This is a genomic window from Leptotrichia wadei (assembly GCF_007990545.2).
In the GTDB taxonomy this organism is placed as follows: Bacteria; Fusobacteriota; Fusobacteriia; order Fusobacteriales; family Leptotrichiaceae; genus Leptotrichia; species Leptotrichia wadei.
On record NZ_AP019829.2, the window covers coordinates 1,499,459 to 1,557,129 of the forward strand.

General features: G+C 29.3%; 54 protein-coding genes, 1 pseudogene and 1 riboswitch (2 of these 56 running past the window's edge). Of the genes and pseudogenes, 21 read left to right on the plus strand and 34 right to left on the minus strand.

The annotated features are described in order from the left end of the window. Positions 1–261, plus strand: partial view of a BMP family lipoprotein gene (locus tag FVE73_RS07030; protein WP_018499138.1) — the final stretch only. 780 nt of this gene lie to the left of the window's left edge; the window shows 261 of its 1,041 coding nt (coding positions 781–1,041); its start codon lies beyond the left edge, outside the window; it ends in the stop codon at positions 259–261. Positions 262–450: 189 nt separating this feature from the next. After that, on the plus strand, positions 451–1,755 hold the full coding sequence (locus tag FVE73_RS07035; RefSeq protein ID WP_018499137.1) for a thymidine phosphorylase: 1,305 nt from the start codon (positions 451–453) through the stop codon (positions 1,753–1,755). A 76-nt stretch (positions 1,756–1,831) separates the two neighbouring features. Here the strand turns inward: FVE73_RS07035 and secA are convergent, their stop codons facing one another. From secA to FVE73_RS07090, 11 genes are all read right to left on the minus strand, one after another. Next, positions 1,832–4,492, minus strand: a complete 2,661-nt coding sequence (secA, locus tag FVE73_RS07040) for a preprotein translocase subunit SecA (RefSeq protein ID WP_018499136.1) — start codon at positions 4,490–4,492, stop codon at positions 1,832–1,834. A 78-nt stretch (positions 4,493–4,570) separates the two neighbouring features. Then, positions 4,571–4,984, minus strand: coding sequence for a hypothetical protein (locus FVE73_RS07045; RefSeq protein WP_018499135.1), 414 nt, complete (start codon positions 4,982–4,984; stop codon positions 4,571–4,573). Between the two features lie 128 nt (positions 4,985–5,112). Continuing rightward, a complete protein-coding gene (gene nspC / locus FVE73_RS07050) occupies positions 5,113–6,300 on the minus strand; it encodes a carboxynorspermidine decarboxylase (protein ID WP_018499134.1) in 1,188 nt (395 codons plus the stop codon). Between the two features lie 274 nt (positions 6,301–6,574). After that, a complete protein-coding gene (locus FVE73_RS07055) occupies positions 6,575–7,789 on the minus strand; it encodes an ABC transporter permease (RefSeq protein WP_018499133.1) in 1,215 nt (404 codons plus the stop codon). Continuing rightward, positions 7,790–8,482 (minus strand): ABC transporter ATP-binding protein, encoded by a 693-nt coding sequence (locus FVE73_RS07060; protein ID WP_018499132.1) that lies wholly within the window; start codon positions 8,480–8,482, stop codon positions 7,790–7,792. It abuts the gene before it with no gap. A gap of 44 nt (positions 8,483–8,526) precedes the next feature. Then, positions 8,527–9,846 (minus strand): efflux RND transporter periplasmic adaptor subunit, encoded by a 1,320-nt coding sequence (locus FVE73_RS07065; protein WP_018499131.1) that lies wholly within the window; start codon positions 9,844–9,846, stop codon positions 8,527–8,529. Positions 9,847–9,998: 152 nt separating this feature from the next. Then, entirely contained in the window at positions 9,999–11,276 is a 1,278-nt protein-coding gene (locus FVE73_RS07070) for a TolC family protein (RefSeq protein WP_018499130.1), read from the minus strand. Positions 11,277–11,664: 388 nt separating this feature from the next. Then, positions 11,665–12,627 (minus strand): S66 peptidase family protein, encoded by a 963-nt coding sequence (locus tag FVE73_RS07075; RefSeq protein ID WP_018499129.1) that lies wholly within the window; start codon positions 12,625–12,627, stop codon positions 11,665–11,667. A gap of 112 nt (positions 12,628–12,739) precedes the next feature. Continuing rightward, positions 12,740–13,219, minus strand: coding sequence for a YhcH/YjgK/YiaL family protein (locus FVE73_RS07080; protein WP_018499128.1), 480 nt, complete (start codon positions 13,217–13,219; stop codon positions 12,740–12,742). Between the two features lie 214 nt (positions 13,220–13,433). Further along, positions 13,434–14,765, minus strand: a complete 1,332-nt coding sequence (locus tag FVE73_RS07085; protein ID WP_018499127.1) for a hypothetical protein — start codon at positions 14,763–14,765, stop codon at positions 13,434–13,436. Between the two features lie 280 nt (positions 14,766–15,045). Beyond that, complete coding sequence (locus FVE73_RS07090) at positions 15,046–16,023, minus strand: tRNA dihydrouridine synthase (protein WP_018499126.1); 978 nt, start codon at positions 16,021–16,023, stop codon at positions 15,046–15,048. Positions 16,024–16,485: 462 nt separating this feature from the next. Between FVE73_RS07090 and FVE73_RS07095 the strand changes: the two genes are divergently transcribed. The 9 genes from FVE73_RS07095 to FVE73_RS07135 all read left to right on the plus strand — a co-directional run bounded on the left by FVE73_RS07095 (position 16,486) and on the right by FVE73_RS07135 (position 26,573). After that, positions 16,486–16,866, plus strand: coding sequence for a hypothetical protein (locus tag FVE73_RS07095; RefSeq protein ID WP_018499125.1), 381 nt, complete (start codon positions 16,486–16,488; stop codon positions 16,864–16,866). A gap of 572 nt (positions 16,867–17,438) precedes the next feature. Further along, positions 17,439–18,086, plus strand: a complete 648-nt coding sequence (locus tag FVE73_RS07100) for an OmpA family protein (RefSeq protein WP_018499124.1) — start codon at positions 17,439–17,441, stop codon at positions 18,084–18,086. 228 nt (positions 18,087–18,314) lie between these two features. Then, positions 18,315–19,133, plus strand: a complete 819-nt coding sequence (locus tag FVE73_RS07105) for a hypothetical protein (protein WP_018499123.1) — start codon at positions 18,315–18,317, stop codon at positions 19,131–19,133. Positions 19,134–19,300: 167 nt separating this feature from the next. After that, positions 19,301–20,941, plus strand: coding sequence for a Na/Pi cotransporter family protein (locus tag FVE73_RS07110; protein WP_018499122.1), 1,641 nt, complete (start codon positions 19,301–19,303; stop codon positions 20,939–20,941). 287 nt (positions 20,942–21,228) lie between these two features. Beyond that, complete coding sequence (locus tag FVE73_RS07115) at positions 21,229–22,527, plus strand: adenylosuccinate synthase (RefSeq protein ID WP_018499121.1); 1,299 nt, start codon at positions 21,229–21,231, stop codon at positions 22,525–22,527. 85 nt (positions 22,528–22,612) lie between these two features. Next, positions 22,613–23,089, plus strand: a complete 477-nt coding sequence (locus FVE73_RS07120; RefSeq protein WP_018499120.1) for a hypothetical protein — start codon at positions 22,613–22,615, stop codon at positions 23,087–23,089. Between the two features lie 41 nt (positions 23,090–23,130). Beyond that, positions 23,131–23,814: a tetratricopeptide repeat protein gene (locus FVE73_RS07125; protein WP_018499119.1), complete on the plus strand. Its 684-nt coding sequence runs from the start codon at positions 23,131–23,133 to the stop codon at positions 23,812–23,814. 249 nt (positions 23,815–24,063) lie between these two features. Beyond that, positions 24,064–25,506 carry an adenylosuccinate lyase gene (purB, locus tag FVE73_RS07130; protein WP_018499117.1) on the plus strand — a complete coding sequence of 481 codons (1,443 nt, stop codon included), beginning with the start codon at positions 24,064–24,066 and terminating at the stop codon, positions 25,504–25,506. Positions 25,507–25,766: 260 nt separating this feature from the next. Continuing rightward, the gene (locus tag FVE73_RS07135) at positions 25,767–26,573 is read left to right on the plus strand and encodes a tetratricopeptide repeat protein (protein WP_018499116.1); all 807 of its coding nucleotides are present in this window, start codon (positions 25,767–25,769) and stop codon (positions 26,571–26,573) included. A gap of 19 nt (positions 26,574–26,592) precedes the next feature. Here the strand turns inward: FVE73_RS07135 and FVE73_RS11120 are convergent. Further along, positions 26,593–26,760, minus strand: a pseudogene (locus FVE73_RS11120) (DNA cytosine methyltransferase); the annotation flags it as partial. 145 nt (positions 26,761–26,905) lie between these two features. Between FVE73_RS11120 and FVE73_RS07145 the strand changes: the two are divergent. Both FVE73_RS07145 and FVE73_RS07150 read left to right on the plus strand, forming a co-directional pair. After that, positions 26,906–27,397 carry a very short patch repair endonuclease gene (locus FVE73_RS07145; protein ID WP_039782456.1) on the plus strand — a complete coding sequence of 164 codons (492 nt, stop codon included), beginning with the start codon at positions 26,906–26,908 and terminating at the stop codon, positions 27,395–27,397. 73 nt (positions 27,398–27,470) lie between these two features. Beyond that, entirely contained in the window at positions 27,471–28,760 is a 1,290-nt protein-coding gene (locus FVE73_RS07150; RefSeq protein ID WP_018499114.1) for a hypothetical protein, read from the plus strand. 334 nt (positions 28,761–29,094) lie between these two features. Here the strand turns inward: FVE73_RS07150 and FVE73_RS07155 are convergent, their stop codons facing one another. The 3 genes from FVE73_RS07155 to FVE73_RS07165 all read right to left on the minus strand — a co-directional run bounded on the left by FVE73_RS07155 (position 29,095) and on the right by FVE73_RS07165 (position 31,697). Continuing rightward, entirely contained in the window at positions 29,095–29,718 is a 624-nt protein-coding gene (locus tag FVE73_RS07155; RefSeq protein WP_018499113.1) for a DUF4125 family protein, read from the minus strand. Positions 29,719–29,891: 173 nt separating this feature from the next. After that, entirely contained in the window at positions 29,892–30,845 is a 954-nt protein-coding gene (locus tag FVE73_RS07160) for a DUF4037 domain-containing protein (RefSeq protein ID WP_018499112.1), read from the minus strand. 21 nt (positions 30,846–30,866) lie between these two features. Then, positions 30,867–31,697 (minus strand): tetratricopeptide repeat protein, encoded by an 831-nt coding sequence (locus FVE73_RS07165; RefSeq protein WP_018499111.1) that lies wholly within the window; start codon positions 31,695–31,697, stop codon positions 30,867–30,869. Positions 31,698–31,893: 196 nt separating this feature from the next. After that, positions 31,894–31,999, plus strand: a riboswitch (TPP riboswitch). A 56-nt stretch (positions 32,000–32,055) separates the two neighbouring features. Here FVE73_RS07165 and thiD point away from each other — a divergent pair. Genes thiD through FVE73_RS07205 form a run of 8 tightly spaced genes read left to right on the plus strand, consistent with a single transcriptional unit; the run spans position 32,056 to position 38,193 of the window. Then, positions 32,056–32,889: a bifunctional hydroxymethylpyrimidine kinase/phosphomethylpyrimidine kinase gene (gene thiD, locus FVE73_RS07170; RefSeq protein ID WP_018499110.1), complete on the plus strand. Its 834-nt coding sequence runs from the start codon at positions 32,056–32,058 to the stop codon at positions 32,887–32,889. 16 nt (positions 32,890–32,905) lie between these two features. After that, entirely contained in the window at positions 32,906–33,526 is a 621-nt protein-coding gene (gene thiE, locus FVE73_RS07175; RefSeq protein ID WP_018499109.1) for a thiamine phosphate synthase, read from the plus strand. A gap of 20 nt (positions 33,527–33,546) precedes the next feature. Beyond that, positions 33,547–34,848 carry a phosphomethylpyrimidine synthase ThiC gene (thiC, locus tag FVE73_RS07180; RefSeq protein ID WP_018499108.1) on the plus strand — a complete coding sequence of 434 codons (1,302 nt, stop codon included), beginning with the start codon at positions 33,547–33,549 and terminating at the stop codon, positions 34,846–34,848. Positions 34,849–34,857: 9 nt separating this feature from the next. Further along, positions 34,858–35,052 (plus strand): sulfur carrier protein ThiS, encoded by a 195-nt coding sequence (gene thiS, locus FVE73_RS07185; protein WP_018499107.1) that lies wholly within the window; start codon positions 34,858–34,860, stop codon positions 35,050–35,052. Between the two features lie 3 nt (positions 35,053–35,055). Next, entirely contained in the window at positions 35,056–35,673 is a 618-nt protein-coding gene (gene thiF / locus FVE73_RS07190; protein WP_018499106.1) for a sulfur carrier protein ThiS adenylyltransferase ThiF, read from the plus strand. Continuing rightward, complete coding sequence (locus tag FVE73_RS07195) at positions 35,670–36,443, plus strand: thiazole synthase (protein WP_018499105.1); 774 nt, start codon at positions 35,670–35,672, stop codon at positions 36,441–36,443. The genes thiF and FVE73_RS07195 overlap by 4 nt, the downstream gene beginning before the upstream one ends. After that, a complete protein-coding gene (thiH, locus tag FVE73_RS07200; RefSeq protein ID WP_018499104.1) occupies positions 36,443–37,576 on the plus strand; it encodes a 2-iminoacetate synthase ThiH in 1,134 nt (377 codons plus the stop codon). The genes FVE73_RS07195 and thiH overlap by 1 nt, the downstream gene beginning before the upstream one ends. Next, positions 37,576–38,193, plus strand: coding sequence for a thiamine phosphate synthase (locus FVE73_RS07205; protein ID WP_026239088.1), 618 nt, complete (start codon positions 37,576–37,578; stop codon positions 38,191–38,193). The genes thiH and FVE73_RS07205 overlap by 1 nt, the downstream gene beginning before the upstream one ends. 41 nt (positions 38,194–38,234) lie before the next feature. Here FVE73_RS07205 and FVE73_RS07210 read toward each other — a convergent pair whose 3' ends face one another. From FVE73_RS07210 to FVE73_RS07300, 19 genes are all read right to left on the minus strand, one after another. Beyond that, complete coding sequence (locus tag FVE73_RS07210; RefSeq protein WP_018499102.1) at positions 38,235–38,963, minus strand: gamma-glutamyl-gamma-aminobutyrate hydrolase family protein; 729 nt, start codon at positions 38,961–38,963, stop codon at positions 38,235–38,237. A 48-nt stretch (positions 38,964–39,011) separates the two neighbouring features. Continuing rightward, entirely contained in the window at positions 39,012–39,995 is a 984-nt protein-coding gene (locus FVE73_RS07215) for a dipeptidase (protein WP_018499101.1), read from the minus strand. A 30-nt stretch (positions 39,996–40,025) separates the two neighbouring features. After that, positions 40,026–40,700 carry an HAD family hydrolase gene (locus FVE73_RS07220; protein ID WP_018499100.1) on the minus strand — a complete coding sequence of 225 codons (675 nt, stop codon included), beginning with the start codon at positions 40,698–40,700 and terminating at the stop codon, positions 40,026–40,028. A 39-nt stretch (positions 40,701–40,739) separates the two neighbouring features. Next, on the minus strand, positions 40,740–41,174 hold the full coding sequence (locus tag FVE73_RS07225; protein WP_026239087.1) for a HutP family protein: 435 nt from the start codon (positions 41,172–41,174) through the stop codon (positions 40,740–40,742). Between the two features lie 10 nt (positions 41,175–41,184). Further along, positions 41,185–41,640 (minus strand): type II 3-dehydroquinate dehydratase, encoded by a 456-nt coding sequence (gene aroQ, locus FVE73_RS07230; RefSeq protein WP_018499098.1) that lies wholly within the window; start codon positions 41,638–41,640, stop codon positions 41,185–41,187. A gap of 24 nt (positions 41,641–41,664) precedes the next feature. Beyond that, positions 41,665–42,159 carry a shikimate kinase gene (locus FVE73_RS07235; protein ID WP_018499097.1) on the minus strand — a complete coding sequence of 165 codons (495 nt, stop codon included), beginning with the start codon at positions 42,157–42,159 and terminating at the stop codon, positions 41,665–41,667. Between the two features lie 119 nt (positions 42,160–42,278). Then, positions 42,279–42,467 carry a DUF4250 domain-containing protein gene (locus tag FVE73_RS07240; protein ID WP_018499096.1) on the minus strand — a complete coding sequence of 63 codons (189 nt, stop codon included), beginning with the start codon at positions 42,465–42,467 and terminating at the stop codon, positions 42,279–42,281. A 21-nt stretch (positions 42,468–42,488) separates the two neighbouring features. Next, on the minus strand, positions 42,489–43,313 hold the full coding sequence (locus FVE73_RS07245; RefSeq protein ID WP_018499095.1) for a hypothetical protein: 825 nt from the start codon (positions 43,311–43,313) through the stop codon (positions 42,489–42,491). Positions 43,314–43,412: 99 nt separating this feature from the next. Continuing rightward, the gene (locus FVE73_RS07250; protein WP_018499094.1) at positions 43,413–44,234 is read right to left on the minus strand and encodes a hypothetical protein; all 822 of its coding nucleotides are present in this window, start codon (positions 44,232–44,234) and stop codon (positions 43,413–43,415) included. 83 nt (positions 44,235–44,317) lie between these two features. Further along, positions 44,318–45,133, minus strand: coding sequence for a shikimate dehydrogenase (gene aroE / locus FVE73_RS07255; protein WP_018499093.1), 816 nt, complete (start codon positions 45,131–45,133; stop codon positions 44,318–44,320). Positions 45,134–45,306: 173 nt separating this feature from the next. After that, positions 45,307–46,026: a pseudouridine synthase gene (locus tag FVE73_RS07260; protein WP_018499092.1), complete on the minus strand. Its 720-nt coding sequence runs from the start codon at positions 46,024–46,026 to the stop codon at positions 45,307–45,309. A gap of 41 nt (positions 46,027–46,067) precedes the next feature. After that, complete coding sequence (locus tag FVE73_RS07265; RefSeq protein WP_018499091.1) at positions 46,068–47,252, minus strand: chorismate mutase; 1,185 nt, start codon at positions 47,250–47,252, stop codon at positions 46,068–46,070. A 282-nt stretch (positions 47,253–47,534) separates the two neighbouring features. After that, positions 47,535–50,015, minus strand: coding sequence for a glycogen/starch/alpha-glucan phosphorylase (locus FVE73_RS07270; RefSeq protein ID WP_018499090.1), 2,481 nt, complete (start codon positions 50,013–50,015; stop codon positions 47,535–47,537). A 199-nt stretch (positions 50,016–50,214) separates the two neighbouring features. After that, positions 50,215–52,332, minus strand: a complete 2,118-nt coding sequence (locus tag FVE73_RS07275) for an ATP-dependent Clp protease ATP-binding subunit (RefSeq protein ID WP_018499089.1) — start codon at positions 52,330–52,332, stop codon at positions 50,215–50,217. A gap of 140 nt (positions 52,333–52,472) precedes the next feature. After that, complete coding sequence (locus FVE73_RS07280; RefSeq protein WP_018499088.1) at positions 52,473–54,254, minus strand: oligopeptide ABC transporter substrate-binding protein; 1,782 nt, start codon at positions 54,252–54,254, stop codon at positions 52,473–52,475. A 26-nt stretch (positions 54,255–54,280) separates the two neighbouring features. Then, a complete protein-coding gene (locus FVE73_RS07285) occupies positions 54,281–55,216 on the minus strand; it encodes an ABC transporter permease (RefSeq protein ID WP_018499087.1) in 936 nt (311 codons plus the stop codon). An 11-nt stretch (positions 55,217–55,227) separates the two neighbouring features. Next, the gene (gene opp4B, locus FVE73_RS07290) at positions 55,228–56,190 is read right to left on the minus strand and encodes an oligopeptide ABC transporter permease (protein ID WP_018499086.1); all 963 of its coding nucleotides are present in this window, start codon (positions 56,188–56,190) and stop codon (positions 55,228–55,230) included. A 3-nt stretch (positions 56,191–56,193) separates the two neighbouring features. Beyond that, the gene (locus FVE73_RS07295) at positions 56,194–57,165 is read right to left on the minus strand and encodes an ATP-binding cassette domain-containing protein (RefSeq protein ID WP_018499085.1); all 972 of its coding nucleotides are present in this window, start codon (positions 57,163–57,165) and stop codon (positions 56,194–56,196) included. A 50-nt stretch (positions 57,166–57,215) separates the two neighbouring features. Then, positions 57,216–57,671, minus strand: the 3' end of a protein-coding gene (locus tag FVE73_RS07300; RefSeq protein WP_018499084.1) for an ABC transporter ATP-binding protein. 537 nt of this gene lie beyond the right edge of the window; only the last 456 of its 993 coding nucleotides appear in the window; the start codon falls outside the window, past its right edge; its stop codon occupies positions 57,216–57,218.

Here is a 57,671-nt window from a genome sequence, read left to right on the forward strand (position 1 = left end):
AACCAAGATTCCCTGTATCCTGGAACAATCTTAACTTCTATGATGAAATATGTTGACAATGCAGTATTTGATGTTATAAAAACTACTGCCGAAGGAAAATTCCAAGCAAAAGTACAAACTTTTGGAATCAAGGAAAATGGAGTAGGAACCACAGACTTTGAATTTACAAAAGATAAAATTGGTGAAGAAAATATCAAACGTCTTGAACAAATTAAACAAGATATTAAAGATGGAAAAATTATAGTAAAACCTTCAATATAATCAAATAAATTATTTGATATTTGATAATTCCAGTAATTACAAATTATAATTATGTAATTACTATACAAGTATTTCTTCAAATTCAAAAAATTACCAACGGCTGTTTTAGAATTGATATAAAAATTAAATATCATTCTTTTACAGCCTTTTCTTTATTAGAAAATTTAGAATTAAATAGGAGATGATTTTATGAGAGCTGTGGATATAATTCAAAAAAAACGTGATAATAACGAACTTTCAGAAATGGAAATTGAATTTTTATTAAATGGGTATTTATCGGGAAATATACCTGACTATCAGATGACGGCATTTCTTATGGCTGTTTATTTTAACGATATGACAAAAAACGAATTATTAAAATTTACAATGTTAATGCGAGATTCTGGAGATACTATAAAATTTGATGAAATAAATAGATTTCTCGTTGATAAGCACAGCACTGGCGGAGTTGGTGACAAAGTTACAGTCATTCTTTCTCCCATTTTATCAGCACTTGGAATGGGAAATGTAAAACTATCTGGAAAAGGTCTTGGTCATACTGGCGGAACAATTGATAAATTTGAATCAATTCAAGGCTTCAAATTTTCAACAACAAGAGAAGAACTCGCAAAAATTGCCAATAAAACTGGAATCGGTCTTATGGGTTACAGCGATAAAATTGTCCCACTTGACAAAAAACTATATTCTTTACGTGATGTTACAGCAACTGTTCCAAGTATTCCACTAATTGCAAGCAGCATTATGAGTAAAAAATTGGCTATTCATTCGGATGTTATAATTCTAGACGTGAAAGTTGGAGATGGAGCTTTTATGAAAAATTTGGATCAAGCTAAAAAATTAGCAGAACGAATGATGGAAATTGGTAAAGGAGCAGGCAGAAAAGTTAAGGTTGTGCTTAGCAATATGGATGAGCCGCTAGGATATGCAGTTGGAAATGCAAATGAAATTATTGAGGCAATAGAATTTCTAAAAGGAAATTGTGCTGATGATGTGAAAGAAGTTGTCTATACAATTGTAGGACTTGCATTAAAGGAAAAAGGGGAAATATCAGAACTTTGCGAGGCTTATGAAAAAATAGACAAAGTTATAAAAAACGAAAACGCATTACAGATATTAGCTGAATTTATTGGAGAAAGCGGTGGAAATAAGGAACTTGTAAATAATTACGATTTGCTTCCAAAAGCCAAATATAAAATAGAAATTTTTTCTGAAAATGCAGGATATATAAAAAGAATAAAAACAGAAAAAATTGGGAAGGCTGCAATGATTATTGGTGCTGGACGCGCTAAAAAAGAAGATAAAATTGATCATTCAGTAGGAATAAATATCTTTAAAAAAGTGGGAGAAAAAATTGAAAAAAATGAAAAAATTGCTGAGATTTATTATAATGACAATAAAAATATTAACGAATCTCAAAATATGGTTTTGGAGGCTTTTGAACTGACTAAAGAAAAAGTTGAAAAACCAAAAGCTATTTTAGAAATAATAGAATAAAAAATATAAAAAAACTACACTTTTCTATCTTGTTCTTTTAAGATTTCGGGTGTAGTTTTATATTAATCAAGAATTTTTATACATTCCTTCTTTCACGTTCTCTTCTTTCTCTTCGTGAAAGTGGACGTCTTGGTTTGTTTGCCGCATCATTTGGAACATCGTCACCAATCATTTCATTTTCATTATGTTCGTATTTTACATTTGAAACTTCTTCATGTGTCAAATTATTTGTATCTTCTTCGCTACGAACTCTTAATTTAAGGATAAATGAACTTGTTTCACGTTTTATCGCATCTATCATTTCATTATAAACATCAAAAGCTACGATTTTATAATCGTGAATCGGGTTTCTTTGTCCATAAGAACGTAATCTTATTCCTTCACGCAATTCTGTCAAATCCTTCAAATGTTGTCGCCATTTAGAATCTAGTACTTCAAGCATAATATATCTTTCAATTCTTCTAAATACTTCACTTCCAATAGCTTCTTCCTTTTCATCATAAACTTTTATTAAGTCATCATAAACTTTGTCAGAAATTTCTTCAGCGCTTGCATTTTGTAAATCTTCTGAAATTTCATATTCAAATGTTTCTTGAAATTTGTCTGCCAATAAATTAAAATCCTTTTCTCCATTGCCTTCACCAACATAAGCCGAATTTACAATATCATCCACTGTATCTGAAATCATTCCAGTAATCAATTCCTTAAGATTTTCATTTTTCAAAATTGCATCCCTTTGTTCATAGACAACTTCTCTTTGAGTATTGTTTACATCATCATATTCAATAAGACTTTTTCTTGATGAAAAATTTCTGCTTTCAATACGTTTTTGTGCATTTTCTACAGATTTACTGATTTGTTTATGACGAATTTCCTCATCTTCATCAATTTTTAACATTTTCATCATTGCTTTTAACTTATCTCCACCAAATAATCTCATCAAGTCATCATCTAGCGACAAATAAAATTCAGATGTTCCTGGATCTCCTTGACGTCCAGCACGTCCTCTTAACTGATTGTCAATACGTCTGCTTTCGTGTCTTTCAGTTCCTAAAATAAACAGCCCTCCAGCTTCAATAACCCGTTTTTTATCCTCTTCACATTCCTTCGCATAAGTTTTATAAACATCTTCGTATTCTGGTGTTCCCTTAACTGCAACTTTTGTAGCAAAAGACTCTGCATCTCCACCAAGTTTTATATCTGTTCCACGTCCTGCCATATTTGTTGCAATCGTTACTGTTTTAAAACGCCCAGCTTGCGCTATAATTTCCGCTTCTCTTTCGTGATGTTTTGCATTTAATATTTCATGCGGAATTTTTGCCTTTTTAAGAAGTGCTGATACTTCTTCAGAATGCTGTATTGAAGCTGTACCGACAAGAACTGGCTGTCCCTTTTCATAAAGTTCTTCTATTTTTCTTGCAATCGCTTTATATTTAGCATTTTTATTCATATAAATTACATCTGGCAGGTCAACTCTGGCTACAGGTCTATTTGTAGGCACTACAATAACTTTTAACTTATAAATTTGTTTAAATTCATCTTCTTCTGTTTTTGCAGTCCCTGTCATTCCTGAAAGTTTTTCATACATTCTAAAATAGTTTTGCAGTGTAATTGTCGCAAGTGTTTGATTTTCCCCTGCAACTTCTAATTTTTCCTTAGCCTCTATAGCCTGATGCAGTCCATCTGAATAACGTCTTCCTTCCATAAGACGTCCAGTAAATTCATCAACTATAATAACTTCATTATCATCATTAATAATATAATCCCTATCTAATTTAAATAATTCCTTTGCCTTCAATGCCTGTGTCAAAAAATGTGTCAGTTCAACATATTCCGGCGAATACAAATTTTCAATTTTCAATATTCTTTCAACATTTTTAATCCCTTTATCAGTAATTGTAACCGTATGCGACTTTTCATCAACTTCATAGTCTTCCCAGTCTTCATCAGGGATAACTGTATTTTTCTTATCTTTAATTTCTTCAGTCTTGTAACTTCTTTTAAGTTTTTTAGCAACTTCTGCAAAAGTATTATACCACTCTGTAGTTTCTTCAGCAGCTCCCGAAATAATAAGCGGCGTTCTTGCTTCATCAATCAAAATCGAATCTATTTCATCGACAATAACATAATTATGCCCACGTTGAACCTTTTCATCAAGTTCTCCAACCATATTATCTCTCAAATAGTCAAATCCAAATTCATTATTAGTTCCATAAGTAATATCACAGTTGTACGCATTTTTTCTTTGCTCTGGCGTAATATTCCCAACAACAACTCCTGAAGTTAGTCCTAAAAACTCAAAAAGTCCCGCCATAATATCTCTATCCCGCTTTGCAAGATAATCATTAACCGTTACAACGTGCACACCTTTCCCTGTCAACGCATTCAAATAGATTGAAAGTGTTGACATCAGAGTTTTTCCTTCCCCTGTCTTCATTTCCGCAATGCTTCCCTTATGCAAAATCATTCCACCAATAAGCTGAACATCATAATGACGCATTCCTAATAGTCTTTTAGCAGTTTCTCTCACTGTCGCAAATGCTTCCACTAATATGTCATCAAGCGATTCCTTTGCTAATCTTTCTTTAAATTCCACTGTTTTATGCTGCAGCTGCTCATCTGTCAGTTTTTCAAAAATCGGTTCAATCTCATTAATTTTGTTTACTAATTTCTGCATTTTTTTTATTTCTCTATCATCTGATGTACCAAATATTTTTTCTCCTAATTTTTTTAACATATTTTATAATTTTTTCCTTTCGTATATTAAATTTTTAAATCACAGATCAAATCTGCCCTATTATAAAATATTCAATTTCTATTCACGTATTCTCAAATTATTTTCATTCTTTTTACTAAAAAAAGCATAAATATCTTGGGAATTTTCAAAAATTTTATCATAGCTTTGACAATTTCTATTTCCATAATAAATAACATCTTGACTTCCTTTAAACAAAAAAAACAAGTTATTATTTTTCTTTTCTTTTTCCTTTCTTTTCCCAATTTTTTCCAATTCTTCTGTAAATCGCCTATTATCCCTGCTCTTAAACTGATTAATCTTCACAATCAGATCCCTAATATCCTCATGGCTCAAATTATTCTCATTTACAAAAACACTTAATTTATGGCTAAAACTAGGCGTTCCTATCAAACTTGAATAAGTCATCATAAAAATAATACAAGTCATCACAAGCATTATACTTTTTCTTCTATCTATAATCATTTTTTTCATCACTATTTTTTATTCCTTATTAAATATTTCAGTCAGAATTTACTTATTATATCATTTATTATATCTTTTGTCTATTGCACTTATATTTAATATTTTTTATATTTATTTTTAATTATTTATTTAAAAAATTATGATAATCTATTTCTAAAATCCTCATACGTAAATCTTCTAATAACCTCAACTCCGCCTTTTTCAGTATAAACCGCAATCGCAGGCAAATTTATCCCATTAAAAGTATTTGTCTTTACCATACTGTAATGTGCCATATCAGTAAAAATCAGTTTATCCCCTACTTTTACTGGCTCATCAAAGGAATAATCCCCAATTATATCTCCGGCAAGGCAAGTAGGCCCTCCCAATCTATAGGTATATTTTTTTTTACCTGACATTCCTGAACCAAAAATAAATGGACGATATGGCATTTCAATTACATCTGGCATGTGACAAGAAGCCGAAGTATCCATCAATAAAATATCCATCTCATTTTTTGTAATATCCAAAACTTCTGAAACTAAAAATCCCGTATTTAGTGCAACTGCTTCTCCTGGTTCTAAATAAACCTCCACACCATATTTTCCCTTTATATAATTTATACATTTTACAAGTTTTTCAACATCATAATCTGCTCTTGTAATATGATGTCCTCCCCCAAAATTCAACCATTTCATATTATACAAATATTTCCCAAATTTTTTTTCAAAAATCTTTAGAACATTTTCCAAAGCATCTGAATTTTGCTCACAAAGTGCATGAAAATGAAATCCATCTAATCCTTCAAGTTCATCTTCCCTAAAATTTTCAAGTGTCACTCCAAATCTGGAAAATCTTCCTGCTGGGTTATAAATTTCTGTTTCAACTTCAGAAAATTCTGGATTCAATCTAAGTCCACAACTAATTTTTTTACCATTTTTTTCTTCAAATTCTCTTACTTTATCTTTAAATTTTTTCCATTGATTAAATGAATTAAATACAATATGATTTGTAATTTTCATAATTTCATCAAATTCATCTTCCCTGTAAGACGGATTAAAAATGTGAGTTTCTAATTTTCTATCTTTACTCTTCAATTCCATTTCCTCATATCCAAGCCGTGCTTCAAATAACGAACTCGCAGTAGTTCCATTCAAATACTTTCCAATCAGCGGATAAAAATAAAACATCGAAAATCCCTTTTGTGCAAGCAATATTTTACATCCTGTCCTGTCAATTACACTTTTTAATATTTCAAGATTTCTTTTAAGCAATCTCTCATCCACTATAAATACTGGCGTTGGCAAATTTGTTATATCCATATTAATATATTTGTTTTTTGACATTTTTATCATCTCCTTTTATATTTTTGTATTTGACTTTTTACAAAATTAAATCAATATAATATTTTTCAATTTTTACTTTTCTTAATTTTTATAATTTTTTTTAATAAAGAACATTGACACATCAAAAAAGTAAAATTATCAATACATTTAAAAAAATTCAAATATATTATATCATACTTTTTTCAAAAATTTAAAAAAAAAGATTATCCCATTAATTTTTAGAATAATCCATTTTTATTTAATAATTATTTAGATTTTAAACTACAATCAAGTATTAATCAGTCCTCAATGCCTCCATTGGTTCTAATGTTGCTGCCTTTTTAGCTGGATAAACTCCAAATACAAGTCCTATCATTGTTGAAACAAATATACACACAGATACAACACCTGGACTTAATACTGGAGATGTCTTAATAAACATACCAATTAGAAGTGCCAAAGAATACCCAATTGCAACTCCGATTATACCTCCAAAAAATGTCAAAATTACTGCTTCAATCAAAAATTGCACAAGAATATCCTTCGTTCTGGCTCCTAATGCTTTTCTTAAACCAACTTCCCTTATTCGTTCCGTAACGCTAACAAGCATAATATTCATTACACCAATTCCTCCTACAAATAATGAAATTCCAGCGACTCCACTGATAAATAAAGTTACCATATTTAAAATATTATTAAATTGATCTAATCCCGAACTTTCTGATCTCACATTATATTTATCAGAAGAACTTCCTCTTCTTGACATTAAATCTTTAACTTCCGCCATTGCAATATTTAATGAATTTGCCGAAGTTGCCTTTACTTGTAATTCTTCAAATTTATTCTGTTCCCCTCCGTTAATAAATACTAAAAACTGATTTGGTATAAGTCCGCTCGATGGAGCACCTCCTCCACCTCCAAAATTTAGACTTGAATAGGGATCTTTATACACTCCGACAATGACTAATTCATATCTGTTCTTTTTAAAGTTTAGAGTTACCTTCTTTCCTATCGGGTTTTCATCTGGATACAGCTGCTCTGCTGTAGAACTGTCAATTATTATGAACCTTCCATCTTTTTTATACTCGCTTGGTAAAAATTTTCTTCCTTTTACTATAGTAAAGTTTGATATTTTAAAATAATCTTGCGTAACTCCTGTTCCCATAAACATTTTTGTATTTCCATCAACTTCAATTCTGGCAAAAGCACTGGAAGTTGGACTAACCGCTTCAACTTCTTCTATTTTTTTTATATTTTCAATATCTTTTTCCGTCATCAAATCTTCAGTTTTATAAGTTTGTCCAGGAGAAGTGTCAATCGAAACGTTAAAATTTCCCACTCCTAGCTTATTTAAGTCTCCCGTTATATTTTGCTTCATTCCAGCTCCCAATGACGACATCATAATAACTGCTCCAATCCCAATTATTATACCTAACATCGTCAAAAATGACCTCACTTTATAACTAAGCAAGTTGGACAAAGACAACTTTAACGACTCTAAAAAATCCATTTAGCCTCCTCTCCGATTTACAACAATTTCATCTTTTTCAATCACGCCGTCTTTTAATCTAATAATTCTTTTACAATGCTCGGCCACATCTTCTTCATGAGTTACCATTACAATCGTTGTTCCTTTATCATTCAGTTTTTTAAAGATTTCCAAAATTTCCTCAGTTGATTTGGAATCTAAATTTCCAGTTGGCTCATCTGCCAAAAGTATACTTGGATTATTAATGATGGCTCTTGCAATTGCAACTCTTTGCCTTTGTCCTCCAGACATCTCATTCGGCTTATGGTGAATTCTATCCCCAAGTCCCACACTCTCAAGTGCTTCTATTGCTCTTTTTGTTCTTTCAGACTTTTTTACTCCTGCATAAAGTGCTGGAAGTGCAACATTTTCAACAGCATTCATTTTAGGAAGCAAATTAAAAGTCTGAAATACAAACCCAATTTTTTCGTTTCTCACTTTTGCTAGTGCATCGCCCTTTATTTTGGAAACATCTTGACCGTCTAAAATATATGTTCCTGAAGTCAGGCTGTCAAGACACCCCAAAATGTTCATAAGAGTGGATTTCCCACTTCCACTTGGACCCATAAATGCAACAAGCTCTCCTTTTTTAACTGATAGATTAAGCCCCTTTAATACAGTTAATTCCAAATTCCCATTTTTATACGTTTTTACAATATTTTTTACATCTATCATAAATTTATAATTCCTTTATCAAATTTTAAATTTTTCACACAATTTTACATAGGTTCAGGACCTCCTGGTGCTGCCTCGCCTGCTGGTACACTCTCTACATCTTGTGATTTTATTATTTTTTTATTATCTTTTTTAGGCTTTTTAGGATCTGCAATTTTTATCTTTTGACCATCCTTCAGTGTTTCATCAACAACAGAAATTATACTTTCTCCCATGTTTAAACCTGAAGTTATTTCATAGTTGCTTTCATCACTAACTCCTACTTTTACTTCTTTTTTTGTAATTTTTTTATCTTTCCCAACTGTAAATACGAAGTATTTTCCATTTTCATTCATTACTGCACTATATGGAACTTTTACAACATTTCTTTTCTCTTCATAAAAAATTGTGGCACTTATTGTAGTTCCTGGTCTTAAATTTTTAGTATCATTCATTTTTATAGTAACAGTCGTGTCACTTTCATCTAAATTCTCACTTTTCTTTGCCACTCCCGCAATTTGTGACACATATCCTTCCACTTTTTCTCCCTTAGGCAGTGCATCCGATGTGATTTCCACTCTTTGCCCTACTTCTATATTCTTTACCTGCGTGTCAGAAAGACTCACTTCAACTTTCATATTTTTAGAATCTGATACTTTAAATAAAGTTGATTCTGTATTTACTTTATAGTTTTCATCGGCGGTCATTTCTGTAATAACTCCATCTACTGGACTTGTTATTTCATTTTTTATAAGCGTCATATCCTCCTGTAATGTCGCCAATTCTAATCTTGCAGTCTTTAACGCTGTCCTTGCGTCTTCTATGTTAGTTCTTTCTTCGCTATCAACGGTGTCTGATTCTAGCCTAGAAGTTCTTAATGCTTTTCTTGCATCATCCACATTAACCCTAGTTTCCCCTCCAACTTTGTAAAGCTCTTCAGCGTTATGCAAATCTCGTGACTTTTGTTGAATTTCCAAACTTTTAGTTTCTTTTTTTCTTCTAAGGGAACTTTGAGCACTAGCTAAATTTCTTTCATATTTTTGAATTTCCAAATTTTTCATCTGTATTTTTCTTAAAGTTTCATTTTTATCAGCTGGATAAAATGTAACAACTACATCTCCCTTTTTTACATTATCACCCGTTTTAAAAAATACATCTTTTACTCTTTGGCTGGAACTCGTATAAACTGACACTACATTATCCGATACAACTTGTCCTGTCTTTGAAACTGATAATGAAATATCTCCCATACCAACTTTTGTTACTTCATATTCTATTCCTTCTTCCTTTTTTCCACAGCTGATTAGACAAAATAATAAAACAACAAAAATCAAAAATATTTTTGCAATATTTTTTTTATCTTTTAAAATATAATTTTTCTTCACAAAATCACCTCTTTTTATTTTTTCTCTTTTTATGCTATTCTTTATTTAAAAGTAAACTTATTATAAATTCTTCTTCATAAAGTCTCCAAACTTTTTGTCGTTAAATAACTAAAATATAATTTTTAATTTTTTTATAAAATTTAAATATAATATTATTTATAATATTTTATTTTTTTGGTAAATGCCGCCAATTCATTTTTGGCAGTTTCATAATCCATTACAGCCTTTTTATAATTATTTCGTTTTTCCACATAATTTGAATACGTGTCAACTCCTAGTTCATATTTTTTTGCATAAATTTCATATTCCCTTTTTTTTATATTCATCGTATTTTCAGCTGTCAATTCATTTGTCTGATAAGTCGTATAGGTTATCATCTGCTGTCCAACATTTGATATTAATTCGTTTTTTTTCTGCTCATATTGTAATTTTAACTTATCTGCTTCATTTTTTAAATCCTCCACCGTATCATTATATCTCTTGAAAGACTTTGAAACAGAAAGTCCCGCAACAACCGAATGATTTTTTAATGAATAACCAATATCACCTGTCAATTTGGGATATTTATAATCTATTATTTCTTTCTTTAACTGTTCTGCATTTAACTGTGTATTCAATTCAATCGTTTCAGCCTCCGATAACCTAAGTCCATAAAAGTCATCCTTTTTCAGCTCAACCTTCTTCAAATCATCAAGTTTTCCCTTTTCAGGTAATTTTATATTATAAATCGTAAACTGCTCTCTCAAAATCTGTAATTCCCGTCCAAGATTCTCATATTTTAATTGAGAATTTTCATATTCATTTTTTGCCAATTCATAGTCGTATTTTGATGCCGTTCCAACTTCGTATTTTTTTTCCTGAATTACATAATCCTTTTTCGTATCTTCCATCGTAAGTGCTTCCTGCTCAATTTCCTTTTCCTTATTCTTATAATTCTTATACAAGTCAATTAAATCCCTAATTTCTGAATTTTTAGTAGTTTCATTAGTAATTTTCTGTATATTTCGTGAAATTTGATTTGTTTTTTTATTATAATTATTATCGCTATATCCAAAATAATCATTCAAAGTTTTTGAAACTCCAATTTTATTTTGGGTAACTTCTTTACTTCTAAAATTATATCCATTTCGATAATAAAAAACTCCATATTTTACATTATTTTCCATAGTAAGTCCATTCGCTTCACCATGTAATGTATAATTATTATCTGAATTTACAGTAACCTCATTCCAATCACCATTTTTCAGCACCTTATCCTTTATATCAAACTTTTTCATATTTTTCTCATTAATTTTAGTTGTATAAGAATTTTTTTCATACTGAGAAATTAAATCATCCACATTAGTCCCATAACTAGTTGCTCCAAATACCATCATCATTGGAAAAACCATTACTTTTTTACTTTTAAAACTAAAAAACCTTTTAATCATTCAGTCTCCTTTCTGTAAATCCTTCTATTTAAATTTTTTGCAATTATTTGTAATTTAAAGTAAATCTACATTTAAACAGGGAATAATACTAAAACGAATTATAACATTTATTTCCTAGAATATCATTTTTTTTAACAAAATTATAACTTTATTTAATTCTTATTTTATATTATACTACATTTAAACAGTATATCTGTTATGACTTATTTTGTTCCCAATAAGTAAAACAGAATTTTCATTTTGAAATGAGATTTAGTATTATACCAGATATATTTGATATCTTATTTATTTTTTCTTTAACAAACATAAAGAATTATATCATAAAAATAAAATTAAAACAAAAAAATAATTGCTATACTTCACAATAGCAATTATTCATTTAAAAATATTATTTTTCAAAATAAATTTCATTTTTATCTTCTGTAATTTCTACAATACATTTCGCTCCAAGCGGTATTGTTGCCAAGTCAGGCTTTTCATGTCCACTTTCAAGTCCATAAATTACAGGTTTTTCGTAATCTTTAAAAAAATTCTTCAAAAGATCCATCAGCTCATAATTTTCCCCATAAGTATTCTCACATCCTGCAAAATTCCCAAATAAAATCCCATTACAATCATCAAATTTTCCAGCATACTTCAAATGAGTCATCATTCTATCAATCCTGCTTATTTCCTCCTCAATTTCCTCAATAAAAAATATTTTCCCCTTCGTATCAATTTCATAATCGGTTCCCAAAGTTGTAACAATTATTGATAAATTTCCTCCAATTATTTCACCATTTATTTTTTTATTTTCAAAATTCTTTTTATACAAAAGTGAAATTTCCTTTTCCATTCCACTTTTCACATCCATCGGATTTTTAAATTTCCATCTTTCACCTTTTTTCTTATTTAAAACATCCAAAAAAGATTTTTTTGTAAAATCATTAAAATCACTAAACATATTCGATTTCACCATCGGTCCATGAAAAGTTCCTAAATTACACTTCTGATTAAAAACAATATTTAAATTAGTAACATCACTATATCCCACAAAAACCTTCGGATTACTCCTTATCAATTCATAATCCAACTTATCCAAAAGCTGTGAAGCACTAAATCCACCCTTCACACAAAAAATCCCCTTAACCTCATCATCAGCAAAAGCTCTATGCAAATCCTTTACTCTAATTTCAGGTGTTCCCGCTATATATCCCCCAATATCCTCAAAAAGGCTCTCCCCTAACACAGGTTCAAATCCCAGTTTTTTCACAACTTCCTTACATTTCTCAATATCTTCCTCCAAAATAGGTGAAGAAGTACAAACTAAAAATACTTTATCCCCATGTTTCAATGGTTCTGGAAAATTCATCTTCACACTCCTTATCAAATTATATTTATATTGAATAAAGTTAATTTAAAACTTTTATTATACTTCCTAATACAGAGTTTTTTTCTATATTTTTTATAATTACCTAATAAAATTACTTTCCAATCTCAATTTTAAAAACAACTTTTGTAACAATTTTCTTTTCATTTTCATTTCCAAAATCCAAAATATCAAGTTCAGGCTTATGAACATCATTTGGAAAAAACACAAGCACATCTCCATTTTCAATAATTACATCAAACATCTTATCTCCATCTAAAATAACCAAATCTCTTTCAGAATCAAAACTTTTTTCCCTCATATTCCGAATATCATTAATCGCAACTCTTTCACTTCCATCAATCATAATTTGTACATCCAAATATTTTTTATGACTTTCCCAAAATTTTTCTTCTTCCCTTTTCGTAAAATATTTCCCTACATTCATCTTAATTCCATTGTAATCAACATCATAGCTTCCATTTTCAAGCAATAAAATCTTATTTCTATTTTTTACAGCATAATCAATACAAAATTGAATATCCTTTGTTAAACTGCTATTTTGTAGTTTATCATTTATATTTGTAAAAATCATTTTATTTTCTCCTTTTCTTCATTTTTTTTTAATCATTAGATATTTTCAATAACCTAAGATTTTTTATCTTTACAAGGGGTCAAGACCCCTGCTTTAAGATATTTATTTTATTAAATTCTAAATTTTTATGATTATCGAACAAGTATTTGTAAAAATTTAAAAATTCCAATAAATATAGCACTATTTTCCTGTAAAACAATAAAATTATAAAAAATTATTTAGAAAGATTTTTAATTCTATCTAAATTTGAAGTTGAAATTCTGTATATTTTCAATCCATAGCTTTTTAATTTGTAGTATGCCGAGTGAGAATTGTATGATGTATCGAAAATTATAATATCTGAATTTTTTAATTTATCTGAGTTTCTGAAAACGGAGGTGGCATGGATAAATTCTATCTTAAAGCCTTTTTCCTTTGCATATTTTTCAGCCTTTTCAATAACCTTCTGACTCCATCTTCCACCTACTACTTTCACATTCTGATTTGTCAAATCTATTGCTTTTCCTTCTGGCAATTCTTTTATATTCACATTTTCTACTACTTTGACATTTTCATCTTGTTCTATATTTTCAATTTCTTTTTGAAGTTCTTTTATTTGAATATTCAACTTTTCAATTTCTTTTTTCTGCTTTTCAATTGTTTTTTCAGCCTCTTTATTCCTATGTTTTCTCAAATCTTCCTTCAACTTTTTATTTTCTTTCTCGAGTTTGTCATAACCAGAATTTAAAAATTTATTTTCCTGCTCAATTCCCTCAATTTCAGTAATAATCTCTTCTAAATCTCTTTCTTTTTCACTAACCTTATACGAATTTATATTAAAAAATTCAAATCCCCTTTTAAAATTTTCTCGCATCAAAAAATATTCCTTCATTTTCTCATCAAAAAAACTAATAAACTCTGCTGAAACATTAAAATTTCTCTGTTTTTCATTAAATTCCAAGTTATATTTTTTCGATAATTTTTCCAAATTTCTCTTTTTAACATTTTTATATTTTGTATCTAAACACTCTTGAAATTCCTTCTCCAAATCCTGATTTTCCAATTCTTCCACAACCTCTTTCAAAAATAATTCTTTTTCCAATATTTTTCGCTTATTCTCTTCCAATTTCTCAATATATTTAAAATATTCTTCCTTAAAAAAATCCAAAAGTTCAACTAGATTATCTGTACTCAAAACATACATTATCATTTGCTCTGGATTCAAGCCCCTTCCATTTACCCTTAAAATTTTATCTCTCTCAAACTCTTTTAAGCAGTCTTCTTTTACCAAATTTAGATTTTTCTTTGCATTTAAATATTTCTTCTCAATATAAGAATTATTTATATCTATTAATTTTCTCAAAAATTCTTTATTCGATTCATCAATTTTTTTAACAATTTCAATTTCCCTTTCAAAAAAAATCGAATTCTTATTAAACGGTTTTCCAAATTTCTTTTCCAACACCTCATTATTGAGATTATCAATTAACAAATCAAAAAAAATATTTTCATTTATAGACTTCAATTTTTTTATCAGTAATGAAATTTTTTCATTATTTCTTGCCATTTTTATCCCTTTCTTCAATTACTTTTAACTCTAGCAAAACTGATTTAAAACTGAACTCAAAGCTATAGCTATATTTACTAAAACCCTAAATTTATATGATTTTTAATAGTTTGATTTTGAATGGGTTTGAATATATTTGTAAAAGTCGATAAAACTCAATAGATATGTTCGATAACCTCTCTAAAAGGCATCAAGACCCCTTGCTTTAGAATAATTATTTAATTGTATTCTGAGTTTATATAGTTATCGAACAAGTCTAATTAATTCAGTATCTTTAAAATTACAGCTGTTTTATCATTTTTATTTTTTCCAGAATCTCTTTTTCCAAAATAATTTTATCAATTTTACCTTTCAAATTTTCATCATAAAAATCCTCAACTGTAACAATTTCGCTATTTTTATTCAAATTTTTCTCCCAAAATTTCTTAAAATATGGTCGCAAAAACTTATTTATTTCCAGCACAGCCTTTATTTTTCCCTTATTTTCCTCAATATTTTCCAAATGTTCCAAAACAATTGATTTTGTTTCATCAAAAGTCTGAATTGTATTTATTTTCCCAGATTTTAGGAATTCCCTTGTTTGTAAGATTAGCCAAGGATTTCCAATTATTCCACGTGAAAGCATTATTCCATCAAGATTGCAAAAAGATATTTTCTGTTTTATTTCAAAAGGATCAAATAAGTCTCCGTTTCCAAAAAAATCTATATTTCTTGGCATCTTGCTTAATCTTTCTACAATTTCCCAATTTGCAGTTCCAGAATACATCTGTTCTTGAGTCCGTCCGTGAACGCAGATAAAATCAAGATTATATTTATTTGCCAATTTCAAAAAAATATCAGGATTTTGAAACTCCTTATATCCAACACGGATTTTTAAAGAAATATCAGCCTCAATATCCTTTGTTTCCAAAAGCACTTTCTCAACTAGCTCAAAATTTTCTAAAAGTGCCGACCCTGCCCCATTTTTTATAATCTTAGGCTGTGGACACCCCATATTTATATTAATTTTCCTAAATCCAAAATCTTTTAATTTAAAAATTCCAGAAACCAGCTCATTTCTATCCCCACCAAAAATTTGAGTCCCCGTTTTTTCTTTATCATCATATTTCAAAAGCTCATTTATAGTAGTCCCATCTTCTCGATTCAATAAATTAGAATTCACCATTTCAGTAAACATAAAATCAGGCTCAAATTTTTTAAGTATTTTTCTAAAAGAATAATCAGTAATGCCCGCCATCGGAGCAGTATATATTTTCATAATCTCTCCTAAAATTTATTCTCTTCCAGTCATTTATCCATTTGTGAAAGTCTATAAAATCTAATAATTTAATTTTGTCTAAAATTCTTATTTTTTATAAAATTTTATTTCCATTATTTTTTACTTTTACAATTATTCATTCGCTTTCTATTATATAGTCAAATCCTTCAAAAATCAAATTAATTTTACAATTTTGCAATACTGATCATTGACTTCGAAAAAATTTATAGTATACTTATAACAAAATAAAATTATTTTTTAATATAATTCAAAATCTTCTCAACTTATTATGGACAATTGCAAAAGCAAACGAACTAAGAACAGTATTTATCTCAAAGAGGGGCAAGATCCCTTGTTAGAGAGCAGAGGAAAATAATAAAGTTAAAAATTTAAAAATACTGTGTCTATTGGAATTTTTAGACTTTTACAAATAACTAAAATCTATTCTAAAAGGAGAAAAGTATGAAAATAAAAAATAAAATTTTTATGTTGGGAATATTAGTATTAATATCAATAAATACAAATGCTGGATGGGCAAAATATAGAGATAAAATTGTAAACGGAGTAAAAAAATCCTTAAAAAAAGATCATTCCCAAAATAATCATACCAGCAGTAATAATTACACCCAAAATTATTCCAATATTTATTATAACGATTATGACAACGATGATGATTACTATGATAATGATGAAGACGATAGCTACGATAACAGCGATTCTTATTATGATAACGACAATTACGATGATAATGAAGACTACTATGATGAAAATAATGATGAATATAATTATGACGATGATGGTTATGATACTGGAGATTCTTACGATGATTATTATGAAGATTAGTTTCATAGGATATAATTAATAATAGATATATTCGGTAATCTAAGTTTTTTATCTATTCGAGAGGTCAAGATCCTCTTGTTTGTGGAAAATAATTAGAAAGCACATGGAGAAAATGTAGATTATAGTTCTGATTATAATTATAATCATGGTGAAGATACTTCCAGAAATCAATGGATATACAATAATGATTCAGTAACTCAAAGATATAAAAATAAATATCGTGAAAAAATACTTATTCATGCTCAAATATCGTATAGCTAAAAATAAGAAAAAGAAAAGTACAAAATTCAAACAATGATGATGAAGGTTAGGATGATTTAATTTAATTTAATTTTAAATAAAAAATTAATAAATCAGTGTGGAAATATTCGTTTTTTTTATTGCTTTTAATTTTAATCATTTATAAAATATATTAATAATATATATATTGTATATTACTTTACCTCTGTTTTTTTTAAAATATTTATTTCTTTATAACAAAACATTTTCAAAGCCAAAAAAAATTAAAATAATATAAAAATATTGTATAATTTATTAAAATGTAAAAAGGTAAATTTTAAGGAGGAGTCGAAATGAAAAAAGTATTGGCAATTACTATGTTATCATTATTAGCATTGGTTTCTTGTACAACTGCTACTGATGGAACTAGAAAAGTTAGTAAAACTGGAATTGGTGCAGGAATTGGTGCGGCTGCAGGAGCTGCTATTGGACAAGCTATTGGGAAAGATACAAAAGGTACATTGATTGGTACAGCTGGAGGAGCTGCCATTGGTGCGGCTATTGGAAATATTTTTGACAGACAAGAAAAGGAATTAAGAGATAAATTAAAAGGTACTGGTGTAGATGTAAAAAGAACTGGTGAAGGTGAAATCAAATTGACAGCACCTGAAAACATTACTTTTGACACAAACAGCTACGTAGTTAAACCACAATTTAGAAATACATTGGATTCGGTGGCAACTGTGTTAAACACTTATCCTGATTCAACAATTGTAGTTTCAGGACATACTGATACAACAGGAAATGATACAATTAACAATCCACTTTCTGTAAATCGTGCAAGTTCAGTAGCATCTTATCTTGAATCACAAGGGATTTTAGCTTCAAGAATAACTTCACGTGGTTATGGAAGCAAACAGCCAATTGCAAGTAATGCGACAGAAGCTGGGAGAGCTCAAAATAGAAGAGTTGAAATTGCTATAATTGCAAATCAAAAATAATTGAAAAATTTTTAGGAGTTTTTTCAAATTGAGTTTTGAATTAACTCCTTTTTTTTCTAGTTCTAACTATATTTTTACTTAACTTATTTTCTTTAAATGATGAATTTATACTATTTTCTATTTAAACAGTAAACTGGTTACATAATTCCTTGTTAGTAAATAATGAAATATAACTTCTATTTTTAAACGGAATTTAGTATAAGATAAATTTCTATTCAGGAGGTTTTTATGAGAAAAGGCATATTATCAAAATTTATAATATTAATGGGATTTTTATTTAGTTTTGCTTTAAATGCTGGAAATAAGGAGAATTTTAATAATTTTGAAAAGTTTTCAGCCAGAATGTCAAATAATCCAGATTATATCAGTTATGAGATAATTTCAGGAAATGGAAATAAATATACTGTTCAGCTGAATGTTGGAAATTATTTGGCTTTTATGCCTTCAAGATATGCAGCAGTCAATGTTTATGAATTTTTGTCTGACACTTTGAAAAAAGATTTTAAAATTATAAAAATAAATAAAAAGGGAAAAATAACAAATGAGTCAAAAATTATAAAATATTCGCCAAATGATTTTTTTTCTAATTATACAGAAAATACAGATTCTGAAAAGGCTGAAATGAAATCAATGGGAATGGTATTTGCAGGTGTGAAAAATGTCGGTGCGGGCGAATATAAAATAACTGCTTATGGAAATAAAGGAATTTCTGGTGGGATTGACAGTAAAGGATTAAATTGGCTGAATTTAGCGTTTATTCCGACAAATTCAGCATTTTATATAAAAATAAATAATGATAAAAATCTTGTATGGAGTCCAAATCGTGATTATAGGAGTATTCAATATACTTTTTCAATAGAAAATGGAAAAATTGAAGTTGTAGATAAAAAAGGAAAACATTATATGTCAATTTATCAAAAAGATAATTCTTTGTTTGTTGAAATGGCAAAATACAATGTTGAATTCAAAATAAATCAGGCTCAAAATCAGCTGGAATATTGGATAAATCATAAATTAAAGTATGTAGAAAAATATCAAATTATTTAAATAAAATTTATCAAATAAATTTTATAAATTTTGAATTACATACTATTTTTTATTTGAAATTCTAGTAAAAAAAAGTAGAAAATTGAAAAAAAATATGGTATAAATACAACGTGATAGAATTTTTAAAACTAAAATAAAAAAATAAAAATAAAGAGAGGATTGATTTGATGAATGCGATTAATTATCAGCAAATGGCATTTGGATTTTTAGGTGGATTAGGATTATTTCTATTCTGTATAAAATATATGGGAGATGGGCTGCAAATGGCGGCAGGAGACAGGCTTAGATATATTTTGGATAAATATACGACTTCACCGTTTTTAGGGGTTCTAGTTGGAATACTTGTAACAGCGTTAATACAATCAAGTTCAGGTACATCAGTTATTACAATTGGATTAGTTGGAGCAGGTCTTTTAACTTTGCGGCAAGCTATCGGAATTATTATGGGTGCCAATATTGGTACGACAATTACAACATTTATTATTGGATTTAATATTACCGAATATGCATTGCCAATATTATTTTTAGGAGCGGCATGTCTATTTTTTATAAAAAATAATTTTATAAATAATTTAGGTAGGATTTTATTTGGGTTTGGGGGAATATTCTTTGCATTGACTTTGATGTCTAAAGCAATGGAACCGCTTAAACATTTGCCAGCATTTACAGAATTGACAATAAAACTTAGTCATAGTCCAGTTTTAGGGGTATTTATTGGAACAATGATTACAATGCTTGTTCAGGCTTCGAGTGCTACAATTAGTATTCTGCAGAATGTCTATCAAGAGCATCTTATAACATTAAAAGCTGCACTGCCTGTTCTTTTTGGTGATAATATTGGAACAACAATAACAGCTATAATCGCAGTAATTGGAGCTAATACTTCAGCAAAGAGGCTTGCATTGTCACATACAATGTTTAACGTCATTGGAACAGTATTTTTTATGATTATGTTATCGCCATTTTCAATTTTTGTAGAAACAATGTCAAAAATTCTTCATTTGAATCCGAAGGTTACAATAGCATTTGCACATGGTTCATTTAATATCATAACAACAGTTCTGTTATTTCCATTTATTGGTGTTCTAGAATATATTGTCGTAAAATTGATTAAAGAAAAAGATGAGGATGTTGTAGAACATCAACCACGATTTTTGGATGCGGCGCTAATTCATACACCAGCGATTGCATTGGGTCAAGTAAAACAAGAAATGTTATCAATGATTTCAATTGCAGTAAAAAATCTTAGCAGATCAATTGATTTTTTCCATGAACATAATGAAAAAGTTGCTGAAAAGGTGGAAAAAACAGAAGAAGCAATAAATAATATTGATCAGGAAATTACAAAATATTTGACAACATTGTCACAGGAACATATAACTGAAAAAGATGGAGAAGAAATTAGCATGTATCTAGATATGTGCCGTGATGTGGAACGTATTGGAGATCATGCGATTGGAATTGTAAGAGATGTCAGATATGAAATTAAGAAAAAACTGGTATTTACTGAAACAGCTCATAAAGAAGTGCAAAAATTATTTTTAATTTCAAAAGAAATAATAGAAACAGCTGAAGCAGCACTTAAAAACGATGATACAGAAAAAGCCTTTACAGTAGTTGATTTGCATAATAAACTTTATGCAAAAGAAAAAGAAGTAAGAAAGGCTCATATAAAACGTGTGAGCAAGCAAGAATGTGATGTAAAAGCTGGACTTTACTATATAGATGTTGTATCTCATTTTACAAGAATTGGAGATCATGCCAGAAACTTAGTTGAAAAAATGATTGAAAATAAAACTGTTAAATAATAAATTTTAAAAAAAATTATGAAAATGGGCTGATATAGCCTATTTTATTTTGGAAAATACCAAAGTTTTAAATATTATTGTATTAGTTAATAAAATAATTTGATAGGGAAAGTTTCTTATTTTAGAAATAAAGAAAAGACAATATTGAAAAAAACTAATAAATATAGTAAAATAAATAGTAAAAAGATAAAAATTTTAATTTAAATAAAAACATATAAATTTTTTTGATTTTTTACATTTCAATAAAAAAAAGTAAGAAAATTCTAAAAATTTAGGAGGAATGAATTATGGAAAATAATACTTTTGTAATTGTGGGAACACAATGGGGAGATGAAGGAAAAGGTAAAATAATTGATGTTTTATCTCCAAAAGCAGATTATGTAGTTAGGTTTCAAGGTGGAAACAATGCTGGACATACAGTTGTTGTAAATGACGAGAAATTCATTTTACATTTGTTGCCATCAGGAATAATAAATTCAGCTGGAAAATGTATAATTGGAGCTGGAGTTGTAGTGGATATTGAAGTTTTGCTGCAAGAAATAGATGAATTGGAAAAAAGAGGGAAAAAATTAGATAATTTATTTATTGATGAAAGAGCTCATGTAATTATGCCTTATCATATTGAAATTGATAAGGCGAAAGAAGAAGCAATGGGTAAAAACAAAATTGGTACTACTCAAAGAGGGATTGGACCTTGCTACATCGATAAAATTGCTAGAAATGGAATTAGAATTGGAGATTTATTGGAGCCAGAAAGATTTAGAGATAAACTTACTTGGAATGTAAATGAAAAAAATGATATGTTAGTTAGATATGGTAAAGGAACTTTCAATTTGGAAGAACTTTATGATAAATTTATGAAACTTGCTGAAAAGATTAAATTTAGAATAATTGATGCGGTTGTGGAAATTAATGAAGGGATTGAAGAAGGAAAAGTTGTACTTTTTGAAGGTGCACAAGCGTTAATGCTTGATATTGATTATGGAACTTACCCTTACGTAACTTCGTCATCGCCAACATCTGGAGGAGTAACAGTCGGAACAGGAGTCGCTCCAACAAAAATCTCAAGAGTGCTTGGAGTTATGAAAGCTTACACAACAAGAGTTGGAGAAGGGCCTTTCCCGACAGAATTGGAAAATAAGGATGGAGAAACTTTGAGAAAAGTTGGACATGAATTTGGTGCGACAACTGGGCGTCCAAGAAGATGTGGATGGCTTGACTTGGTAATTGGGAAATATGCAGTGTTAATTGACGGCTTGACAGACATTGTATTGACAAAATTAGATGTATTGACTGGATTTGAAAAAATTAAAGTTGCAGTTGGTTATGAAATTGATGGAAAAGTTTGTTACTCATATCCTGGAAACTTGAGAAAATCTAAAGACTTGAAAGTAATTTACGAAGAATTGGATGGATGGAATGAAGATATTACTCAAATAAAAAATTACGAAGACTTGCCTGAAAATTGTAAAAAATATATTGAATATATTGAAAATAAATTGAAATGCCGTGTTTCAATGATTTCAGTTGGACCTGAAAGAAGTCAGAATATTTACAGATATGATTTAGGAGAATTTGTAAAATAGAAATTTTTGAATTAATTGAAATCTATAAAAATATAAGAGAATAAAAGATATTTTTTGAAATTAACTTTAAAAAAAGGAATGATTAATGAAAAAATTATTATTAGTATTGATGTTAGTTATAGGAGCAATTTCATTTTCAGCTAAAGCACAAAATGTTGGGAAATATAAAGTTAAACAATCTTTAAAAGAAAATGTTGCACAAAATTTATCTTTTGATACAATTACGTTAAAATTAAAAGGTACTAAATTGTCAAAAACCGATAAAAATAAAATAGAATTGGAATATGAAAATTTTAAGGCAACTGGAAATAATAAAAAAGTTTATACAGAAAAAGACTTTCAAGTAAATGGAAAAAATCCAAAAATTATTATAAATAAAACAATTTCCACTGCAATGATGGAAAATTTTGTTAATAGTGATGAAGAAATAGTTGTAACAGGGTTTTATGAAAATAATGAAGGAATTAAGTATAAACCATTTAATTTTAGTTTTAGTGTAAATAAAGATGAAGTAAAAAAGATTTACTTTAAGGATGGGGCAATTTACATTTGGGATAATTAGTTTTTTAATTTTATAATCTTTTGCTAAGAAAGGAATGAGAAATGAAAAAAGTTTTAATTTCAATCGTATTTTTAATTTCAATAAATGTATTTGCAGATATTAATAGTGAAATAAAAAATTTGAAGCAACTTAAAGTAGATAATGAATTTATTGAAGGATATAAAAAGGCAGTAAATGAATTTTCTTCTACGAAAAAATTATCTGACAAATATATGGCAGAATATCTTAATATCGGTATGATTTATTTAAAAAATTCAAAATATGATGAAGCAATAGAGCTGTATAATAGAATTTTAAAGAGTAATTTAAAAAATGTAAGTACTAATTATTGGGCTTATTATGGAATTTCATCTGCGTATTTTTACAAAAAGGATTTTAAAAATTCATTTGAGTATGGGAAAAAAGCGATAGAAATGGATATTAAGCAGAAAAAAGAATTACCGTTCATTCCAAAAGATGAAATGGAAGATTATAGAAGAAGAAATTTAGCAGAAAGAATTTTTTTATCAGGATACTCACAAGAAAAATATGAAGAAATATTAAATATATTTTTAGAAACAATCAAAGACGAAAATTATAAAAATGTTATTTCAAAAGATGAGGTAATAATAAAAACATTAGTGAGTGCAACGATGCAAATCAGGAAAAAAGATGAAAAACTTTCTGATAAGTATTTGAAAGAATTAGAAAAGTTAAAAATTTTTAAAGTTGTCAAAGTTGATTAAAAAAGTAAAATTTGTGTATATGAAGGAGAATTATGAATAAAATGTTAATTATATTATTTGGGATTTTGACTATTTTATCATATTCTTCCAAAGCTCAAATAATAACATGTTGTAAAAATTGTTATCGTGAAAATTCACAAATAAAAAATAAAAAGTATGATTGAGAAAAATTAGGGATTGAATTTAACTGGAATTTAGATTCAGAGTATAAATTTACAAAAAATAAAAAATAATTAGGAGGAATTAAAAATGACAGATATGAGCATATATTCAAATCCGTTGGCGGAAAGATATTCTAGTAAGGAGATGTTGCACATTTTTTCACCTGAGTTTAAGTTTAGAACTTGGAGAAAATTGTGGATAAATTTGGCTGAGGCTGAAAAAGAGCTTGGGCTTGATTTTATTACTGATGAACAAATTGAGGAACTTAAAAAATATAAAGATGATGTGGATTTTGAAGTTGCAGCAAAATTTGAGAAAAAGTTAAGACACGATGTGATGGCTCATGTGCATACTTATGGAGAACAGGCGAAAAATGCAAGAAAAATTATTCATTTGGGAGCGACAAGTGCATATGTTGGGGATAATACTGATTTGATTCAAATTAAGGAAGGGCTTTTGGTTGTTAAAAGAAGAATGCTTACTTTGATTGAAAAAATGAGAGATTTTGCATTGGAATATAAAGACTTGCCGACTTTAGGATTTACTCATTTCCAAGCGGCACAGCTTACTACTGTTGGAAAAAGAGCGACATTGTGGCTTCATTCGTTACTTCTTGATTTTGAGGAATTGGAATTTAGATTAGAAAACTTGAGATTTAGAGGAGTTAAAGGAACTACTGGTACACAGGCTAGTTTTAAAGAATTGTTTGAAGGAGATTTTGAAAAAGTAAAACAATTGGATGAATTGGTTACTGAAAAAGCTGGATTTAGCAAAAAACAAGGTGTTTCAGGACAGACTTACGATAGAAAAGTAGATGCGCAAATCTTGAATTTATTGTCAAATATTGCTCAATCTTCTCATAAATTTACGAACGATTTTAGATTGCTTCAACATTTGAAGGAATTAGAAGAGCCATTTGAAAAAAATCAAATTGGGTCAAGTGCGATGGCATACAAGAGAAATCCAATGAGAAGTGAAAGAATTTCATCACTTGCAAAATATGTAATTTCAAGCTCACAAACAGGTGCATTAGTTTTTGCAACACAATGGTTTGAAAGAACATTGGACGATTCTGCAAGTAAAAGACTTTCAATTCCGCAAGCATTTTTAGCAGTGGACGCAATTTTGATTATTTGGCTTAACATCATGGATGGAGTTGTTGTTTATCCAAAAGTAATTGAAACAAACATTCAAAGAGAGTTACCTTTTATGGCAACTGAAAACATCATTATGGAATCAGTAAAAAAAGGAATGGATAGACAGGAAGTTCATGAAATCATAAGAGAACTTTCGATGGAAGAAACAAAGGAAATTAAATTGAATGGGAAGCCTAACAGATTGATTGACAGAATTATAAAAGACGGTAGATTAGGTCTGAAAGCAGAAGATATGGAAGGAATCTTGGTTTCTGCTAATTATACTGGATTTGCTGGGCAGCAGACTGAAGATTTTGTGAAGAATGAGATTAATCCGATTTTAGATAAGTATAAGGATGAGATTGTGGAGGATAGAGAGGAATTAAGGGTTTAATTTAGGAAAATTTCTAAAAAATTAATCTCTTGAATAAAAATTTGATTATTAATTTATAAACTGTATTAATACTATTCCCCGTTTAAAAAGTGAATATTTATTTTAATTATTTAAAAAAAAATATTAGATTTAATCTAAGTAAAAAGATTTATAATGTATTCGTTATTCAAATGGGGGTTAGTATAAATTATGTCTTAAATTTTTGTGTTTTAAAAGTTTTGGGCACAATTTAATTATATTAATAAAAAAGGAGTAAAGTAATGAAAAGTAAAATATTATTAATTTTTTCACTCTTCATGCTCTCTCTTAATGCTTTTTCAAATCCAAATTCTAATGAGAAATTTAAATTGGCAAAATCATATTTGGAACAGAAAGAATATGTTAAAGCTGAAAAGATATATTTGGAATTGGCTAAGGAAAAAGATATTCATGCGATGTATAATTTAGGTTATCTTTATATGGAGCAAGGAAAAATAGTGGAAGGTGAAAAATATTATAAAATGGCTGCTGATATGGGGTATGATGATGCGATGTATAATCTAGCGATGTTTTACGATAGACAAAAAGATTTTGTTAAAGAAAAATTATATCTAGAAAAATTGGCTGTGAAAAATCAAAATGATGCAATATTCCAATTGGCTATAATTTACAGGCAGGAAGGAAACTATCAGAAGGCAGATGAACTTTATAAAAAATTATTAAAAGCAAAATATCAAGAAAGTGAAGTTTTTTATAATTTAGGGGTTTCTTGTTATTATCAAAAAAAATACGATGAAGCAGAAAAATATTTTTTAAAAGCAATAGAATTAGGTAATAATGATGATCCAAAATATAATTTAGGTATCTTATATAAAGTTCAAGGAAAATTTACACAAGCTAAAAAATATTTAATACCACTTGCTCAAAAAGGAAAAATAGATGCAATGATAAATACGGGAGCAATTTATCGAGATGAAAAAGATTATAAGAATGCTAAAAAATATTATAAAATGGCGATGGATAAAGGTTCACGAGAAGCAGAGGCGGAATACAACACTATATTGATAATGGAAGAACACGGATTATAATATTTTATAAATTGCAATATTAATTGCGACATTTTGCCAATTTTTTATATTCTTTAACAAGGGGGAATCCCCTTGTCTTTTGTGTTAAACCAAAATTTTGAGCATCTAAAATTTTATAAAAGACAGTATATTTTAATTTTTGTAGACTTTCAATAATAGTTTTAAAAGTTTTTTCATCATCAATGGTTACTAATTCCTTTAAAAATGCTCTAGGTAGTTTTTTTCATAAAATTAACCGATAAATGATTCTTCTTTACAGAAAAATAGTTTCATGTTATTATTTATTACATAATCTATTATTTAAAATATCTAAGAAAGTACTTATAGTAAAAATGAAAAAGAAAAAACCTCTCACAAGAAGCCAGAACATGGCAAGAATAAAATCAAAAAATACAAAACCTGAAATCTATATCCGCAAATTGCTTTATAAAATGGGATATAGATACAGAGTAAACTATTCACAGCTTCCAGGAACGCCTGATATTTTTATTTTGAAATATAATACTGCGATATTTGTGAACGGATGCTTCTGGCATAGGCATAAAAATTGTAAAATTGCAACTTTTCCTAAGACGCATGCTGAATATTGGGAAAAGAAGTTTAGGAGAAATGTAGAGAGGGATATTGAGGTTCGTGAGAAGCTTTTTGAGATGGATATTAGTGTCATTACGATTTGGGAATGTGAAATTAATAAAATGCAGCGAAATGAAAAATACAAGGAAAAATATTTGAAAATTCTGAAGGATAGAATTGAAAGAGTCTTTAATTATGAAGAAAAGGATATTTCAGTGCAGATGGAGATTGCAGAAGAAAGCATGCAATAAAATAATTGAAATTTGATTAATTTGTACTGAAATGGCTTTGAAATAATTTGACAAAAACTAGGAGGAATTTTTTGTGAATAAGAATTTAAGCGAGTTTGAAAACAAATTGCCTAGTGTATTAGAATACGATACACAGCAGCTTTTGGATTATTATTATGAAAGTCCAGAAAAAATGAAGATTGCAGAAGTATTTTCTGAATTTTTGACGGAAAAAGGAATAAAAGTGAAATTGAAGGAAATAGGAGAATATCAGTATATTTATGAGATTGAAACTGGATATTACTTATTACCTTTATTTGTCGGGGGTGGAACTACTGATAAAAAAATGTCAGTGAGCATTAATATTCATCTTTTTCACGAAAAATATTTTCCTGAAGGAATGAAAAATTGGAATGGATCTCAAATGAACCTTAATTATAAAGATTCCTTAGTACAGGCTTTTGAAAATTGGTTCAATTATGACAGGCTGAATTATTTAAAATTAGTAAATCCTGATAAAACAGATTTGAGAAGAATAAAAATTAATGGAAAGAAAAAAATCATTGTTTCTGGGAATGTAAAAACAATATATAACTATGATGAAGAAAAATATCAAGAAAAAGAAAGGGAAGAAAATTTTTTATCAAATATATTTTCACTTATTAAAGAAAAAATTTCATTAAAGGATTCTAAGATTGATATTTCTCTTTTAAAATATCCATATAATAATTATGGCAGCTATCTTGAAGAATTTGATAAAGGTGATTTTTATGTAGATTGCCGTATAGATGGTAATCGTTTATACGGTAATGAATTAAATCCAGAAGGAAATACTGAACTTTATTACAGAGAAATTCTGAAAAACTGGAAGGATTATGAATATAGTAAAAGTCAAACATTTTTCGTACTTGACAATAAATTCGAGAAAAGTGAGTGGTTAAAAATAACGGAATTTGAATTTTTACCTAAAATTAAGCTAAAATATGTTGAAAAACCTTCTTGGAAAAAACTGGAAGAAAATTTTGGTAATTTGAAGGAAATGGATAGAGGACATGAGGGAGATTTTGCCTTTACGATGGCTGAAGTTTTGTTTGATAAAATGATACATTGCGGGTATAATGTCAGATTAATGGATGATTGGGTGTATGATTTTGATAATGAGTGCTATTTACTTCCTTTGCTGTCAACGAAAGACTATAAAACTATTCCGCACGATGATATTTATCAGGTTGTTACTACGATACAAGTCCATAATAAAAAATATTTTCCAGAAGGGAAATTATATATTCAAAAATTGATAGGCGAACCGCTTTATGATGCAATTTGGATAAATTATAGAAACTGGATAAATAATGACTATAAAAAGTTGTGTAAAAATATTTAAATAAAAAATAAAATTTTAAAAAGTATTAAATACAAGTAATCAGAATCAGAAAAAATGAGGGGTTAATGCCACTCAAGGAAAAAGAGAAGCTAAAAAACTAAATACTTTACAAAATGAAGCTAAATTATAAAAGCAGAAAGAGATATTGAGATTCGTAAGAAACTATTCGAGATGGATGTTAGTGTTATTACAGTTTAAGGAGACTATACAATGAAAAGTAAAATATTATTAATTTAATAAAAAAATACTATTTCATTTTCATAACAAGGGGATTTTTGCCCCTTGTTAAATAAGACAAATTTACTAATCCAAAAAAATTTAAACTAACTATTTTTTACAAACTTTCTTCTGCTTCTTCAATTGTTTCGTATCCTTTTTCTAGAACAATATTTTCCAAATTATTTTCTGCTAAATTTATATTATTTGAAACGCAGTTTTGGATATATTCGTAATATAATTTTAAAGTTTTTATTGAATATGAAGACAATTCTCCCTTTAAATAAGTTTCAATTGAAGTATAGTTTGGAGTATCGTATTGTGAGTGTAAAGGACGACCTTTTGCGGTAAGTTTTGGATATTTCTCTATTATTTCCTCTTCCCAATGTAAGTAAATTTTTACTATTTTTTTGATTAATTCTTTTTTTTCTTGGGGAATTTCAGGTAAATAGTTTTTGATTACTTCATATTCTTTTGGGGCACTATATTTCATCATTCTGGCATATTTATCCTGAACGATGTTTTCGCCACGGTGTTTTGCTAAAATCAAGTCTTCCAGATAACTTTCCAAGATTTCATCAGGCAATGTTTCCCATTGGCTTCTTCTCATAATTTCAAATTCCTGTGGATTATCTTGACATTCTGCTCTTCCTTCTGTATGATGCACATTTTGAAAAAATTCCCATTCTCTTTTTAAAATTTGTCTAATAAAACTTTCTTTTTTACTAACTTCTATTTCCATTTTTGATTCTCCTATTTTTAAATCCATAATTATTTTATAAAATATAATAGATATATGTTCGATAAACTAAGTTTTTTTGTCTTTACAAGGGGTCAAGACCTCTTGCTTCAGAATATTTTATTTATTAAATCCTAAATTTGTGTAGTTATTGAATAGATCTAATATTTTTTACATTAATCCATCGCAGGATTCCAGTTTCTTAACTTTTCGTCTTCTATTTTATTTTGCACAAAAGGTCCGTAATCCTGTAAAAAATCACTTGTTAATTGTCGTGGAACAATATTTTGATATTTCAATTCTAAAATCACATTAGCACTTATTTCTTCAATAATTTGAAATTTTCGGTTTACTGCACCAACTGGCAATTTTACCAATTCCTCAATTAGAAAATACGTTTTTTCTCCTAAAATTTTCAAATTTTTCAAGGCTTTTGGTATCCATTTATAAAACAGCTTATACTTTTTATTTAATAAAAAAATTATATGAATTGCCTCGTTTATAAACTCAGTTTCTGCTAGCCTTGCCGCCACAATCTCATTTCTTCTCATACACCGCAAATAGTTATACTGCCCAGATTGTGCCATTTTCATACATCTTGTGGCTATTTTATTAAGCCGTATATCTTCTGGAAAATATTTTTCCAAGTCACTTCTAATTTTTGTAAATTTTCCCAAATTATCTAAAAAAACTTCCCCATTAACCGCCGTTGCAAGCAATTCTTCTGGAATCAATCTCCAATCATACAAATTTTCAGGTGCCTTCACATCCCCCAAAAACTTAAAAAACCAGTCATCCATATTCAGAACTCCACGTCGTCCATCTCCAAATTCACTCACATTCAATGCCCTAAATCCCAAGAATTCTTTAGGTAGTTCATTAAGACTTTTTTGCAAATTCAGCCCATATTTCTCATAATCTTCTGAAGTTAGCCAAATACAGCAAGATGGTCCAAAATCATGATCCTGCGAAATCTCATCATCAAATCCAAAACATTCAGAACCTTCTCCAGCAAGTCCAGCCGCCATTTTTTCAAAAACTTCTGGAAACTCACTTTTTATAACTGGCAGATAAATTTCTTCAAAATATTTTTTTGAAAGTTCCAGTCCTTTTATTTTATTTGAATCCATTTTTTCTCCTTCTAAAAAAATCTAAACCATTTTTTCTTTTACAATTTCAATATTTTCCAAAATATTTTTATAATTATTACTTTCCTTTCCAAATGTTTTTTCACAGATTTCGGCACTTTCCTCGAATAATTCCAATGCTTTTTCGTATTCATTCTCTTCAAAATAAAAAGTTGCCATATTATTCAAAACTGCCGCATATAAATTGTGAGATTTTCCAACTTCCTTTTCAATTAATTTTAATGATTTTTGTAAATATTCTTCAGCTTTTTCGATATTTTTTACTTTTAAATAAGGCTGTACTAAATTACTTAGCGTAATTGCATACTGAATAGGATTTTCTCCAACTTTTTCCAGTACTTTCAGACTTTTTTCCTGCAGCTCAATCGCTTCTTCAAATCGCCCAAGTTCTTGATAAAATAAAGCCAAATTGTTACATACACTTGCATAGACATAATCATTTTGAAGATTATTAGCTTCATAAATTTTCATCGTATTAAGATAAATATCTTCTGTTTTATCGTATTTTTTCATAAATCTGTAAACTTCCGCCAAGTTTAGGCTGCAAGTCGCATATGGAATACTGTCTTTCCCATACTTTTTCTCAATAAATCCTTGTGCTTTCAGCAAAGCATCTTTGGCTGTATCAAACTCCCCGACATATTTAAGTGTTCCCCCGACTTCATTCAAAATTTTAATATTCTCGTCACTTTCATCCCCAAAAACATTTTCCGTAAGTTCTGCTAATTCCTTTAAAACTTTAACTTCCTCCACAACATTTCCCTGCTGCATAAGTTCTTTTCTCAAATTTGTCAATTCATTTATTCTAATTTTCTTTTCAAATTCGTTTAACATTTTAGATTTCTTCCTTTCACTAATTCTTTTTTATTTGAATATATTTCATTTTTAAATTTATTATTTAATAAAATTTTACCATACAAAATTATATTCTGCAACAATATAAAAAATAATTTTTTGAATCTATTGTATAAAAATTAAATATATGCTATTATATTAAGTGTGAATAAAATATAATAAAATTAAATAATAAAACTAGTTACAAGGGAGTCAATAAATTGACTGAGAAAAGGATGTGAGCCTTGACCTTTTGACCTGATTTGGATAATGCCAACGTAGGAAGTAAGAAAGTTTATTTTAGATTACAAAGTATATACAAATTAGGTATATACTTTTTTTGTATTTGGAGGAAAATATGAAAAATGTATTGTCAATAGCAGGTTCAGATTGCAGTGCAGGAGCGGGAATACAAGCTGACTTGAAAACTTTTGTTGCAAATGAAGTTTATGGAATGACGGTTATTACAAGTTTAACTGCACAGAACCCGCAGAAAGTAAAGATGATAGAAAATGTCTCAATAGAGATGTTAAAAAGTCAGATAGAAGCAATATTAGATACTATAAAAGTTTCTGCCATAAAAATTGGAATGATAAATACTAAAGAAAACGGGGAAATAATATATGAATCTTTATTGAAATATAAAGCAGAAAATATAGTTCTTGATCCTGTGATGATTGCGACAAGCGGAAATTCTTTAATAAAAGATGAAACAAAAGACTTTTTAGTAAATAAATTATTTAAACTGGCGGATATAATTACACCTAATTTAGATGAAACAAAAGAAATAGTAAAAATAATTTTAAAAAATGAAAATATTGAGGACATAAATAGCATAGAAAAAATGAAAACTTATGGAAAGATAATTGCAGATTTTACTAAAAAATGGATTCTTGTTAAAGGGGGACATCTTTCAAATAGTGCAGTGGATATTCTTATAAATAAAGAAAAAGTATATGTTTTAAAAGGAGAAAAAATTTCTAGCAACAATACTCATGGGACTGGTTGCAGTTTATCTTCAGCTATTGCTTCTAATTTAGCTAAGGGCTATTCTATGCTGGACTCAGTTAAGAAAGCTAAGAATTTTGTCTTATGTTCAATAAGAAATTCAGTAAATTTTGGAGAAATAGCTGGAACAATAAATCAAATGGGAGAAATATACAAAAATATTGATATAGAAAAACTTTATTAATTATTAAGGGGAATATATGGATTTAAAAGACTGTAAAATTTATTTAGTTACTGATGAAAAAGCTTGTAATGGAAAAGATTTTTATAAATGTATAGAAGAAAGTATCAAAGGTGGAATAAAAATAGTTCAGTTAAGAGAAAAAAACAGCTCTACAAAAGACTTTTATGAAAAGGCATTAAAAGTAAAAAAAATCTGCAAAAATTATGGAGCATTATTCATTATAAATGACAGATTGGACATAGCACAGGCTGTTGAGGCAGATGGAGTTCATTTAGGACAAACTGATATGCCAATAGAAAAGGCAAGAAAGATTTTAAAAAATAAATTTTTAATTGGAGCAACAGCAAGAAATGCAAAAGAAGCTAAAAAAGCAGAATTATCAGGAGCAGACTACATTGGAAGCGGAGCTATTTTTGGAACAAATACAAAAGGCAATGCAAAAAAATTAGAAATGGAAGATTTAAAAAAGATAGTAAATAGTGTAAAAATACCAGTTTTTGCAATAGGTGGAATAAATATTAGTAATGTAAGTTTACTAAAAAATATTGGACTGCAGGGAATATGTTTGGTTTCAGGAATATTATCAGAAAAAGATTGTAAAAAAGCAGTAAATATTATGTTAAAAAATTTTATTTAATACAAGGAGATGATATTATTATGTATAAAACACAGATGGAAGCTGCTAAAAAAGGTATTTTAACAAAGGAGATGAAAAGTATTGCAGAAAGTGAATCTATGGATGAAAAAATTTTAATGGAAAGAGTGGCAAAAGGTGAAATTGCTATTCCTGCAAATAAAAATCATAGCTCTCTTTTAGCAAAAGGAGTTGGGACAGGTTTATCTACAAAAATAAATGTAAATTTAGGAATATCAAAGGATTGTCCCAACATAAATAGAGAATTGGAAAAAGCAAAAGTTGCCATAGATATGAAAGCAGATGCAATAATGGATTTAAGCTCGTTTGGTAAAACAGAAAAATTTAGAAAAAAATTAATCGCTATGTCTACTGCAATGATTGGAACAGTTCCTGTTTACGATGCAATTGGCTTTTATGATAAGGAATTAAAGGATATAAAGGCAGAAGAATTTTTAGATGTGGTAAGAAAACATGCAGAAGATGGAGTGGACTTTGTTACTATTCATGCAGGGTTAAATAGAGAAGCAGTAGAACTTTTCAAAAGGAATGAAAGAATAACTAATATCGTTTCAAGAGGAGGTTCGCTTATGTATGCCTGGATGGAACTTCACAATGCTGAAAATCCTTTTTATGAAAACTTTGATAAACTTTTAGATATTTGTGAAGAATATGATATGACAATAAGTTTAGGAGATGCACTAAGATCAGGCTGCTTAAATGATGCAACAGATGCCTGTCAGATAAAAGAACTAATAACATTGGGAGAATTGGCAAAAAGAGCTTGGAAAAGAAATGTTCAAATAATAATCGAAGGACCAGGACATATGGCAATAGATGAAATAGAAGCAAATGTGAAGTTAGAAAAGAAGCTTTGCCACAATGCACCTTTTTATGTACTAGGACCATTAGTAACAGATATTGCACCAGGCTATGACCATATCACTTCAGCAATTGGTGGGGCAATAGCAGCTGCAGCTGGAGTTGATTTTCTATGTTATGTAACACCAGCAGAGCATTTAAGATTGCCAAACTTAGATGATATGAAAGAAGGAATAATAGCATCTCGTATTGCAGCTCACGCTGCCGATATTAGTAAAAAAGTTCCAAAGGCTATTGACTGGGATAATAGAATGGCAAAATATAGAGCAGATATAGATTGGGAAGGAATGTTTGCAGAAGCAATAGATGAAGAAAAAGCCAGAAGATATAGAAAAGAGTCTACTCCTGAAAATGAAGATACTTGTACTATGTGCGGAAAAATGTGTTCTATGAGAACTATGAAAAAAATAATGTCAGGTGAAGATGTAAATATTTTAAAATAGGAGTGTAAGATGGCAAAAATTAACGGAAAATATGAAGAAATTAACAATATTAACTTACTAGATTATTTAACAAAAAATAAATATAGAACAGATAGAATTGTTGTTGATTTCAACGGAAATATAATAAAAAAGGAAGATTTTGAAAAAATTAATATAAAAAATACAGATAAGATAGAAATCGTATGTTTTGTTGGTGGAGGTTAATATATGAATTTAAAAGAAGAAGATTTGCTTAAAAGAAATGTGAAAGGTACATTTGAAAAATTAAAAAAGACAAAAATCTGTATTTTAGGCTTGGGGGGATTGGGTTCAAATGTGGCGATTTTACTTGCAAGAGCAGGGATAGGATATTTAAAATTAGTAGATTTTGATATTGTCGAAGCAAGTAATTTGAATAGACAGCAATATAGAATATCTCATATAAGAATGAAAAAAACTAAAGCTATAAAAAATATTATAAAGGAAATTAATCCTTTTGTAAAAGTTGATATTCTGGATACAAAAGTGGATAAAGAAAATATATCTTCTATAGTTAAAGATATAAAAATTATTGTAGAAGCCTTTGATAGAGCTGAAACAAAAGCTATGGCAATAGAAAAATTACTGACAAATAAAAATAAAATAGTTATATCCGCATCTGGAATGGCTGGTTTAGGCTCATCAAATGAAATTATTACAAGAAGAGTTAGAGATAATTTTTATTTGACTGGGGATAATTATTCGGATTATGAAGAATATTCGGGCATTATGTCAACTAGAGTTATGATCTGTGCCGCACACCAAGCCAATATGGTTTTAAGATTAATACTAGGAGAAGAAAAATGAAAGATAGTTTTAAACTTGGAAATAAAGAATTTAATTCAAGATTTATTCTTGGTTCAGGAAAATATTCAAATGAATTAATAAATAGTGCCATTAATTATGCACAAGCAGAAATGGTAACTGTTGCGATGAGAAGAGCTGTTAGTGGAGTTTGGGAAAATATCTTAGATTATATCCCTAAAAACATAACCTTGCTTCCTAATACTTCTGGTGCAAGAAATGCAAAAGAAGCAGTAAAAATAGCAAGACTTGCAAGAGAATGCACTCAAGGAGATTTTATTAAAATTGAAATTATAAAAGATAGCAAATATCTTTTGCCAGATAACTATGAAACTATAAAGGCAACTGAAATATTGGCAAAAGAAGGCTTTATTGTAATGCCATATATGTACCCTGATTTGAATGTGGCAAGAGATTTAAGAGATGCAGGAGCAAGCTGTATAATGCCTCTTGCAGCACCAATAGGCTCTAATAGAGGACTGATAACAAAGGAATTTATACAAATTTTAATAGATGAGATAGATTTACCAATAATAGTTGATGCAGGGATAGGGAAACCTTCTCAAACTTGTGAAGCAATGGAAATGGGAGTAACCGCAATTATGGCAAATACTGCAATAGCAACTGCAAATGATATTCCAAGAATGGCAAAAGCCTTTAAGTATGCAATACAAGCTGGAAGAGATGCTTATCTTGCAAAAGTAGGAAGAGTTTTGGAAAATGGAGGCTGTGCCTCTTCACCGCTTACAGGATTTTTAAATGAGGTGGACTAATGAAACTAAAAAACATTAACTCAGATATTTTGAATAAAGTAATAAATAAAATAAATGATTATGACTACAATTCTTTTTCAGATGAAGATATAAAAAAAGCCTTAAATAAAGATTATTTATCCACAAGAGATTTTCAAGCACTGCTATCTCCAAAAGCTATAAATTATCTTGAAGAAATGGCACAAAAAGCAAAAGAATGCAGAAAAAGATATTTTGGAAATTCTGTCTATATGTTTACACCTCTATATATCTCAAACTACTGCGATAATTATTGTGTTTACTGTGGTTTTAACTCGCATAATAAGATAAAAAGGGCTAGATTAAATTTTGAACAGATAGAAGTTGAATTAAAGGAAATAGCAAAAACAGGTTTGGAAGAAATACTTATACTTACAGGAGAAAGTGAAAAATATTCCAATATTGAATATATTGGAAAGGCTTGTAAATTAGCAAGAAAATATTTTAATAATGTAGGAATCGAAATATATCCTGTAAATGTGGAAGACTATAAGTACCTAAATTCTTGTGGAGCGGACTATGTAACAATCTTTCAAGAAACATACAACGAAGAAAAATACCAAAAATTACATTTAGAAGGTCATAAAAAAGTTTTTTCATATAGATTTAATTCACAGGAAAGGGCTTTAATGGGGGGGATGAGAGGTGTTGCTTTTGGAGCATTGCTAGGACTAGATGATTTTAGAAAAGATGCTTTTTCAACAGGTTATCATGCTTATCTCTTGCAAAAAAAATATCCTCATGCAGAAATCTCTATTTCCTGTCCAAGATTAAGACCTATTATCAATAATCTAAAAATAGAACAAAAATTTATCAGTGAAAAAGACCTGTTTCAAATTGTATGTGCATATAGACTATTTTTACCTTTTGCAAATATAACAATATCTACAAGGGAAAAGCCTAATTTTAGGGATAATATAATAAAAATAGCCGCAACAAAAATTTCGGCAGGAGTGGATACAGGAATAGGTGCTCATAGTGGATGTTCAAATAAAAAAGGTGACGAGCAGTTTGAAATAGCAGATAGAAGAACAGTAGTTCAAATATTTGAAAAGATAAAAAGTGAAAATTTACAACCTGTGATGAACGACTATATTTATTTAGAGGATAATTGATTATTATGGATAAAATAAAATTAAATATTATTAGTAACAGAAAATTATGTGCTAACAGTAATCTTAAAAAGCAAGTTGAAAAAATTTTTTCTGATTATGAGAAAAAAATAATTCTAAAAAATTTTGAGATTACTGCACTTACTTTAAGAGAAAAAGATTTAGATAAAAGTAAATATCTAAACTTAGTGAAAAAAATTTATCCTATTTGCCAAAAATATAAGATAAATTTAATTTTACATCAAAATTATGATTTAAACTTGGATGAAAAATATAATATTGAAGGTATTCATTTAAGTTATAATGTTTTTAAGTCTTTAGAAGAAAATATTAAAACAGGACTTATAAAAAAATATAAAAAAATAGGAGTATCTATACATAGTCTTGAGGAAGCTAAAGAAGTAGAAATTTTGGGAGCAAACTATGTAGTTGCAGGACATATATTTAAAACAGATTGTAAAAAAGGCTTAGAACCAAGGGGACTAAAATTTGTTGAAAATCTATCATCTGTATTAAACATTCCTGTATTTGCAATAGGCGGAATAAATGAAAGAAATTCCCAGTCTGTTATTAATAGTGGAGCTTTTGGACTATGTATGATGTCAAATCTAATGAAATAGTGAACTATCTATTGTGTTTTCTACATTAGAATAAGACAATCCTATTTTTCACAGCTTTTAATAAATTTGTCAAAAATCTTTTGCATTTTTTGGTTTCCACGGACTGCCATCATTTCAGGATGCCATTGAACGGCATAAAAGAATTTGTGATTTTTGTTTTGAAAAGCCTCTATTATTCCATCGTTTGCTTTTGCAATCGAAGTTAATCCATTTCCCAAATCTTTTATCATTTGATGATGATAAGAATTTGTTCTTGCTTTTTTTCCAAAAATTTCAAATAAAATATTGTCCTCTTCAATGTTTATATCATGTGTTGGTAAGTCTGGAAGCCATTTTTGCATATGATTAATTGTTGAGCCTGTATATTTTACATCTTGATACAGACTTCCACCAAAATAAACATTTGCAATTTGAAGTCCACGACAAATTCCAAAAACAGGTTTTCCAGTTTTCATAAATTCATCTAAAATTACAAGCTCAAATTCATCACGCTGCGGTGTAATGCTTCCAACCTCCTGCAGACAGTCTTCTCCATATAAAACTGGATCAGGATCTCCCCCGCCCGAAAGTAAAAGTCCATCTAAAACTTGTATCTGTTCCTTTATAACTTCAAGATTTTCAGTTATTGGCAAAATAAACGGAATTCCTCCAGCATTTATGACGGCTTTGCTATAATCTACTGAAACTATTGTTTTGTGGTCATTTAATCTGTTTGGATTTAATTCCAGCGAAGTAGTGATTCCTATTAATGGTTTTCTTTTGTTATTCATTTCTGTAATTCCCTTCTTTACTTTTTATATCTACTTATCTGCTTTTTTTTATTTAAAATTTCTCACTCTTCCAAAAAAGTCAATAAAATTCTTATAAGTTACCATCTCAATTTCATTTTGAGAATATCCTCTCTTTTTCAAGGCTTTTTCCACATTTCTCAGCTCTGTAACATCGTGCAATCCTGAAAGCCCAGAAATTTCTTCCCCTTCTGGCGTATAATATTCTGCAAAATCAAGTCCAAATCCAACTTTATCCAGTCCAATTTTATTAGCCACATATTCCAGATGATTCAAAAGCATTTCCAAATTTTTTTCACTCTCGTTTTGACTTACAAAATTGTGATAACTATTCATTCCAACCATTCCACCACGTTCACCAATACACAAAATCTGATCATCAGTCAAATTTCTCATTGCTGGACAAAGGCTTCTCGCATTTGAATGGGAAGCAAAAAATGGCTTTTTAGAATATTTTGCAATATCCCAGAAAGTCTTATCATTTGCATGTGAAACATCAAGCAGAATTCCAAGTCCATTAATTATTTTCACAGCATCAATTCCAAGTGGTGTAAGCCCTCTGTTTTTATCCCCGCTTTGCCCTGTCGCAAAAGCATTTGTTTCATTCCAAGTCATTCCAATATGTCGCACACCAAGCTGATGCAGAAAATAAATATAGTCAAGCTTATCCCCAATTCCAGGAAGCCCTTCAATTCCAAGCACAACTCCAAATTTTTTATCCTTTTCATTCAGGTTTTCCCAATTTTCTATCATTTCAAAATCAGATGGCTCTTTTATTATTTTTACTAAATCCTTTGCATAATGCAATTCTTCAGTCATTGCCCTTAAATCTGCAAAAAAATATTCCTCAGCATTTTCTACTTTATTTACATTCAAATAAATTACAAAAATTCCTCCAGAAAGTCCTCCCTTCAAAAATTTTTCCTTATATTTATTTCTTATAACATCTTTATTCCCCTTTTTATATTCCCAAAAATTATCTGTCCACACATCTGCGTGCATATCGAAAAACATTAATTTTTCCTTCTTTCTTTATTTTTTATTTTAATTATTCCCCTTAAAATAATCAAGCACTTCAACCAGACTATTAAACTTCTTATAAACTAATTTTTCAATTTCTTCTGTCGGTTTCAATTTATCTGGCACCATGATTGGAAATGTTCTCGCTGCATGTGCTGCTCTTATTCCATTAAAAGAATCTTCAAATACAACAGTTTTTTCTGGAGATACTCCCGCCTTTTTTGCTCCTATCAAAAATACTTCAGGATCGGGCTTACCATGAACTACATCTTCTGCCGTTACAAAATAAGAAAAATATTTTTTTAGATCTTTTCCATTAATTAAAGCTTCCGCCATAAACAAATCTGAAGAAGTCGCGAGAATCATTTCTTTATTATTTTCCCTCAAAAATTCTAAAAGTTCCAACGCACCTGGTTTTAAAGGCACTTCACTTTTTTTAGCCAATTCTAATATATGATTCTTTACTTTCCCCATCATCTCATCATAAGGAAAATCCTGCCCCAATGATTCTTTAAATAATATTCTTGCCTTATCATTTGTAACACCCGTTGTTTTTTCCACAATGTCCTTTGTTATCGTATAACCCGTCTTTTTAGCCACCTCACGACCATATTCTACATAAATAGTTTCTGTGTCAAATAACAGTCCATCCATATCAAATAGAAATAATTCAATTTCATCAAAAAATTTTTTCCCCATTGCAAGTTTCTCCTTATTTTTTATTTTATTTATTAACAATTATTTTTCACTCTCAAGTATTGAAACAGAACGATGAGCAACAGAAGTTATCACTTCATTAAACTGTAATATTCCAACACTTAAAAATATCGCCACAGCTAGATGTTCACCTTCTCTTGCCAATCCAATTTTACCACCGACACTAAGTCCATTTATAATCGCCTCAATTTGACTCATTGCTTCTCGCATTGCACCAATTACCGCTCCATCGTGAGTATGCACATCTTGAATAAGATTATTTCTTTTTGCCGCCATTAATGCACTTTCTATAAATTTAAAACGAGATTGGGGCATTGCACCACCAACATTTACTGCTGCTGTTTTTATTCCTTGTTCCTTATATTCCTTCATCAATTTACGTTCTTCATCTCGTGAAGAAATCGACATTCTTAATGCTATTCTGCATATTTCTACACTTTTATTATTCTCTTCCATTTTAAAATCCTCATTTTTCATCTTTTTGACAACTTTCTTCTTCTAAAAGAAGTTTAATTGCTTCCACATATCCATCCCTACCTTTTCCATAAATTTGAGCAATACAAGCTGCTGCTGTAACTGAAGTTTTTCTAAATTCTTCTCTTTCTTGAATATTACTCAAATGAACTTCTACTGTTGGGATCGATATTGATTTTATCGCATCTAAAATTGCATAGCTGTAATGAGTGTAGGCACCTGGATTTATTACAATTCCATCAAAATTTCTAAAATATGCCGATTGTAAAAAATCTATAAGTTTTCCTTCAGAATTTGACTGCAAAATATCTATTCTCACTTTTTTGTCTGAAAATTTATCTTTTATATAACTACAAATACTTTCATAGTCATCATTTCCATAGATATTTTTTTCTCTGATCCCCAAGAAATTTAAATTAGGCCCGTTTATAATCATTATTTTTTTCATTTTTACACATCCTTATTTTTTAATTTAAAGTTTTCCCTTTAAAACTGTAATTATTCTTTCAACAATTACATTCATATCATCATCATTTTTTATTATAATATCTGCATATTTTCTATATAATTTTATTCTTTCATCGTACAATTTCCAAAGATTTTCAATATTTTGTAAAAGAGGTCTATTTTCATGATTTTCCTCCAAAATATTCTCAATCGCTCTGTTAAGAAATATAATAATCCCATTTTTCTTCAAAATATCAATATTCTCTTTTTTTTTGACAACTCCTCCACCAGTTGAAATAATGACCCCTTGTCTTTTAGATACTTCTTTTAAATATTTTGTTTCAAGTTCTCTGAAATGCTCTTCGCCTTCCTTTAAAAAAATATCTGAAATAATTCTACTTTCCTTTTCTTCCAAATATTTATCTACATCTATAAAAGGATAATTGATTTTTGGGGATAACCGATATCCTATCGTACTTTTCCCGCAAGCAGGCATCCCAATTAATACTATATTTTTCATAAATCATCTACTTTCCTAATAAAGTAAAGTTTTTATATTTTTCACTTTACTCAAATTTTATAATTTATATTAAGCTATATTTAAAAAATAAAAATAAATATTTATTTAAATAATATCTATTATATTCTCTTAAATTGATTTTCATTTTTTGAATATTCGTAACCAGCCTCTAAAAATCTATTTAACAAACTATCTTTATCAACACCATAATAATTTACAAAATCATCCAAATCTAAAAATTCATCACGTAATTTCATATTTACAAAACTATAAAGCAACATTATATCTTTAGTTTCAAAATTTATCATTTCATCTCCTCATTTTGTTTTTTATAAAATTATTTTTACTTTTGATTCATCATTTTCATCAATATTCTCAATTACTATATTTTTACTTGAATCAGCAAATAAAGTATAATATTCATTTCCACGTTTTTCTAAAAAATCTCCAACTTTAACATTTTCAGTTCCAAGCTCACCCACAACTTCATAAATCTCATTATAAATAGTTTCTAAAAATCCAATATCAAAAATAGTGAACAATTCTGGCTCGTTATCAATTCTTAAAAAAGTCTTTTCTGGAACAATAAAATACAAAGTTGATTCATATCCCATATTTATTCCAAAAATAGAATATCCACGATGTTCTAGCTCATAATTTACAATTGAATACAATATATCCACAAGAGATTCGTCATATTCTAGTTCTTTTAAACGTATATTATCCCATTTTACATTTAGGCTGTCAGGATTTATACCTTTTTTTTCAAGCAATTCCCTAAATCCTTCTGTATAACCTTTTGCTGCAAATTTATAAAAATAATTATCTGAATACTTTACTAAATATTGATAGTAGAAATCTGAAAATGTGCTAATCTTATTTTCAGAATCATTTAAAAATTCTTCTCCCAAATACTTTTTGACAGCTTCTTCAGCTTCAAATAAATATTCTCTTCTAGCCTCTATATACTTCAAAAAATTATCAGTATCTAGCACTTCTGCAGCAAAATCGTCAAGTTCATTATAAATTGACAAATCGATATGATTTAATATATCATTTTGATTTACTTTCTTTCTAGTATTTAAAGTTTCAATTTCATTAATTTCTTCCTTTTTTTCTTGTTTCTTTCCATCTAAATTTTCACTATTATCCATTTTGACTCCCATATAGTAAATTTACGTTAATAAAGGATAACGCATAATCCTTTTTCAATTATTTAATTTATCTCCTTGATAATTTGTTCTCACTAAGAATTATTTTCCTTGCTTATTTCCAATTGACTGAACTATAAATTTAATATTTGAAATATTTTCAAATTTTACCAATTTTTTTAATTTTTCTTTATTTTCATACGATAACGAAGAACTATCGATATAATTGTCAAACCATTTATCATAATTTCCATATAATTTTCTCAATTTTTTTAAACTTGATTTTGCTGAAGATGCGGCTTTTTTCTTATCCTTTCCTTCATTTCCTCTTATATCTAGCACTCTTTCCAGTTTGTCATATTCATTATTTACAAGTTCCTTCATTTTTGTTGAGGACATTTTTTCATATTCTTCTTTTGAAATTTTATCACCGCTACTATACAAATAATCATAAATTGCATTAATATTCTCATCTACAGTTTTACCATCCTTTTCAGCTTCCAAATATGTATTCATATTCAAATTAAATGTTTCAAGCAGTAAATAAGTATTTGTATAAGAATACGACTGAAATTCCCCTGTATCTTCTAAAAAACTTCCAAATGCACTTTTTAAAAATTTTGGATATTCTACAACATAATCACTATAATATGCATACATCGATCTAAAATTAGATCTTCTATTTCCCGTAAGTCTTGCAAATTCCCTATCAAAATATGAACGATTTTCACTATACAAAGTCGCCATTACTTCTGAATATGCAGAATTTCCAACAGCTTCTCCACTTTTCAAATTAGCCGATGAAAAATATTTATCAAAAATTGTCTTTTGCCTTACATTTCCTTCATCAATTATTTCCTTATTTGTCTTTGCAAAACCAATAGCCGCAACGACAATTACTCCTATCATTATTTTTTTTAACATAAAATCTTCCTTTCTTCTTAACTCTTTTTATATTTTTTTATTAATTTTTTCACTAATGTTGTATATTCAATAATCAGAACTCTTTATTTATATAATTTTTCTGATAATCTTTTATGAATTTCTTCAACAATCTTTATATCATATTTCTCTTTGTGCCATATTTCTTCAGACTTAATTGCTTGTGAAATAAGCATCATAAGACCATTTGCCACCTTTGCCCCTTTTGCTTTGTATTTCTTCATAAGCACAGTTTCTTCAGGATTATAAACAATATCCACAACTGCATTTACATCAATCAAATTTTTGTCCTCAAGTGGGCAATTATCAACTGCAGGATACATCCCCACTGGTGTACAGTTTACAATTAATTCAATATTTCTAAGTCCTGCAATTGATGAATAATGAATCAATCTGTCTTGATTTCTGACTTTAAAAGGATCATGTTCTATAATTGTCGCAAGAAAAATATTTTCCGCTCCGCTATCAATTAATCCATTATAAATAGCTTTAGAGGCACCTCCTGTTCCTAAAACAAGCACCTTTTTACCATTTACATCAATTCCATTCAATTCCAATGTTTTAAGAAAGCCAAAATAATCTGAATTATTTCCAATAAGTTTCCCATCCCTTAAAGTTATCGTATTTACTGCTCCTATTTTTTTAGCAGTTTCTGACACTTCATCAAGATATTTAATAACTTCCAGTTTATACGGAATTGTAACATTAATTCCATTAAACTTTCCATTTCTTATACTTTTCATTAATTCTTCAACTTCATCAATTTCTCTTTCAATCATTTTATAACTTGCATTTTTCCCAGTCAGCTCAAAAAAAATTTCATGAATTTCCTTTGAATAGCTATGTCCTAATTTTTCTCCTAATAATCCAAATTTTTCCATTTTTTTCTTTTCCTTCCTGAATTCTTGATATTAATTTTTATAACATTATTATTTAATATTTTTTTATTTATCAATCATTTTAAAAAGTCTATGAAATCTAATAATTTTTTTGTTTCTATCTTTTAACACGAGTTCAAAATATCTTGCAGAATAAATTATCAAATAAATCTATTTTAAAATTTTAATTCATCTAAATCTTTTCCTGTCAATTCCCTATATTCTCCCAGCTTCAGATTTTCATCCAATGAAAGATTTCCCATTTTTACCCGCTTCAAATAAAGAACTTCATTATTAACTGCCTTAAACATTCTTTTTACTTGATGAAATTTTCCTTCGGAAATTGTTATGTAAACTTGATTATCATCATTTTCACACAAATCTTCAGAAATTATTTCAACTTTTGCTTTTTTCGTTATAAAATTTTCCTCCAGCTTTATCCCATTTTCTAATATTTTCACATCATTTTCACTAAGCGGCTTAGCGATTTTTACATAATATTTCTTACTCACATGTTTTTTAGGAGAAAGTAAATTATGTGATAAAACTCCATCATTTGTAAGTAAAAGCAAGCCTTCAGTATCAATATCCAACCTTCCAACAGGAAAAATATCATAAGTCCTATATTTATCATTTAATAGGTCAATAACAGTTTTATGATGGTTATCCTCAGTCGCAGAAACAACTCCAGCAGGTTTATTCATCATAATATAAACAAACGGTTTATAACCAACAACCTTATCTTCATATTTTATGATATCCTTTTTTTCATTAATATGAATTCTTCCATCCTTTATAAAAATACTATTAACACTAATCTTTCCCTTTTTCAAAATCTCCTTGACTTCTTTTCTCGTTCCAATTCCTGAATTTGCTAAAAATTTATCTAATCTCATCTAATTCTTTCTTTCTTTTTATTTTTATTTATAAAATCCTACTAATCTGAATATATTTCCAAATTATACAGCTTATAATTACCTAAAATCTGTAAATAATTTGATTTTTCTCGTATTTCCTCGAGTGCCATTTTTACCTTTTCGCTAGACATATTTCCCTCAAAATCAATGTAAAAATAATATTCCCAAGGTTTATTTACTCTTGGGCGTGATTTTAAATTTACCATATTTAACCCATATTTGTAAAAAATTTGCAATAATCCGATTAATGCTCCTGATTCATTGTTTGCACTTGTTACAATACTTATTTTATCACTTCCATCAATTACAGTATCTTCACTTGAAATGATAAAAAATCTCGTATAATTTTCCTCTTCATTATTAATATTTTTCTTTAATAATTCAAGCCTGTAAACTTCCTTCGTTTTCATATTCGCAATACAGGCATTTTCTTTTTTACCTTCTGTTGCAATGTATTTTCCACTAATTGCAGTATTTGTCATACGATTAAGATGCCATTCGTGCTTTGATAAAAAATGTGAACATTGCATAAAAGCCTGTTCGTGAGAATAAATATTTTTTATATCTTCAATTTTGCTTCCCTTTAAACCCAAAAGATTATGTGAAATCTTATGTCTAACTTCTCCAATTATATGAATATTTTTTGTATTAATCAGGTCAATGCTATCTCTAACTTCCCCTACAATGGAATTTTCTATTGGCAGTATCCCGATATCAATTTTTCGTGTATGCACCGCTTCCACCAAATCCCTGTGTGAGTTAAAATGAAAAATATTCTCATTTTCCTCAATACTGTCTATATCTAAATTTTTATTATTTTTCAAAATATTCATAAGAACCTCATAGGCATACGATCCTGGGACACCAGTATATCCTAACTTTTTATTTTGTAAGTTCAGATCATTTACATATTTAGTTGAAATTCCTATTTTAAATTTTTGATATTTCTTACTAGAATCCATAATATCCTTTAAAATCAATTCAATATAATGATCTAATTCCTTATTTTTCACTCTTTTTAAATTTTTCTGAACAACTTCCTTTTCCCGTTCCTCATCAAAGATTCTTTTCCCCGTCTGCTTTTTAAACTGTGCCACTTCCTGCACAATTTCCAGCCTTTTCTCAAGCAATTCTACCAGCTGGCTATCTAATTTATCAATTTTTTCCCGAATTTTTCCTAAATCTAAATCTTTATCTGTATTCATTTATCTTTCCTTTTTATTTCTTATTTAAAAACAAGTTATTTTATTATATCATAACTTTTTTAATTTTTCTTTAGATTACTTTATAAATAAAATTATCATAAATATTTCTTTGATAAATAAATTATACTAAAATCATTAAGAAAAAGCAAGAATAGTTTAAAATTAATACAAAAAAGGGAACTATTATTAATTATTAATTAAAAATAAATCCCTTTTTTATTTTATTTTAAAATTGTAATTAAATTTTTTTTGTATCCTGCTATTATATTGCTTAAATCAAAATTATTTTTCAATATAATCTTCAACAATATAATCTTCAACTTCAACAGGTTCAATATTCCAAATTTCTTTTGCATATTCGGCAATAGTTCTGTCCGAACTGAATTTTCCTGCATTTGCAATATTCTTAAGTGTTTTTCTAGTCCATTCTCTTCTGTCTTTAAATTGATTTTGAAGTCTGTCTTGTGCTTCTCTATATGATGCGAAATCTTTTAATAGGAAATACACGTCTGGACGTGAACCATCTACTCCGTATAATAATGAATTTTGTAATTCTTTAAAGATTCCCGTATGATTATCATTATAAGTTCCGTCACCTAATTGATCTATAACTTTTTTAAGCCCTTCTACATTATTATATTCATCAAACGGATTATATCCTCCATGTTCTTGATAATTTTCCACTTCTTGTGCAGAAAGTCCAAAAATAAATGCATTTTCAATTCCAACTTCTTCAACGATTTCCACATTTGCTCCATCCATTGTTCCAAGAGTTAATGCACCGTTTAGCATAAATTTCATATTACCAGTTCCAGATGCTTCTTTACTTGCTGTAGAGATTTGTTCTGATACATCTGCCGACGGGAATATTTTTTCTGCAAGTGAAACTCTGTAGTTTTCAAGGAATACAACTTTAATTTTTCCATTAATTTCAGAATCGTTATTTACTTTTTCAGCAACAGCATTGATTAATTTGATAATTCCTTTAGCACGTCTATATCCAGCAGCTGATTTTGCTCCAAAGATAAATGTTCTTGGCTCAACGTCTAAATATGGATTTTCTTTTAATTTATTGTAAAGATCCATAATATGAAGCACATTTAATAATTGTCTCTTATATTCATGCAGCCTTTTAACTTGAATATCAAAAATAGAATGAGGATCTACTTCAATTCCTGTAGTATCTTTTATGTATTTAGCCAATTTTTCCTTATTATGGAGCTTAATTTCAGAAACTCTGTTTAAAACATTATCGTCATCTAAATATTGTTCCAATTTTTTAAGTTCATACAAGTCTGTAATCCATTTATCTCCAATTAATTCTGTAATTAATGCAGCTAATTCTGGATTTGATTTTAATAGCCATCTTCTTTGAGTGATTCCATTTGTTTCATTTAGGAATTTTTCAGGATATAATTCATTCCATTCTTTTAATTCAGTATTTTTAAGAATTTCTGTATGTAATTTAGCAACTCCGTTTACTTTGTGTGAACCTACGATTGCAAGCCATGCCATTCTAACTTGTCCGTTTCCAATAATCGACATTTTATTGATTCTTTCCCAGTCTCCAGGATATTTTTCCTGTAATTCTGCAACAAATCTTCTATTAATTTCTTCGATAATTTGGTAAATTCTTGGTAATAATGGCTGGAATAATGAAATATCCCATTTTTCCAATGCTTCTGACAAGATTGTATGGTTTGTATAAGCAAATACATTTTTACAAATGTTCCAAGCTTCATCCCATCCTAATTTTTCCTTATCCAGGAAAATTCTCATCAATTCAGGAATTGCAACTACTGGGTGAGTATCATTTAACTGAATTGCCACTTTTTCTGCAAATTTAGAAAAATCATTTCCAAATACAGATTTATACCTTCTGATAATATCTTGTAACGAAGCTGATGTAAAGAAGAATTGCTGTTTCAATCTTAATAGTTTTCCATCTTTTTCAGTATCATTTGGATATAGTACTCTTGAGATATCTTCAGCTTGAACTGCTTTAGCAGAAGCTTGTAAATAAGTTTGGTCATTAAATAATTTTAGGTCAAACCCTTCAGGTGATCTGGCTTCCCACAATCTCAATGTATTTACCGTATCATTTCCATAACCGATAACTGGCACATCATAAGCCACAGCATGAACTGTTTCAGTATTTACACGTTTAAAGTATTCTTTTCCAAATTCATCACGATGAACTTCAATTTGTCCTCCAAATTTTACTTCAAATACTCTGTCCATTCTCTTAATTGACCAAGGGTCACCATATTTTGTCCAATCATCTGGATATTCTACTTGGAATCCATTCTCAATTTTTTGTTCAAACATTCCATATTTGTATCTAAGTCCATATCCATGCCCTGGTAATGCCAATGTTGCAAGTGAATCTAAAAAGCAGGCTGCAAGTCTTCCAAGTCCTCCATTTCCAAGTCCTGCATCCATTTCACGATCTTCAATTTTATTAATATCTATGCCTAATTCATTTAATGTTTCTCTAATAACGTCATTGATTTGCAAGTTGATTAGGTTGTTTCCCATAAATCTTCCCATTAGGAATTCTGCTGAAAAGTAGTACATTTGCTTTACCTGTTTTTTAGCATAAGTCTTTTTAGTATTGTACCATTTTTCCATTGCGTAATCCAAAGCTACTTTTGAAATTGCATTATATAGCTCAAATTCATGAGCTTCCTCAAGAGTTTTTCCGTATTGCCTTCTCAGTTCTCTAAGAATATTGTCCTTCAATTCAGCTTTATTAATTTTCATATTTCCTCCTAAATATTTTTTTATTTACCATTTCCACTTTACCACTTTTTTAGCATTATTTCAATAGTTTTTGACAAATTTAATTACATTTATCTATTTTTTTAATTTTGTATATCAAAATATATTTGAAAAATTAGAAAACTCCAGCTAATTAATTTTAACTGGAGCCTTTATTTTTTATCTTATTTAAAATTGGACACTATTCTTTATCTTTTTTTTCTTCTAATTTTTCATTTTTTTCTTTAATAACTAGAACGCCATCTTCCAAATCAGCCACAAGATGTTTTGCGTCAAGATTTTCAAGATGGAAATCAGTTACATTATCACGTATTTGTTGCTCAATTACACGACGTAATGGACGCACTCCCATAACTTCATCATATCCCTCTTCTGTCAAAAATTCTTTTGCTGCATCAGATACTGCTAAGTCAATTTCTTTTTTAGAAAGAGTTTTATTTACTTCAATAAGCATTAAATCAACAATTTGTGATAAATCTTTTTTATTCAAATGAGAAAATTCAATCACAGCATTGAAACGATTTAAAAATTCAGGACGGAAATAAGGTTTTAATCTTTCCATAATTTCTTGTTTATCTGCATCTTCAGTAAGTCCTTTTTCGTATCCAAATCCAGCATTTGAGGTAGCTATAATTACAGTATTTTTAAAGTTTACAGTATTTCCTTGACCATCAGTTAAACGTCCATCATCTAGTACTTGCAGAAGAAGAGTAATAACTTGTGGATCAGCTTTTTCAATTTCATCTAAAAGAATAATCGAATAAGGATTACGACGTACTCTTTCTGTCAAAGTATTATTATTGTCATCGTATCCTACATATCCAGCTGTTGTTCCAATAAGTTTTGAAACAGCAGTTCGATCAGAATATTCTGACATATCTAATCTAATAATCGCATCTTTTGTTCCAAACATATCAAGAGCAAGTTGTTTTGCAAGTTCAGTTTTTCCAACACCTGTAGGCCCTACAAAAAGAAAACTTCCAATTGGACGGTTTCCTTCATCAAATCCAGCACGATTACGACGAATTGCACGTGCAACAGCTTCAACAGCTTTATCTTGCCCAATAACTTTCGATTTTAGACGATCATTCATACCTTTTAGACGTTCAATATCACTTGCTCCCATTTGAGAAACAGGAATTCCAGTCATTCTTTCTACAGATTCTGCCACATCATTTACTGTTGCTGTAACCTTCATATCTTCCGTATGATTTTTTATTTTATTTTCTAATTCTTCAATACGATTTTTTGCATTAAGTGCTGCTTCATAGTCTTCCGATTTTACAGCTTCAGCTTGTTTTTTCTTTTGTTCTTCAATTTGATGTTCTACTGCATGTACATCTGTAACAGGATGTTGAGCGGCTAAATGTGCTGCTGTAACATCAACTAAATCAATAGCTTTATCAGGCAAACTACGTTGTGGAATATATTGAATTGAAAAATCAACAGCTGCTTTTAAAACATTATCAGGTAAAATTACATTATGATGTTTTTCATATAAGTCACGGATTCCTTGAAGTATTTTATAAGTATCTTCTGCTGAAGGTGCATTAACTTTTACTTCATTAAAACGACGTGCAAGTGCTGCATTTTTTAATATTGTATTTCGATATTCATCTTGAGTAGTAGCTCCTATAACTGTAAGTTCACCACGTGAAAGAGCAGGTTTTAGAATATCAGCAAGTCCTTTAGAACCACTATCACCAGTATTTCCAGCACCCAAAATTTGATGAATTTCATCAAAGAAAAGTATAACATTTCCAAGTTCTTTTACTTCTTTCACAAGATTTTGAACATTTTCTTCAAAACTTCCTCGATATTGTGTACCTGCTTCAAGTCCTGAAATATCAATTGAAATAATTTCTTTATTTTTAATAGCTGCAGGAACATCTCCATTTACAATAGCTTGAGCTAACCCTTCTACAACTGCTGTTTTACCAACACCAGCATCACCTACAAGAACTGGATTATTTTTTGTACGACGTGAAAGAATCTCAGCTGTTTCCTGAATTTCCTTATTACGTCCTATAACTGGATCTAACTTTCCTTCACGAGCTTCTTCTGTTAAATTACGTCCAAGTTTTGCAAGAATACCATCTTTCTTAACACCTTGACCTTGTGACTGAACTTGTGCTTCATCATTTATTGGCAATTGTCCCGTTGCACGATATTGTGCAAATTCTTCAGGTGTAACTTCTCTTCCGTTTATCAGATAACGGCGATTTTCAGAATTAAAACCTCTCATTCCTCCCATTAACTGATTAAAAAGATCATCCATACTGTTAAAATCTCTACTCATAAATTACTACCTCACTTTTTTATAAATTTTAAACAATTTTATTGTTTGTTGCTTTAAGTTTACTCTTAATTATTATGTAAGTCAAGAACTAAAACCATAATTATGAGATTTCTAAAAATTTTATTATAAAATTCAAAAATCTATCTCATTGGAGCAACTGCTGTCAATTCCCATTTGTGAATACCTTCATCTTTTTTTGATGAATCATATCCAATGTAAACATTTTTTAGCCTTTTGTTTACTGGATAAAGTTTATATCTGTACATTAACGGAACTTCTACCGCCTGTCCGATATAATATTTTTGCCAGTTTTTAAATGCTTCTGCTTTATAATTTGGAACTGTCAATGATTTTTCACCTAGTATTTCTGCCATTAGTCTATCGTTTTCTTCTGATACGAAACGTGAATAATTAAGTTGAGATTTTCTTCCTGCTGAACTAGTTGGATCTAGAGTTGTCCCAACTCCCCATGCTCCAAAAAATACATCTATATCTTTAGAATCTCCTTCCACTTTTTCATAAAAATTTTGGAAAGCCAGTAATCTTCCTGATGTAAGAACGGCTTTTATTCCTATTTTTTTCCAGCTTTGAATATAATTTTGCGCAAGCGGCTCTGCCACGTCGCCTCCTGCCATAAATGCCATCTTTATTTCAAAAGGTTTTCCATTTTTATCTTCACGGTATCCATCTCCATTTACATCCTTATATCCCGCTTCATCCAGTAATTGCTTTGCCTTTTCAGGATTATACGGATAACCCTTTAAATCCTTTGGAAAATATTTTTTAAAAACAGGCGGAATTGATGAAGTTGCCTCCTGCCTTAATCCAAAATAAAATGCCTGCGCTATTTCTTCAACATTTATACCATAAGCAAGAGCTTGCCGCAATCTCACATCTGCCATCTTGGCATTTGGATCTGTTATATTTTCCCCTTTTGATTTGTCATAATGCCCTAATTTAAACGACAAATACGAATAATACAAATCCTGTTGCCCCAAAGTTTCAATATTTTTCAAATCCTTATAATTATTATACAGAGAATCAGGCATACTCATTACATAGTCATATTTCCCAGTCTTTAATGCCGCTACTATAGATTGTGAGTTTACCACTTGCAATATTGCCTTGTTAATTTTAGGTTTTCCTCTGTAATAATATGGATTTGCCGTAAATTCTAGACTTTCTCCACGTGAAACTTTCGTAAGATTATATGGACCTAAAGTTACTGGTTTTACCCTAATTTTATCCGATGAAATCAAGTCTTTTATTGGAACATCCTTCAAATAATGCTTCGGTAATGCATTTCCAATCAAACCATTTCCAACTGCATAGATACTTTGTCCTAACTGCGAGAATGAAATTTCCACTGTTTTATCATCTATTTTTTTTATTCCTGAAATACTTTTGGCGCTTCCGCTATGATATTCCTTCATTCCAACGATTTTTTGACTTTCCTCTGTATATCTCACACCTGGATAATCTTTATTTCCCACAACTTCATAGGCATAAATCACATCATCGGCAGTCAAAGGCTGTCCATCTGACCATTTTATTCCATCTTTTATTTTTATTATAGCTTTTTTATTTTTTGCATCGACTTTAAGAATGGCAGCTCCAGTATCTGTTATTTCAAAATTTTCATCAACTTCAAATATGTTTGAACTTAAAAATGTTGAAATGATATTGCCATCATAACCATCTGTATAAAGCACTTCATTAAAAACTCCAACAAGCGGGTCATCCTTTACTATTGCCACTTGTAAAGTTCCACCTTCTATTGCAGGCTCATTATTTGACGTTTTTATTGGAAATAATGATAAATTCAGTTTTGCACCAGGCATTTCACTTCTCTTTTTACCTGGACTGCACGACATTGCGAATATTAACACTAAAAATATTATTGTCAACTTCCATTTTTTCATAGTTAACTCTCCTTTTCCTAAAATTATTATCCTCTTCTTTGTTTTGCATCAGCTGCCCTATTTAAAGCCTGACCAACATAATTTATGCAAAGCATCATAATTAAAATCAATATTGAAGCTGGAAGCCATATCCACAATTTTGTCGACAGCACTTCGGGATCTGCTGCATAACCAACTAATGTCCCAAGACTCGGTGTAGAAAGCGGCAACCCAAATCCTAGAAAGCTAAGCCCTGTTTCAATCCCAATATTCCCAGCAAATCCCAATGTCAATTCTACAATTATAATTGAACTTAAATTAGGCAATATTTCTCTGAAAATTATTGTCAAATCCTTTGTTCCCATAGTTTTTGAAGCTAAAACATAATCCTTTTTACTTTCAGAAAGTGCCTTGCTTCTAATAAGACGTGCTGATCCAACCCAGTAAAATGCACTCATTATAAGAACAAAAGTTGTAATTGTATATTTTGGGACAATTGTAACAAATACAATAATTATCATAAGTGTTGGTAAAATTGTAATAAAGTCAATAATTCTCATTATTACATTATCCACCCATTTTCCATAATATCCTGCTATTAACCCTAAAAATATTCCAATTCCTGAAGTTAAAATAGTTATTGCAAAACCAATAATAATCGAATTTCTTGCTCCTAGTATAAGCTGTCCCAATATTGAACGTCCTCCAGAATCAGAGCCTAGCCAAAATCCCTCTTTCATTGGAATTGCATACTTATCAAGCAAACTTATTTTCATAATCTCATCCTGATTTGCAAAAAGCGATCCAATAAAAATTATTCCAAAAAGGATTACAAGAATAATAAGCGAAGCAAGTGCCAGTTTATCCTTTAATATTTCCCTTGTAATAACACTAATTCCAGTTGGCTTGTTATCACTTTTCTTAATATTTTCAAAATCTTCTGTTTTTCTATTATTTTCCTTTAAAATTTCATTATTAGACATTCCTTCACCACCTACTCTATTCTAATTCTAGGATCAACAATGCTAAGAATAATATCTGAAAGCAAACTTCCAAGCAATGTCAAAAATCCAAAAAGCAATATTAATGCAGTAACAACGCTGTAATCCCTTGTTATTATAGAATTTACAAACAGTCCTCCCATTCCAGGGTAACTAAATATTTTTTCAATAAAAATCGAACCTCCCAGAAGCCCTGTTATCGAATAACCAAAAAACGCTGCAATTGGTAAAATCGAATTTCTGAAAATATGTCTAGAATAAACCTTATTTTCAGGCACTCCCTTACTTTTCGCCGTTTTCACATAATCCAGATTCTTAGCATCAATTACTTCATTTCTCAAATACTGCACAATCCATGTTGTCCCAAGCAGTGCATACGTAATTGCAGGTAATATAATATGATAAAGTCTATCTAAAATATTCCCTAAAGTTCCAGTATGAAGCCCAGCCGTCACCGAACCAGTTGTCGGAAACCACCCAAGCGTGTATCCAAAAAACCAGATCATTATAAGCGAAAGCACAAAAGTCGGAATCGCATAGCTCACATAATTATAAAATGTAACAAATTTGTCAAGCATTGAGTTCTGATAACGTCCAGCAAGCATTCCAAGTGGTATTGCAATACAATATGTCAGAACAAGGCTAAGTAGCGACAAAATAAAAGTATTTACTGCACGTTCCCCAATAAGTGTCTTTACAGGAACATTATAAGTGTAGCTCATTCCCAGATTTCCAGAAACGGCATTTTTTAGCCATCTCACATACTGAATATGCCAAGGATCGAGTAATCCTGCCTTTCTTCGCAATTCTTCAAGTGCCGCAGGATCAGTTTGTGGTGTAATTAGCCCAGTAAACGGATCTCCTGGCATAAGTTTTGCCAAAATGAAGATTAATACACTAAGTATGAATAATTGCGGTATCATAACAAGTATTCTTCTTAAAACTGTTTTCCACATTGATTATTTACCTCCTTTTTCACTATTTCCATTATTTCTCAAATTTTTATCTTTAAAAGCAACAAAATGTGTATCTGTCAATTTTTTTAGATCAAAGACACGTCCATTTTCATCATAATATTTTTTTTCATTTGCTAAATATTCCTTTTCGATTTTTAACCGTCTTCTTTTGTTTTCTGCCCGTTTTTCTGGATGTATTTCTGGAATTGCCGCAATTAGCCGTTTTGTATAAAAATGTTCAGGATTTTTGTAAATATCATTTTTCTCTCCTGTTTCCACAAATCTTCCGTGATACATTATAAACATGTAGTCACACATATGCTTTACAACTCCCAAATCGTGAGAAATAAAAAGATAACTAAGTCCAAACTGCTCCTGAATGTCCTTCATATAATTCAAAACTTGTGCCTGAACTGACAAATCAAGTGCTGACACAGGCTCATCCGCAATAATCAGCTTAGGCTTTGTTGCAACAGCCCGTGCAATTCCTAGCCTTTGTCTTTGTCCACCAGAAAATTCATGCGGATATTTAAAAATATCTTCCCTGTTCATTCCTACAATTTCCAGCAGTTCCGATACTTTCATTTTTTCTTCATCTGGTGTCAAATTTTCAAAATTTCTCAAAGGTTCTGAAATTAAATCAATTACTCTTTTTTTAGGATTTAAGCTAGATAACGAATCTTGAAATATCATTTGTACATTTCTATTATATTCACTTCTTCTATTTCTAAATTTTCTATCAATTTCTCTTCCCTCATAGATAATTTTACCGCTTTTTATTTTTTCCAGCCCGATTATTGCCTTTCCAATTGTAGACTTTCCAGATCCCGATTCTCCCACAAGTCCATAAGTCTTTCCTTTTTCAATAGTAAAACTGACTCCATCTACAGCATAAACATAATCAATTATTTTATTAAAAAATCCTCCACGAATAGGATAATGAACTTTTAAGTCTTTTACTTCAATAAAACTCATATTTCTATTTTTTCCTCTCTGAATTTTTAAAATTTTTTTATTTTTAAAATTTACTTTTCAAAATGAAAATTTTTCCAGCAAGTACATCTTACAAAATGTTCTGGCTCAATTTCATGCAGCTTTGGATTTTTTTCATGTTTATTTTCCTTTATCCAAGGGATTCTTTTAGAAAATCGGCAGCCTGTTCTCTCCATTTTAGTTATTGATGGAACAATTCCCTTAATTACATGCAGCTTTTCATTTTCACTGTCAAGCTGTGGAATCGAACTTAAAAGTGATCTTGTATAAGGATGCTTTGGATTGTCAAACAATTCTTTCACATTGGCAATTTCTACAATTTCTCCAGCATACATAACTGCCACTCTGTCCGCCATTTCTGCAACTACACCCAAATCATGAGTAATTAATATAATCCCAGCATTTATCTCACTTTGCAAAGTTTTTAGTAAATCCAGTATTTGTGCCTGAATTGTAACATCCAATGCCGTTGTTGGCTCATCAGCTAT

Excerpts from the sequence above, each read along its gene's own strand:
- FVE73_RS07090 (WP_018499126.1), bottom strand. The coding sequence starts at position 16,023 with ATGAAAATATATACTGCTCCGATGGCGGGCATTACTGATTATTCTTTT.
- thiC (WP_018499108.1), top strand. The coding sequence starts at position 33,547 with ATGTATAAAACACAGATGGAAGCTGCTAAAAAAGGTATTTTAACAAAG.
- FVE73_RS07280 (WP_018499088.1), bottom strand. The coding sequence starts at position 54,254 with ATGAAAAAATGGAAGTTGACAATAATATTTTTAGTGTTAATATTCGCA.
- FVE73_RS07295 (WP_018499085.1), bottom strand. The coding sequence starts at position 57,165 with ATGAGTTTTATTGAAGTAAAAGACTTAAAAGTTCATTATCCTATTCGT.
- FVE73_RS07135 (WP_018499116.1), top strand. The coding sequence starts at position 25,767 with ATGAAAAGTAAAATATTATTAATTTTTTCACTCTTCATGCTCTCTCTT.
- FVE73_RS07285 (WP_018499087.1), bottom strand. The coding sequence starts at position 55,216 with ATGTCTAATAATGAAATTTTAAAGGAAAATAATAGAAAAACAGAAGAT.
- nspC (WP_018499134.1), bottom strand. The coding sequence starts at position 6,300 with ATGTCAAAAAACAAATATATTAATATGGATATAACAAATTTGCCAACG.
- FVE73_RS07165 (WP_018499111.1), bottom strand. The coding sequence starts at position 31,697 with ATGTTAAACGAATTTGAAAAGAAAATTAGAATAAATGAATTGACAAAT.
- aroE (WP_018499093.1), bottom strand. The coding sequence starts at position 45,133 with ATGGAAAAATTTGGATTATTAGGAGAAAAATTAGGACATAGCTATTCA.
- FVE73_RS07245 (WP_018499095.1), bottom strand. The coding sequence starts at position 43,313 with ATGGATAATAGTGAAAATTTAGATGGAAAGAAACAAGAAAAAAAGGAA.
- FVE73_RS07120 (WP_018499120.1), top strand. The coding sequence starts at position 22,613 with ATGAAAAAATTATTATTAGTATTGATGTTAGTTATAGGAGCAATTTCA.
- FVE73_RS07155 (WP_018499113.1), bottom strand. The coding sequence starts at position 29,718 with ATGGAAATAGAAGTTAGTAAAAAAGAAAGTTTTATTAGACAAATTTTA.
- FVE73_RS07145 (WP_039782456.1), top strand. The coding sequence starts at position 26,906 with ATGAAAAAGAAAAAACCTCTCACAAGAAGCCAGAACATGGCAAGAATA.
- purB (WP_018499117.1), top strand. The coding sequence starts at position 24,064 with ATGACAGATATGAGCATATATTCAAATCCGTTGGCGGAAAGATATTCT.
- FVE73_RS07225 (WP_026239087.1), bottom strand. The coding sequence starts at position 41,174 with ATGGAAGAGAATAATAAAAGTGTAGAAATATGCAGAATAGCATTAAGA.
- FVE73_RS07080 (WP_018499128.1), bottom strand. The coding sequence starts at position 13,219 with ATGATTTTTACAAATATAAATGATAAACTACAAAATAGCAGTTTAACA.
- thiD (WP_018499110.1), top strand. The coding sequence starts at position 32,056 with ATGAAAAATGTATTGTCAATAGCAGGTTCAGATTGCAGTGCAGGAGCG.
- FVE73_RS07085 (WP_018499127.1), bottom strand. The coding sequence starts at position 14,765 with ATGGCAAGAAATAATGAAAAAATTTCATTACTGATAAAAAAATTGAAG.
- secA (WP_018499136.1), bottom strand. The coding sequence starts at position 4,492 with ATGTTAAAAAAATTAGGAGAAAAAATATTTGGTACATCAGATGATAGA.
- thiE (WP_018499109.1), top strand. The coding sequence starts at position 32,906 with ATGGATTTAAAAGACTGTAAAATTTATTTAGTTACTGATGAAAAAGCT.
- FVE73_RS07260 (WP_018499092.1), bottom strand. The coding sequence starts at position 46,026 with ATGAGATTAGATAAATTTTTAGCAAATTCAGGAATTGGAACGAGAAAA.
- FVE73_RS07070 (WP_018499130.1), bottom strand. The coding sequence starts at position 11,276 with ATGATTAAAAGGTTTTTTAGTTTTAAAAGTAAAAAAGTAATGGTTTTT.
- FVE73_RS07060 (WP_018499132.1), bottom strand. The coding sequence starts at position 8,482 with ATGATAGATGTAAAAAATATTGTAAAAACGTATAAAAATGGGAATTTG.
- FVE73_RS07215 (WP_018499101.1), bottom strand. The coding sequence starts at position 39,995 with ATGTTTTTCGATATGCACGCAGATGTGTGGACAGATAATTTTTGGGAA.
- FVE73_RS07270 (WP_018499090.1), bottom strand. The coding sequence starts at position 50,015 with ATGAAAATTAATAAAGCTGAATTGAAGGACAATATTCTTAGAGAACTG.
- FVE73_RS07115 (WP_018499121.1), top strand. The coding sequence starts at position 21,229 with ATGGAAAATAATACTTTTGTAATTGTGGGAACACAATGGGGAGATGAA.
- FVE73_RS07250 (WP_018499094.1), bottom strand. The coding sequence starts at position 44,234 with ATGTTAAAAAAAATAATGATAGGAGTAATTGTCGTTGCGGCTATTGGT.
- FVE73_RS07055 (WP_018499133.1), bottom strand. The coding sequence starts at position 7,789 with ATGGATTTTTTAGAGTCGTTAAAGTTGTCTTTGTCCAACTTGCTTAGT.
- thiS (WP_018499107.1), top strand. The coding sequence starts at position 34,858 with ATGGCAAAAATTAACGGAAAATATGAAGAAATTAACAATATTAACTTA.
- FVE73_RS07095 (WP_018499125.1), top strand. The coding sequence starts at position 16,486 with ATGAAAATAAAAAATAAAATTTTTATGTTGGGAATATTAGTATTAATA.
- FVE73_RS07125 (WP_018499119.1), top strand. The coding sequence starts at position 23,131 with ATGAAAAAAGTTTTAATTTCAATCGTATTTTTAATTTCAATAAATGTA.
- FVE73_RS07235 (WP_018499097.1), bottom strand. The coding sequence starts at position 42,159 with ATGAAAAATATAGTATTAATTGGGATGCCTGCTTGCGGGAAAAGTACG.
- FVE73_RS07210 (WP_018499102.1), bottom strand. The coding sequence starts at position 38,963 with ATGAATAACAAAAGAAAACCATTAATAGGAATCACTACTTCGCTGGAA.
- opp4B (WP_018499086.1), bottom strand. The coding sequence starts at position 56,190 with ATGTGGAAAACAGTTTTAAGAAGAATACTTGTTATGATACCGCAATTA.
- FVE73_RS07110 (WP_018499122.1), top strand. The coding sequence starts at position 19,301 with ATGAATGCGATTAATTATCAGCAAATGGCATTTGGATTTTTAGGTGGA.
- FVE73_RS07220 (WP_018499100.1), bottom strand. The coding sequence starts at position 40,700 with ATGGGGAAAAAATTTTTTGATGAAATTGAATTATTTCTATTTGATATG.
- thiH (WP_018499104.1), top strand. The coding sequence starts at position 36,443 with ATGAAACTAAAAAACATTAACTCAGATATTTTGAATAAAGTAATAAAT.
- FVE73_RS07160 (WP_018499112.1), bottom strand. The coding sequence starts at position 30,845 with ATGGATTCAAATAAAATAAAAGGACTGGAACTTTCAAAAAAATATTTT.
- FVE73_RS07195 (WP_018499105.1), top strand. The coding sequence starts at position 35,670 with ATGAAAGATAGTTTTAAACTTGGAAATAAAGAATTTAATTCAAGATTT.
- aroQ (WP_018499098.1), bottom strand. The coding sequence starts at position 41,640 with ATGAAAAAAATAATGATTATAAACGGGCCTAATTTAAATTTCTTGGGG.
- FVE73_RS07275 (WP_018499089.1), bottom strand. The coding sequence starts at position 52,332 with ATGAGTAGAGATTTTAACAGTATGGATGATCTTTTTAATCAGTTAATG.
- FVE73_RS07035 (WP_018499137.1), top strand. The coding sequence starts at position 451 with ATGAGAGCTGTGGATATAATTCAAAAAAAACGTGATAATAACGAACTT.
- thiF (WP_018499106.1), top strand. The coding sequence starts at position 35,056 with ATGAATTTAAAAGAAGAAGATTTGCTTAAAAGAAATGTGAAAGGTACA.
- FVE73_RS07100 (WP_018499124.1), top strand. The coding sequence starts at position 17,439 with ATGAAAAAAGTATTGGCAATTACTATGTTATCATTATTAGCATTGGTT.
- FVE73_RS07105 (WP_018499123.1), top strand. The coding sequence starts at position 18,315 with ATGAGAAAAGGCATATTATCAAAATTTATAATATTAATGGGATTTTTA.
- FVE73_RS07045 (WP_018499135.1), bottom strand. The coding sequence starts at position 4,984 with ATGAAAAAAATGATTATAGATAGAAGAAAAAGTATAATGCTTGTGATG.
- FVE73_RS07240 (WP_018499096.1), bottom strand. The coding sequence starts at position 42,467 with ATGATAAATTTTGAAACTAAAGATATAATGTTGCTTTATAGTTTTGTA.
- FVE73_RS07265 (WP_018499091.1), bottom strand. The coding sequence starts at position 47,252 with ATGAATACAGATAAAGATTTAGATTTAGGAAAAATTCGGGAAAAAATT.
- FVE73_RS07075 (WP_018499129.1), bottom strand. The coding sequence starts at position 12,627 with ATGAATTTTCCAGAACCATTGAAACATGGGGATAAAGTATTTTTAGTT.